The 57,671-nt window shown below is 44.3% G+C and carries 47 protein-coding genes, 1 other RNA gene and 1 pseudogene (1 of these 49 running past the window's edge); 31 read left to right on the top strand and 18 right to left on the bottom strand.

Annotation, left to right across the window (positions count from 1 at the left end; translation table 11 throughout):
• Positions 1-540: the 3' portion of a cyanophycinase gene (locus Q5691_RS14190; RefSeq protein ID WP_333345317.1), read on the top strand. Its footprint begins 306 nt before the window's first position; only the last 540 of its 846 coding nucleotides appear in the window; its start codon lies beyond the left edge, outside the window; its stop codon occupies positions 538-540.
• Positions 541-807: 267 nt separating this feature from the next.
• On the opposite strand, the gene ltrA is transcribed toward Q5691_RS14190, so the two are convergent.
• On the bottom strand, positions 808-2,553 hold the full coding sequence (gene ltrA, locus Q5691_RS14185; RefSeq protein WP_333345315.1) for a group II intron reverse transcriptase/maturase: 1,746 nt from the start codon (positions 2,551-2,553) through the stop codon (positions 808-810).
• A 581-nt stretch (positions 2,554-3,134) separates the two neighbouring features.
• Positions 3,135-3,314, bottom strand: a complete 180-nt coding sequence (locus Q5691_RS14180; RefSeq protein WP_333345313.1) for a hypothetical protein — start codon at positions 3,312-3,314, stop codon at positions 3,135-3,137.
• 719 nt (positions 3,315-4,033) lie between these two features.
• Here Q5691_RS14180 and Q5691_RS14175 point away from each other — a divergent pair.
• Positions 4,034-4,174: a hypothetical protein gene (locus tag Q5691_RS14175; RefSeq protein WP_333345311.1), complete on the top strand. Its 141-nt coding sequence runs from the start codon at positions 4,034-4,036 to the stop codon at positions 4,172-4,174.
• Between the two features lie 301 nt (positions 4,175-4,475).
• On the top strand, positions 4,476-4,694 hold the full coding sequence (locus Q5691_RS14170; RefSeq protein WP_333345309.1) for an alpha amylase C-terminal domain-containing protein: 219 nt from the start codon (positions 4,476-4,478) through the stop codon (positions 4,692-4,694).
• A 124-nt stretch (positions 4,695-4,818) separates the two neighbouring features.
• On the opposite strand, the gene Q5691_RS14165 is transcribed toward Q5691_RS14170, so the two are convergent.
• The gene (locus Q5691_RS14165) at positions 4,819-4,956 is read right to left on the bottom strand and encodes a hypothetical protein (protein ID WP_333345307.1); all 138 of its coding nucleotides are present in this window, start codon (positions 4,954-4,956) and stop codon (positions 4,819-4,821) included.
• Positions 4,957-4,980: 24 nt separating this feature from the next.
• On the opposite strand from Q5691_RS14165, the gene Q5691_RS14160 reads away from it, so the two are divergent.
• Entirely contained in the window at positions 4,981-5,358 is a 378-nt protein-coding gene (locus Q5691_RS14160; RefSeq protein ID WP_333232256.1) for a BON domain-containing protein, read from the top strand.
• A gap of 104 nt (positions 5,359-5,462) precedes the next feature.
• On the top strand, positions 5,463-5,879 hold the full coding sequence (locus Q5691_RS14155) for a DUF2294 domain-containing protein (RefSeq protein ID WP_333345305.1): 417 nt from the start codon (positions 5,463-5,465) through the stop codon (positions 5,877-5,879).
• On the opposite strand, the gene Q5691_RS14150 is transcribed toward Q5691_RS14155, so the two are convergent.
• Entirely contained in the window at positions 5,848-6,306 is a 459-nt protein-coding gene (locus Q5691_RS14150; protein ID WP_333345303.1) for a response regulator, read from the bottom strand. The two genes, Q5691_RS14155 and Q5691_RS14150, sit on opposite strands and share 32 nt — an antisense overlap.
• A 544-nt stretch (positions 6,307-6,850) precedes the next feature.
• Between Q5691_RS14150 and Q5691_RS14145 the strand changes: the two genes are divergently transcribed.
• Both Q5691_RS14145 and Q5691_RS14140 read left to right on the top strand, forming a co-directional pair.
• Positions 6,851-7,654 carry a DUF2267 domain-containing protein gene (locus tag Q5691_RS14145; RefSeq protein ID WP_333209686.1) on the top strand — a complete coding sequence of 268 codons (804 nt, stop codon included), beginning with the start codon at positions 6,851-6,853 and terminating at the stop codon, positions 7,652-7,654.
• A gap of 402 nt (positions 7,655-8,056) precedes the next feature.
• Positions 8,057-10,690, top strand: a complete 2,634-nt coding sequence (locus Q5691_RS14140) for an EAL domain-containing protein (protein WP_333345301.1) — start codon at positions 8,057-8,059, stop codon at positions 10,688-10,690.
• A 108-nt stretch (positions 10,691-10,798) separates the two neighbouring features.
• On the opposite strand, the gene Q5691_RS14135 is transcribed toward Q5691_RS14140, so the two are convergent.
• Together Q5691_RS14135 and Q5691_RS14130 are read right to left on the bottom strand one after the other, a co-directional pair.
• Complete coding sequence (locus Q5691_RS14135; protein ID WP_333209688.1) at positions 10,799-12,451, bottom strand: alpha-amylase family glycosyl hydrolase; 1,653 nt, start codon at positions 12,449-12,451, stop codon at positions 10,799-10,801.
• Between the two features lie 483 nt (positions 12,452-12,934).
• On the bottom strand, positions 12,935-13,654 hold the full coding sequence (locus tag Q5691_RS14130; protein ID WP_333082892.1) for a response regulator transcription factor: 720 nt from the start codon (positions 13,652-13,654) through the stop codon (positions 12,935-12,937).
• 397 nt (positions 13,655-14,051) lie between these two features.
• Between Q5691_RS14130 and Q5691_RS14125 the strand changes: the two genes are divergently transcribed.
• Positions 14,052-15,920, top strand: a complete 1,869-nt coding sequence (locus Q5691_RS14125) for a PAS domain-containing sensor histidine kinase (protein ID WP_333209690.1) — start codon at positions 14,052-14,054, stop codon at positions 15,918-15,920.
• 249 nt (positions 15,921-16,169) lie between these two features.
• On the opposite strand, the gene Q5691_RS14120 is transcribed toward Q5691_RS14125, so the two are convergent.
• Positions 16,170-16,697 carry an orange carotenoid protein N-terminal domain-containing protein gene (locus Q5691_RS14120; RefSeq protein WP_333209692.1) on the bottom strand — a complete coding sequence of 176 codons (528 nt, stop codon included), beginning with the start codon at positions 16,695-16,697 and terminating at the stop codon, positions 16,170-16,172.
• 327 nt (positions 16,698-17,024) lie between these two features.
• On the opposite strand from Q5691_RS14120, the gene Q5691_RS14115 reads away from it, so the two are divergent.
• Positions 17,025-17,390, top strand: coding sequence for a hypothetical protein (locus Q5691_RS14115; protein ID WP_333209694.1), 366 nt, complete (start codon positions 17,025-17,027; stop codon positions 17,388-17,390).
• Between the two features lie 190 nt (positions 17,391-17,580).
• Here Q5691_RS14115 and Q5691_RS14110 read toward each other — a convergent pair whose 3' ends face one another.
• The gene (locus tag Q5691_RS14110) at positions 17,581-18,720 is read right to left on the bottom strand and encodes a glycerate kinase (RefSeq protein WP_333345299.1); all 1,140 of its coding nucleotides are present in this window, start codon (positions 18,718-18,720) and stop codon (positions 17,581-17,583) included.
• A gap of 96 nt (positions 18,721-18,816) precedes the next feature.
• Positions 18,817-19,149 (bottom strand): DUF565 domain-containing protein, encoded by a 333-nt coding sequence (locus tag Q5691_RS14105; protein WP_333294226.1) that lies wholly within the window; start codon positions 19,147-19,149, stop codon positions 18,817-18,819.
• Between the two features lie 361 nt (positions 19,150-19,510).
• On the opposite strand from Q5691_RS14105, the gene Q5691_RS14100 reads away from it, so the two are divergent.
• The 4 genes from Q5691_RS14100 to Q5691_RS14085 all read left to right on the top strand — a co-directional run bounded on the left by Q5691_RS14100 (position 19,511) and on the right by Q5691_RS14085 (position 23,291).
• Positions 19,511-20,089, top strand: coding sequence for a hypothetical protein (locus tag Q5691_RS14100; RefSeq protein WP_333345297.1), 579 nt, complete (start codon positions 19,511-19,513; stop codon positions 20,087-20,089).
• 268 nt (positions 20,090-20,357) lie between these two features.
• Complete coding sequence (locus Q5691_RS14095; protein WP_333345295.1) at positions 20,358-22,337, top strand: glycosyltransferase family 39 protein; 1,980 nt, start codon at positions 20,358-20,360, stop codon at positions 22,335-22,337.
• Positions 22,338-22,383: 46 nt separating this feature from the next.
• The gene (locus tag Q5691_RS14090; RefSeq protein WP_333345293.1) at positions 22,384-22,911 is read left to right on the top strand and encodes a GNAT family N-acetyltransferase; all 528 of its coding nucleotides are present in this window, start codon (positions 22,384-22,386) and stop codon (positions 22,909-22,911) included.
• A 137-nt stretch (positions 22,912-23,048) separates the two neighbouring features.
• Positions 23,049-23,291: a hypothetical protein gene (locus Q5691_RS14085; protein ID WP_333209706.1), complete on the top strand. Its 243-nt coding sequence runs from the start codon at positions 23,049-23,051 to the stop codon at positions 23,289-23,291.
• A gap of 23 nt (positions 23,292-23,314) precedes the next feature.
• Here Q5691_RS14085 and Q5691_RS14080 read toward each other — a convergent pair whose 3' ends face one another.
• On the bottom strand, positions 23,315-23,824 hold the full coding sequence (locus tag Q5691_RS14080) for a hypothetical protein (RefSeq protein ID WP_333209708.1): 510 nt from the start codon (positions 23,822-23,824) through the stop codon (positions 23,315-23,317).
• A 179-nt stretch (positions 23,825-24,003) separates the two neighbouring features.
• On the opposite strand from Q5691_RS14080, the gene Q5691_RS14075 reads away from it, so the two are divergent.
• From Q5691_RS14075 to nuoK, 8 genes are all read left to right on the top strand, one after another.
• Positions 24,004-24,189, top strand: coding sequence for a hypothetical protein (locus Q5691_RS14075; protein WP_333345290.1), 186 nt, complete (start codon positions 24,004-24,006; stop codon positions 24,187-24,189).
• Positions 24,149-24,442: a type II toxin-antitoxin system Phd/YefM family antitoxin gene (locus Q5691_RS14070; protein WP_333345288.1), complete on the top strand. Its 294-nt coding sequence runs from the start codon at positions 24,149-24,151 to the stop codon at positions 24,440-24,442. The genes Q5691_RS14075 and Q5691_RS14070 overlap by 41 nt, the downstream gene beginning before the upstream one ends.
• Positions 24,443-24,503: 61 nt before the next feature.
• Positions 24,504-26,261 (top strand): protein kinase domain-containing protein, encoded by a 1,758-nt coding sequence (locus Q5691_RS14065; RefSeq protein ID WP_333345286.1) that lies wholly within the window; start codon positions 24,504-24,506, stop codon positions 26,259-26,261.
• Between the two features lie 231 nt (positions 26,262-26,492).
• Positions 26,493-26,883, top strand: a transfer-messenger RNA (tmRNA) gene (gene ssrA / locus Q5691_RS14060).
• 602 nt (positions 26,884-27,485) lie between these two features.
• The gene (gene nuoH / locus Q5691_RS14055) at positions 27,486-28,604 is read left to right on the top strand and encodes an NADH-quinone oxidoreductase subunit NuoH (RefSeq protein WP_333153446.1); all 1,119 of its coding nucleotides are present in this window, start codon (positions 27,486-27,488) and stop codon (positions 28,602-28,604) included.
• 103 nt (positions 28,605-28,707) lie between these two features.
• Entirely contained in the window at positions 28,708-29,283 is a 576-nt protein-coding gene (gene ndhI, locus Q5691_RS14050; RefSeq protein WP_333042046.1) for an NAD(P)H-quinone oxidoreductase subunit I, read from the top strand.
• 217 nt (positions 29,284-29,500) lie between these two features.
• Complete coding sequence (locus Q5691_RS14045; RefSeq protein WP_333345284.1) at positions 29,501-30,124, top strand: NADH-quinone oxidoreductase subunit J; 624 nt, start codon at positions 29,501-29,503, stop codon at positions 30,122-30,124.
• 79 nt (positions 30,125-30,203) lie between these two features.
• Positions 30,204-30,509 (top strand): NADH-quinone oxidoreductase subunit NuoK, encoded by a 306-nt coding sequence (nuoK, locus tag Q5691_RS14040; RefSeq protein WP_228042566.1) that lies wholly within the window; start codon positions 30,204-30,206, stop codon positions 30,507-30,509.
• Between the two features lie 103 nt (positions 30,510-30,612).
• On the opposite strand, the gene folB is transcribed toward nuoK, so the two are convergent.
• Positions 30,613-30,969, bottom strand: coding sequence for a dihydroneopterin aldolase (gene folB / locus Q5691_RS14035; RefSeq protein ID WP_190662829.1), 357 nt, complete (start codon positions 30,967-30,969; stop codon positions 30,613-30,615).
• 153 nt (positions 30,970-31,122) lie between these two features.
• A complete protein-coding gene (locus tag Q5691_RS14030) occupies positions 31,123-32,490 on the bottom strand; it encodes a serine/threonine-protein kinase (RefSeq protein ID WP_333308735.1) in 1,368 nt (455 codons plus the stop codon).
• Positions 32,491-33,468: 978 nt separating this feature from the next.
• Here Q5691_RS14030 and Q5691_RS14025 point away from each other — a divergent pair.
• Positions 33,469-36,363, top strand: a complete 2,895-nt coding sequence (locus Q5691_RS14025) for an ATP-binding protein (RefSeq protein ID WP_333345282.1) — start codon at positions 33,469-33,471, stop codon at positions 36,361-36,363.
• Complete coding sequence (locus tag Q5691_RS14020) at positions 36,360-38,177, top strand: EAL domain-containing protein (RefSeq protein ID WP_333308731.1); 1,818 nt, start codon at positions 36,360-36,362, stop codon at positions 38,175-38,177. The genes Q5691_RS14025 and Q5691_RS14020 overlap by 4 nt, the downstream gene beginning before the upstream one ends.
• Positions 38,178-38,199: 22 nt before the next feature.
• Here the strand turns inward: Q5691_RS14020 and Q5691_RS14015 are convergent, their stop codons facing one another.
• Positions 38,200-41,382 (bottom strand): PAS domain-containing protein, encoded by a 3,183-nt coding sequence (locus Q5691_RS14015; protein ID WP_333345280.1) that lies wholly within the window; start codon positions 41,380-41,382, stop codon positions 38,200-38,202.
• A gap of 382 nt (positions 41,383-41,764) precedes the next feature.
• On the opposite strand from Q5691_RS14015, the gene Q5691_RS14010 reads away from it, so the two are divergent.
• Complete coding sequence (locus Q5691_RS14010) at positions 41,765-43,150, top strand: response regulator (RefSeq protein ID WP_333161535.1); 1,386 nt, start codon at positions 41,765-41,767, stop codon at positions 43,148-43,150.
• A 675-nt stretch (positions 43,151-43,825) separates the two neighbouring features.
• On the opposite strand, the gene Q5691_RS14005 is transcribed toward Q5691_RS14010, so the two are convergent.
• Positions 43,826-45,109, bottom strand: coding sequence for a glutamate-5-semialdehyde dehydrogenase (locus Q5691_RS14005; protein ID WP_333345278.1), 1,284 nt, complete (start codon positions 45,107-45,109; stop codon positions 43,826-43,828).
• Positions 45,110-45,335: 226 nt separating this feature from the next.
• Here Q5691_RS14005 and Q5691_RS14000 point away from each other — a divergent pair, with 226 nt between their 5' ends.
• The 4 genes from Q5691_RS14000 (at position 45,336) to Q5691_RS13985 (ending at position 51,954) form a co-directional block, all read left to right on the top strand.
• Positions 45,336-47,060 carry a zinc metalloprotease HtpX gene (locus tag Q5691_RS14000; RefSeq protein ID WP_333345276.1) on the top strand — a complete coding sequence of 575 codons (1,725 nt, stop codon included), beginning with the start codon at positions 45,336-45,338 and terminating at the stop codon, positions 47,058-47,060.
• A gap of 271 nt (positions 47,061-47,331) precedes the next feature.
• Positions 47,332-48,312 (top strand): SMP-30/gluconolactonase/LRE family protein, encoded by a 981-nt coding sequence (locus Q5691_RS13995; RefSeq protein WP_333308725.1) that lies wholly within the window; start codon positions 47,332-47,334, stop codon positions 48,310-48,312.
• Positions 48,313-48,436: 124 nt separating this feature from the next.
• Positions 48,437-50,164, top strand: a complete 1,728-nt coding sequence (locus Q5691_RS13990; RefSeq protein ID WP_333308723.1) for a hypothetical protein — start codon at positions 48,437-48,439, stop codon at positions 50,162-50,164.
• A gap of 326 nt (positions 50,165-50,490) precedes the next feature.
• Positions 50,491-51,954, top strand: a complete 1,464-nt coding sequence (locus tag Q5691_RS13985) for a DUF1565 domain-containing protein (RefSeq protein ID WP_333308721.1) — start codon at positions 50,491-50,493, stop codon at positions 51,952-51,954.
• A gap of 119 nt (positions 51,955-52,073) precedes the next feature.
• Here Q5691_RS13985 and Q5691_RS13980 read toward each other — a convergent pair.
• The 3 genes and pseudogenes from Q5691_RS13980 to Q5691_RS13970 form a co-directional block, all read right to left on the bottom strand.
• Positions 52,074-52,332: pseudogene (locus tag Q5691_RS13980) on the bottom strand (transposase); the annotation flags it as partial.
• A 139-nt stretch (positions 52,333-52,471) separates the two neighbouring features.
• The gene (locus Q5691_RS13975) at positions 52,472-53,236 is read right to left on the bottom strand and encodes an NAD(P)-binding domain-containing protein (protein WP_333308719.1); all 765 of its coding nucleotides are present in this window, start codon (positions 53,234-53,236) and stop codon (positions 52,472-52,474) included.
• Between the two features lie 6 nt (positions 53,237-53,242).
• Positions 53,243-53,704, bottom strand: coding sequence for a MarR family transcriptional regulator (locus tag Q5691_RS13970; RefSeq protein WP_333345273.1), 462 nt, complete (start codon positions 53,702-53,704; stop codon positions 53,243-53,245).
• 574 nt (positions 53,705-54,278) lie between these two features.
• Between Q5691_RS13970 and psb28 the strand changes: the two genes are divergently transcribed.
• The 3 genes from psb28 to Q5691_RS13950 all read left to right on the top strand — a co-directional run bounded on the left by psb28 (position 54,279) and on the right by Q5691_RS13950 (position 56,452).
• Complete coding sequence (psb28, locus tag Q5691_RS13960; RefSeq protein WP_333057059.1) at positions 54,279-54,614, top strand: photosystem II reaction center protein Psb28; 336 nt, start codon at positions 54,279-54,281, stop codon at positions 54,612-54,614.
• A 186-nt stretch (positions 54,615-54,800) separates the two neighbouring features.
• Entirely contained in the window at positions 54,801-55,307 is a 507-nt protein-coding gene (locus tag Q5691_RS13955) for a MogA/MoaB family molybdenum cofactor biosynthesis protein (RefSeq protein ID WP_006632696.1), read from the top strand.
• Between the two features lie 284 nt (positions 55,308-55,591).
• Positions 55,592-56,452: a methylated-DNA--[protein]-cysteine S-methyltransferase gene (locus tag Q5691_RS13950; RefSeq protein WP_333308714.1), complete on the top strand. Its 861-nt coding sequence runs from the start codon at positions 55,592-55,594 to the stop codon at positions 56,450-56,452.
• Positions 56,453-56,537: 85 nt separating this feature from the next.
• On the opposite strand, the gene Q5691_RS13945 is transcribed toward Q5691_RS13950, so the two are convergent.
• Positions 56,538-57,440 carry an alpha/beta fold hydrolase gene (locus Q5691_RS13945; RefSeq protein ID WP_333209755.1) on the bottom strand — a complete coding sequence of 301 codons (903 nt, stop codon included), beginning with the start codon at positions 57,438-57,440 and terminating at the stop codon, positions 56,538-56,540.
• Positions 57,441-57,671 lie beyond the last annotated feature (231 nt).

Genomic DNA, 57,671 nt, shown 5'->3' with positions numbered 1-57,671 from the left:
GCGCGGATTATTAGCTGCTTGAAAGACACAACACTCGACGCAGCTATGCACAAACGCTTCTCTGAAGGGATTATCATTGGTGGCACCAGTGCTGGCGCGGCGATGATGCCAGACATGATGATTATTGAAGGAGACTCGGAGACAAATCCCCGCGTTGATGTGGTAGCAATGGGGCCGGGAATGGGTTTCCTTCCAGGAGTTGTCATCGACCAGCATTTCGCCCAGCGAGGTCGTCTGGGACGCTTAGTTACCGCACTCTTGCTGCAACCGGCCGTGTTGGGATTTGGTATTGATGAAAATACAGCTATTTTAGTCCACGGTGACGAGTTGGAAGTTATTGGCGAAAGCGCTGTAACTGTCATCGACGAGTCGGAAAAACTCCACGATAATATAGATGGACGGTTGAAGGATGAGGGTTTAGCGATTTGCGGCGCAAAGTTACACATCCTCCCCCACGGATACCGGTTTAACTTGAAAACTCGCCAGCCGGTGCTCCATAACGTAGCAACTACAGCAGACAGGGAAAGGGCGATCGCCTAATTTACTTGCAACTGGCAAACATCTCAAAAGAAAGTATGTAGGGTGTACAGCGTACACCTTGCCAGTGCAACGAACTAGGATGGTTAAAAACCCAGTTTCTGCGTCCAGAGCCAATAAAAGAAGAGGTAAAATCCTCTTCTTTTATTGGTGCGGTTTCAGATTTTTTAAGCACTTTTCTGTTCGCCAAAAATCGACTGCTGCCCTTCTGCAGTCGATATTAAATTCCACCCTTGAACTCTCAGCTTCTGGTTTGAGTCGAGTGGATAATCACTTATCCACCCTCTCCTTCAGAACCGTGCTTGTGCCTTTCAACACACACGGCTCCTCAATGTTTTGGCGTTTGTCGTACGCACCTGAGCCATCATTGGCTGTCTTCACGTCGTGACAATGGCGATGTAACAATTGCAGGTTGTCATATACATCCTTACCTCCTCTTGAGAGTGGCAATATATGATCGACTTCCATTTTGTCGCCTTGCTTAAACTTGAGTTCGCATAATTCACAATCTCCATTTTGTCTTTCTAGAAGTTTTTTAATTCTTATAGAGACTTCTGGATGTTTGCTCATTCTTTGACTCCAATAGACCAGATCCCCATCAAACGGACTTCTATTCCCTTTAACTTTTACGTGTCTTTTGACAGTCGTATCTTGGTGTTTGAATAGTTTGTATCCGTCCGATGTGGCAAATGTCCAATTGTAATTACCTACTTTGCGCCAATAATTCTTGACGGTATCGTGGGCATTGCTACTAGAACATCTGTGTCTCGCCCAAGCCAGGAGTTTCTGTGTGGTTATGTGATAGCAATCATTAAAAATTTCTTTGCTTACCACAGTTGAATAATAGTTGCACCACCCTCTTATGACTGGATTTAATTTGTTAATTAAAGCCGATTGAGGAGATGTGCGATGTTCATCTATTATTTTCCCCACTTTATCAAGATGTCTCTTGATTGCTTCCTTGCTTGGTGTGATGAGTGTTTTAAAGCCAAGATTTTTTGTGGTTTTTGATATTCTACCTATCGCAATTGTAGCTGCTCTGTAGGCTCCTACTTTATGTTGCCTGGTATTAAATCCCAGGAAGTTGAATCCTTCAGATGTGTGACAAATGCGAGTTTTACTTGGCTTTAGTTCTAACCCTATTTCTTTCAACCACTCCGATATTAATTCCTGACAAGCTATAACAACGGCTTGCTCTTCATGTATGACTAAGAAGTCATCGGCATATCGGATTAGCACTGCATCTTTACAGGTTCCATTTTGTTTGAAACTTTCTTCCATGCCGTGAAGGGCTATATTTGCTAATAGCGGGGATATTACCCCACCCTGTGGTGTCCCTTCATCGGTATTGAATAGTAAACCTGAATTCATCACTCCTGATTTAAGCCAAGCTTTAATTTGCCGTCTCATTTTCGGGAATGTGTTTATCTTGGTTAGCAGTGCTTGGTGATTGATACGATCAAAGCATTGGGCAATATCAGCATCCAGCACATATTTAGCTTTCTTGCAGACATTTCTGTGTATTGCTTCAATCGCGTCATGGGCAGAACGTCCTGGTCGAAACCCATAGCTATTATGCTCAAATCTAGCTTCCCATTCGGGTTCTAGAGCGAGTTTTGCTAAGGCTTGCATTGCACGGTCAAACATGGTAGGTATGCCTAGAGGACGTTTTTCCGTCTTTCCAGGTTTATCAATCCACACCCTTCGTGTTGCCTTGGCTTTTCCGGTTAGTCTCAATTGGTTTACCAGTTTTAGACGTGCTGCTGGGGATAGTGACTTAACTCCATCCACTCCCGCCGTTCTTTTTCCTTGGTTATCCTGTGTGACTTTCCTTACGGCTGTGCATTTTGCTGACCAAGACCTCATCAAGGTCTTTTGAAGCTTGCGAACTGCTGCTGTGTCACCACGTTGCGAGGCTTGGTATATTCTTCTTTGAAGCTTCCAGACTCTTTTCTCTAGCTTTCGCCAGTCCAAGTCTTTCCATTCCGCCGTAGTATTGCTACTCGTTTTAGACATTTCACTTCTACCAAAAACTATACCTTCCAAAACATCGTGAATCTGTCAGCGTATACGGGTCATTACAACCACGTCGTTTGCTTCTGATTCAATCCCGCCTCTCTCTGCTTGTAGATGGTTTCCTACTTGGTATATTCGACCTTACCAAGAGCATTTGAGAGGTTACTTCGTTCCGAACAGTCATTTTGAATCTTTTAGGACGGTACTCTCCACCGGGTTTCTTTGGAATGCTAATCAGTCAAACGTACAGTTGCTGATTCCTTATCCTTGCCTTTTGGCTTGGGGCAACCTCTTTTCCCCATTATGGGTGACGATGGTTCGTGCATACCTTCACGCTTTCGCATTATCCATGAGATTCTTGCTCGACAGGCATCTAGTTGAGGTTACTGATGTTATCTGCCTTTTTTCCCTTGCAGCCGTTCAGAGATTTACCAGACCTCTGTCACGAGGGAAATGCTTTCAACCCAGCATCGGGGCGGTGGGATTTAAGGTTTCTAGGATACTATCCTGTTACCCACATGACTGTTCAGTTGTCAAGGGTCAATAACCCTTGCTAGCCGTCCTTCCTTTGGGGATTTAGGCTAAACGAATCGCACATAAGTTGCCCATCCCTTAGAACCGCCCGGTTCCCGGTAGTCGGGTACAGCGAACTGCGGAAAAGCTGTATAAGGCCGCCACCCCTGACGGGCATCGGTGCGTAAGTGCAATATCTTTTCTCCCTTGCCTCCGAGTCTGGGCAACCAACACATTTGTTTTAGCATTTTTAACACTCCAGAGTTTTACAGTAACGGTAATTCGCCAACATCCCCAATTAAACTTTTAGAGCTTTAGAGCCACTGCTCGGAATATCTAACGGGTAACAGGGACGAATGAGATTTTCACCAATTACCAATTACTGAGGTAGCAGCAGTCGTTAAAGCTGATTTCGGTTCTGCCAAGTTTGCCAGTCAAAAAATATAAAACAACTGCTGCCAAGACATAAGCAAAAATAATCATTGCTATTCTCGGCTCAAACTTGGCTTAAAGTCGATGGCGCGAAAATCCAGTGGAATAAAGCATTCATTCTTGTGGTTTTCCTTGCCTTATAATTACAATCACATCCTCGCTATTTCCGCCTAAAATGACATCTTTCTACAGTATTAGCTCTGTTAGCTAAAAAATGTTCCTTTAGTTACAAATATTAAACTCTGACCACGATTTATATAGTTATCAAAAGTTAAATTACTTTTCATAAACAGCCCTTAATATTTTTTAGTTACTTTAACTACATTTTTGATTGATTTAAATCTGGCCTCCGGGTGCTTAGTGGCGCACCTTACTCAATCGCTAGGGTGTCTACTACTAAACCCTCCGGGTGCGCCTATAACTACCTAACAACATAAGAGTTACACCTGTAACTCTTAAGAACGAGGGCGACAGATTTACCAAATTGTAAAAATCAATACTAATCACACTTATAATTTCTGCAAACCAGATATTCATGGCCGCTGCAATTGAATTCAAACTCCTCGCTCCCAACAACAAAGCAGCTACACTGCTCGGCTCTTTTTCCAATGGAAAAAAAATATTAGAAAAAGATGACAGAGGTTATTTCCGCACTAAAATTCAGGGCGTGGCGTAATCAGGGTATGAAAAAAATAAGTTGAAAATCCCGAAGCTTTGTAGATACTGGTTTCTATGACTTGCATATTTAGCCTTTCATACCATAAATCAGCAAGGCCCGGTTTTGTTAGTCACAGCAGTAGGAATACCGATGCTGTGGATGGGCGAAGAGTTTGGACAATCCACTCGGCAAACTCCCAACCAGTCGAATAAACTGCAATGGTTTTTGTTGAAAACTTAGCCAAATCATGAGTTCTTGGAATACTACAAACACGTGATTCGGCTGCGGGAAAAACTTCCGGCACTTTATACCAAAAATATTGATATTTATTCACGAAAATCCCGAAGCCAAAGTGCTGGCTTATTACCGCTGGAGCGATGAGGAAATGCGAGCAGTAGTTGTCGCTAATTTTTCGGATACTTATCTATCTGGTAACAGCATTCCTAAGTTTCCGGCGGCAGGAAGTTGGCACGAGTGGATGTATAACAAAATAGTAGAAGTTGGGGAAGAAGAGTTTAAGTTTGATTTGCCGGAATGATCAGCGCAATTATTTGTTTGAGAGCCGGAGAATTATGTCTCTAGGCAGATGATCGGCCCAGTTGTACAACAGTAAATTGTATTTACGATGGGCGCACCAAGCTCAACAAACAGGGTTTTTCTACCTAGGTGGATGGCTGTAACGATGCTTTTTTGTAAAAAAACTCGGTTTCTGCATCCAAGAGTGCGATCGTAATTCCTGGTATTGAGAATAAAAATTGCACGGCGACGTGCCAACTGTCAATTAACAAGTCAATTAACACAAACTTTGTCGGAGGACAAACTCTATGGGCTGGCTAAAAAGATTGTTTGGTTTAGAAAAACTTGAAAATCAAGAAACTGTTGATGCTCCTGCTTACCAAGCACCTGTAGCTCAATCTCAAGCTCAATCTCAACCTGCTGCGAGCGCTCAGACAATCCCGCCGGAACGCATGGGCTTGAACGGAGAATACGATCAAAGCGGTTTAGCTAAACGGGTTGCTCAGGCTTTCGATGCAAATCCAGATGTTGCGGATATTGAGACTGTTTATGTGGCTCAACTTGGCACTACGGTGGTTCTCAAAGGTACAGTTCCCAGTCAGGAAATTGTCAACAAGTTGGTGACAATTGCTAAAGGCGTTAAGGGTGCAACTGGGGTGGAAACTAATGAAGTTACTGTCGGATAACGCGACGGTTATTTCTAACAGTTAACAGTTAGCAGTTAACTGTTAACCAGTTAGTAGTTAACAGTTAACTGTTTTTTTGATTTATCTTTATCTCAATAAAAAATATGACAGGCGAAACATTAGAACCTACTCGCGGGAAATTAGAACGCACTCTGTCGCAGGGAATTCAAGCCTTATACCGCTCTCAGCTCGGACACCAAACAAGTCAAGCGCTCTGCAATCTTTTGGATAACAAATTGATAATTGTTATCGAAAATGGGCTTACTGAACCAGAAAAACTGCTGGCTCAGAACGGTCAGCACGATTTGGCTTTGCAGGTGCGAGCACAATTAGAATCAGTTCTGGAATTGCCACTGAAAGAATTAATTCAAAAGGTTTTGGGCGTGGGAGTCACTGATTTGCTCCGCGATGCGACCTTAGAGACTGGCCGCACGGGAACGATCGCAATTTTGGACTCCGCGCCTCACTTTCGTGATTCTAATTATAAATCTAAAACTCAACCAAAACCATTTGAGAGTTGAGATGCTGGCGGATAACTGTTTCTAAATCTTTGATGTTAAAAGGTTTGGAAAGGTATTCCACGCAGCCAGCTTCGAGAATTCGAGCGCGGTCTTCTGGTTTTGCTAGTGCTGTGACAGCAACAATCGGAATATGTCTGAGATCGGGGTTTTGTTGGACGCGCTTTACTACTTCCATACCGTCTATATCCGGTAGGCAAATGTCGAGTACGATTAGGTCGGGTTGTTGATCGACTGCTGCTGAAAGAGCTGCGTATCCGTCAACTGCTCCCACGCACTCGCAGCCGAATAAATCGAGTATTTGTGTCAGCAGCTCTAAGTTGTCCGGATTGTCGTCTACAGCCAACACTAAAGGACGCTTGTCAACCTGGGGTTGACCGCTAATGAAAGACGAGGATTCCAATTTATTGTCCCAATGAAGGTAGTTCATAAATGCCGATCGCAACGATCAAAAAATTTGTTACCGAGGCATTCTTCAAGTGGCGCTGCGGCACTTGAAACAGATTGGCTCGTATTGGTAGCTCTCCCATGACCAGTTTTTGGTCTAATCCGATACAATATCGCTACAAGCTGCAGGCAAAACGACCGCAGTTGATTAACCCCATAGCATCTGCTTAATTCTACCTCTCCCAGCGCCAATTACCAACTTAGGGGCTCTTGGTGCGTCAGCCCTGGTAAAAACACGCAATAAATACGGAGAATCTTACCAATAAAGCATCCTCGCTTAATAGCATTGAAGAGTGGCGACACCTTTTTAGGATATTAACCACATTAAACATGGGTTTCCATACAAGGATCTACCTAAAGGCAGATTCTAACCCATACTTAATTTTAATAACTTCCACCTGCTGAGAGATACTTGATTACTCTACTTTATACTTCAATGTTTTTAAGTAGTAATTATCACAATTTAAGCCAGTAAAAAGATTCAGTTTTTACTTAAGCTTTACCGGATATTAACCTAGGAGGTTTTAATGACAATTCCAATCAGAGACGACCTGACTTACATTTTGCTCAAAAAGATTGGCAGCGGAAACGGCAGGGGAGAGTCGGAAATTAGGAACGCAGCCGAAGAATATGTCGGTCACCAGGTGGCAGAAGCGGAATTGCTCGGTCATCTGGACTACCTCAACCAAAGAGAATTTATTAAAGCTGACTTTAGTGGAGAACCTTACGGAGGAACTGAGGTATTGCCGCCTTTAGTCGCATTTCAAGAAGCTGATTTAACAGAAAAAGGCCGCAAACTGTTACACAAAATGGAGACGAATCCTCCGAAGTCGCTCCATCAAGAAGGGTCGGCAGTTCCTATCGCTTCAAAGGATATGCCGTTTTTGGAAAAAGTGATGGTAAACGGTCACTTGGAGGATATTTTTGATGCCCGCGACATTACCGAAGTAGTGTACCGGGTCATGCGCGATGTGATGACAAAAGACGCCATCGAGCACGTGGAATCTGAATTGCACAAAGAAGTTTTGCCTACGGATGACAAAACCCTGCAACAAGAAATAGCAGACCTCTGGAAAGATACCAATCCGCTGGTGGGATTGCTCAGCCGGGTGCGTCAACCTTTGACCGGCGCGCCTGCACCTTTGGGGATCGATGGCAATTTGTTTGCACGGAGGGTGGAACTAGAAGGCGCACTTCCTTCAGGAGTAAAACCGGAAACTGCGATCGCCGCTGTATTTTCGGCAACGAAGGATGAGCTGTCCGAGGAGCGAATTCAGGAAATAGCTGGCTTTTTGCCGGACAGAATTCGGGAAATTTGGGCGTCTGCTTAACGAGACGTTTTAAGGTATAAATACTTACTAGCCGGGTTGAGCAACCAGTATTTTCCCTCCAGAGGGCAGAATACTGGTTGCTCAACCCGGTTTCTTTATACTTTTTGCCTGGTAGCTTTGCAATTGCTTTGTAGTGAGGACTTGAGTCCTGATCAAACTCGATCGAACTTTCGTCCTCACTAATTGTCAGATCGCTCTTTCCTGGCCTTGTAATTGCTGTGAAAAACCCGGTTTCTCACCGAAATTTGTCGGAAAACCAGAAATATCTCCATAAACCGAGTTTCGTATCATTGGGTTGGGTCAAGCCCCTAGACAGAGCGAAAGTATTGTAATGTATAATACAAGGCAAGTTAAGACTGTGGCTCGCAAAAATGCTGTCAACAGCCCGGGAGATCAAAAGGCATGACCCGCACCAAAGTTACACAAATGTCACGATCGACTTTAGAACAAGAGATTTTACTCAATCGAATTACCAATCGCATCCGCAACTCTTTAGAACTGCAAGAGATTTTGACGACAACTGCGCTAGAAATCCGCAGCTTTTTACAGAGCGATCGAGTAAAAGTTTATCGCTTTGAGGCCGACGGTAGCGGTGAGGTCATTGCTGAGTCCATCAACGGTGACAATTTGCCATCTATGCTGGGTTTGCGCTTTCCACCAGGCGACATTCCCCATAGTGCTCGGGAAATGTTTCTCAAAGCGCGGCAGCGAGTGATTGTAGATGTGGAATTGAAGCATCAAACAATTAATCGGTTAGATTGTCCCGAAACCGGTAAAACTTTAGCAGTTGAAGATATTACCTATCGTCCTGTAGACCCTTGTCACGCTGAATATCTGAAGGCTATGGGAGCACGTTCTTCTCTGACGGTGCCGATTTTGCATCAAAATCACCTTTGGGGGCTGTTGGTGTCTCACCATAGTCAACCGAAACGGTTTAGCGATCGAGAATTGAAAATGGTGCAGTTGCTTGTGGATCAACTTTCAATTGCGATCGCCCAATCTTTCCTGCTGAGTCAAGCTAGACAGCAAGCGCGCGACGAAGCTGTTATCAACCAAATTACCAGTTTGCTGCATTCTCCTCTGGAACTCCACGAAATTCGGAAAGCAGTTCTCGAACAAACTGTCAAGCATTTGCATGGTTCAGGAGGGCGTCTCTACATTGCAGCCGAGTTTGGCGATCGGCCCGCTTTGCTTTATACCTGTGGCCAGCAGCCAGCGGACATCGACCTTGAACTCAGCCCATTTTGGCAGCAGATTATGGGGAGGGCAAACCAAGACGATCCACCACAAACAGCTAATCATACAAGCCAATTAGGTATTTTTGAAAATCTATATTCCCAGCATTACAGCTCAATTGACAGCAATATTTCCAGTTTTCTCGTACCGCACTTGTACGCAATTTCCGATATTTCTAAAGAACCTCAACTTAAATCTGTATCTGCCAATTTAGTCGCAGCTTCCATTCGATCTTTTTTGGCAGTACCGCTGCAATATCGCCAACAGTGCATCGGCTGTCTCACCGTTTTTCGCAGCCCTATACAAACCGAAATTTTGTGGGCGGGCCGTTGCAGTTCGGACGCCCGGCACGATCGTCCCCGACAGTCCTTTGCAGCTTGGAAAGAAATCAAAACCGGCGAAGCTCAAAAGTGGACTAGCGAGGAACAGAAGCTAGCACAATCTTTAGGAACTCACCTGTACATGGCTGCAATGCAGAGGCGCGTCGAGGCGATGATCCGACATCAAGCTTCTCACGATCCATTAACCGGTTTACCCAATAGATTACTGTTTAATGAAAGGCTGTCTTTAGCTTTAGCTAGCGCTCACCAAAATGGAGAAATGCTGGCGGTAATCTTTCTAGATTTAGATAGATTTAAAAATGTTAACGATACTCTCGGTCACCCAGTGGGCGATTTGTTGCTGCAAAGTGTATCTCGGCGTTTGACTAACTGTTTGCGCGTGGGGGATTCGATGGCTCGTTGGGGCGGGGATGAATTTACTGTGCTGCTGTACAATATCAACACCCCGGAGGAAGCAACTAAGATTTGCCAGCTAATTATCCAGAGTTTAAGCAGTCCTTTTGATTTTGAGGGTCTGGAACTTTATATTAAGGCTAGCTTGGGAGTTGCTTTGGCTCCTTATGATGGAGAAGATGCAGAAACTTTGCTGAAAAATGCTGATGCGGCGATGTATAAAGCTAAACAGAAAGGTCGCAATAATTATCAGTTTTACACGCAGGCGATCGGCAGTAAAGTCTCCGAGGATCTTAACTTAGAAAATGATCTTTACAAAGCTCTAAACAAATCTGAGTTTGTCCTGCACTATCAACCGCAAATAAATTTAAATACTGGCAAAATAGCGGGCATGGAAGCTCTGATTCGCTGGGAGCATCCCGAACGCGGTTTGATTCCTCCCGATCGATTTATTCCCTTAGCTGAGGAAACAGGATTAATCTGCCAAATTGACGAATGGGTGATGCGGACTGCTTGCTTGCAAAATCGAGCGTGGCAATTACTGGGATTGCCGCCGATTCGGATAGCAGTGAATTTATCAGCCCGCCAGTTTCTGCAACCTCACACTGTACAAAGCATCGCTGAAATTTTATCAGAAACCAAGTTAAATCCCGAATATTTAGAAATAGAAATTACCGAGAGCATTGCCATGACAGATGTGAGCTTTACTGTGTCGGTATTGCAGCAGTTGCAGGACATGGGAATTCACATTTCTCTGGACGATTTTGGCACTGGTTATTCTTCGCTGTGGTCTCTGAAAAACTTTCCCCTCAATAATTTAAAAATAGACAAATCTTTCGTGGCCGATTTGGTGACCGGCAGCAGCGGTGCTACTATTGTGAAACTGGCGATCGCCTTGGGACAGGGGCTGAATTTACAGGTGATTGCTGAGGGAGTGGAAACAGCAGAACAGTTAGCGTTTTTGCGATCGCATCAGTGCGATATGGGTCAGGGTTACTTCTTTAGCAAACCAATACCGGCGGCGGCGGCAACGCAATTGTGCTTAGAAAATCAATCTGGGAAATAATATTGATTCCGCTTGCACCGTCCGTGATTGCGGACTGTTGACTCACAGTGAACAGTCAACAGTCAACAGTCAACAGTCAACATCATTCCGGTGTAACCGGAAATGATATTACTGCCAAACAAACACTTTGGCTTCGTATTCCGGCAAGTCAATCATAATATTGTCATCGCCAGATTCAACATCATAATTCCCAGTCCATTCGTGCCAAGTTCCGTTGGCAGGGAAGTGGGGAACGCTGTAACCTGCCAGATAATTTTCCGACATATTCGCCACAACTACAACTCTGGAACCTTCATCGTTCCAGCGAGTGTAAGCAAAAACTTTCGAGTCGGGGTCTTCGTGGAAAAACTCGATGTTTTCTGTGTAAAGTGCTTGGTTATTTTTACGCAGGTGAATCAAGCCTTTGTAGTATTCCCACAAACCTTTATTCAGGTCATTTCCTAGCAGCGTCCAGTCAATTTTAGATTGCTCAATTGTTTTGCCTTTGTATTCGCCAAATTCTTCGCCCATCCAAATCAGCGGCACGCCAACTGCTGTCATTAACAGCACGGTTCCCAACTTTGCCCGCTTGAAGGCGGCTTCATCCAAAATTCCGCGATCGCCCAATTCGGCAAAAATGCGATCGTGATCGTGATTACTCAAATAATTGACTACATTCGTAGCACCCAAGTAACCTTGCCGCTTGCAGTCGATTACCTCTTTGAGCCGTTCTAAATCAAAATTGTCCCCGCACAGTTGTGGAATTATGGAGTGATAGAAACTGTCGTGCCAGCAGCCGTCCATCGGCCCGTCTAGATTGGTGATGCTGGGCTCGTCGGGAATGTATTCGGCAACAGTGTAAAACGGTTTGGGGCCGGCGACATTTTTGGCTTCTTGAACTACCCAGTGCATAAAATCGTAGTTAGCAATTTGTCGCGCCGCATCGAAACGAATGCCGTCGAGATGATATTCTTGAACCCAGAAGCGGACTGTATCGCCAGCAAATCTGCGTGCGGGGAAAGTTCCTAAGTTTTCGTCGTAGAATTCGTAGTTAAATTCCGGGCCCCAATTGTTGTCTGGATCGCGGGGCTCGTGGTGATACCAATAATCGTGATCAATTTGAGTGAGGGGGCTCGATGCTTCCGAGTGGTTGTAAATCCCGTCCATGATCACGCGAATCCCGCGCCCGTGACACTCGTCTATCAGGTTTTTGAGTTCTTCTGTGGTTCCGTAGCTGGACTCGGCCGCGAAGAAGTAGCGGGGGTTGTAGCCCCAACTGTAGTCGCCTGGGTATTCTTTGAGGGGCATGAGTTCGATCGCGTTGACGCCGAGTTCGACTAGGTAATCGAGTTTTTCGACGACGTGCTTGTACTTGCCGCGGGCCAGCGGGTCTGCTTCGCCACCGGAAAAGTCGGCAACGTGCATTTCATAAATCACTAATTCCCGATCGGCCGGTAGCGGTTTATCGTCGTGTTTCCAAACATAGGTATCGATAATGCGATCGCCATCTTTGATCCGAACAATGCCGTTTTGAGTAGGATCGTCGATGTCAGTCGCGTAGGGATCGACCACATCTACCCACTGATCTGCTTCCAGAAACCAGCTTTTCGACTGAACGCGAAATTTGTATTGATAAACGCCATCCTCCAACTCAACTCGCGTGCGAAAATAACCTTCTTCGTCCTTTTCCATCGGAATATCTTCCCAATTAGAAAAAGAGCCAATCAAGGCAGCTCCTTTGTTGTAGGGAGCAAATAACTTGAATTCAATTGGGGCGGCCATAATACCTCTTTCTAAAATATTTCAGTAGCAGTTGATACTTTTAATTTCGCAAATTTAAGCGAACTCAGGCATCACTCTACGGATATAATTTTTTTAAGGCTTAACTCTTCCTAAAAGTATCGTAATCAGGCCTCTGTCTCCGCCTTTTATGAATTGATATCGCGCAATATTGGCAGTGCCAGCGAAATTTATCTAACTGGGGATCGCTCAACAACAAGTATTAGTAATACGCTATTTTTTTAGCATCTATCTTAAGGTAGATTTACTGATTGAAAGATAAAAAAAATCTGTACTGGGGTAGATGCAACTTTAAAGTTTACCTCTTTTTTAACAACAAACAATTGCTCGGCGGGTGCACACTGCCTACCCTAATTTTTTGGTAACAATTAGTGAGTCGGTGTGCACTGCACACCCTTAATCCGTGGCCGTAAGGTGCGCCCAGCGCACCCTACTTTTAACTTGATTTTGCCTGATGATCGGGCTTCATCCAACCAAGCCAGAACGCAGGGCGAGAACGGCTGCCTGAGTGCGGTCATCAGCGCACAACTTGTTCAAAATATTGCGGACGTGAGTCTTGACTGTACCGACAGTAATGTACAGCTTTTCGGCGATTGCAGCATTGCTGTAACCCTGCACGATCAGTTCCAAAACTTCTAATTCCCGTTCGGTTAAAGGGTAAGTCTCAATGATGTGACTGAACTCAGGTTCAGCAGCCTTAATTGTGACTCTTTTGCCCTCAGCCTTTGGTTCTTCCGGCGCGGCTTCCTGAGTGCGAGCTTGTTTCAGGACAATGCGGGCGATCGCCGGATCGATCCAAGAGTTACCTTCGTGAGTTACTTTTACTACATCTAATAACTGATCGAAGCTAATATCTTTCATGCAGTAAGAGTCAGCTCCGGCGGCAAAAGCTGCCAGAACTTCTTCTTCATTGTCCTGAAAAGTCAGAATCAAAATTTTTGTATCGGGATCGGACTCCGCTACCGATTTCTTGAACTTTTGTGTAAGTTCAATGCCATCAAAATCCGGCAAGCCAATATCTACAATTGCAACGTCAGGTTTTGAAGACTGAAGCAGTTTCAATCCCTCTGTAGCGTTAGCTGCATCGCCGACAACTTCTATCGTGTCACGCTGTTGTAAAGCTGTGCGGATGCCCACTCTTGTCAGGTCATGGTCTTCTACCAAAGCAACGCGAATTTTACTCATCTTTCTTCCAATAGTCCGCTAAACTTTTAAAATATCATCAACTGACTCAGCTAAACTGAGTAAATTTGAGAATGTGTCCTGATTTAGGGTTTTACAGGCTGCACATCATTTTTAAGCATACTCATGCAGCCGCCAAGAATGCAAGTTAATTTTTAAGTTATTTTGCGGCGATGCCTGCACGAGCCCGATCGGGACAGGTAAGCTCTCAATGTTTCAACAGTTTAACTAAATTATCTCATTGTCCGCCCGTTGATAGAGGTAAGGATTCCACTACCCAGATAGATTTAAAGTATAAAAAATTTTGATGCACTTGGCTCGTCAAAATCAATAAAGCTAGCAGCACGAGTCTTTAGCCGGTGTTAGGGCTATAGTCCAATGCTTATTTATATAACCTGTTATGACTCAGTATCACGGCAATAAGTCTTTTCAGTCGGAGTTTTCCGACTCGGAAATCTTACACAAAGTATCTGAAATAACATCCCCCCAACCGCAAGTTGGCGACTGCGAAACTCAGGACGATCGCCTGTGGTCGGCAATTCCTCACATAGTTTGGAAAACAAATGCCGACGGCTGGGCGACTTATTTCTGTCAGCGCTGGGAGGAGTACACCGGGGTACCAGCAGCAGCAGCTTTGGGTTTCGGCTATCTGGCGCGCGTCCACCCAGAAGACCGCCCTCGTCTATTGGCGAGATCGCACACTTCTAAGTGCCCGTCGCCAAGCTACGAAATTATATTTCGTCTGCAGACGCGAGAGGGCACATACCGCTGGAACGTCGCGAGAGGAGGGCCCGCTAATCTAGACAGTCAGGAAGTTTTGGAGTGGGTGGGAACCTACACAGATATGGAACCGATCAAACAAACTAAAGCCGAACCCCAAGCAGAACAAGAGTTTTGGCCGCATCAAGCGCGATCGGAAGCTAACTTCAAAGCTGAAAAATTGTGCGAAGCCCGGACGGTAATAGAGGCTGGGCGAGATTTGCAGGTGATAGAGCGGTTTACAAATATATTGAGCCAGCGGGCGGGTAGCTTATGCCAGTTGTTGCAAGGCATTGCGGATGCGACTGTAGAGGCGATCGCAGGAGCGGAATTTTGCCTAGTTGCTCTCCTGGAGTCCGATTGCAGCGGTCTCAAACTCAGCGCTGTCGGGGGTACGGAAAACTTTGGTGGGGGCAAAACCCCGCACGTGCAAAACAAGCTGCTGTGGAAAGCATTTGCGACGGGAGAGTCTGTACTGTGGCGGTCGGAGTGCCGCAAAGGCTTGCTGCCGGCGGCGGCTTGTGCAGCGGCGATCGAGTCCGGGCCGAGCGGGCGTTTGGGTGTGCTGGCCATCGGCAACGGGAAGGACAGCGCGGCGATTGACGGGCATACTCAGCAACTGCTGGCGGTGATGGGAAAACAAGCGGCGATGGCAATTAACAACGCACTGGCGATCGAAAAATTAAAAAAGCAGGAACAGCTTTTAGACTTGCAAAACGAGCTGCTAATTCGCCAGCAGGAAGAACTCGAAAATCAGGGGCGACGCATTCAACAGCAAAAATTGCAACTGCTAGAAGCAGCCAAGTTAAAATCGCAATTTTTGGGCATCATGTCCCACGAATTGCGAACTCCCATGAATTCGATTATCGGCTTTTCCCAATTGCTGCTGCGCCAGCACAAACAACTGCTGAGCGCCCAGCAAACAGAAATGGTGGGGCGCATTTTACATAACGGCAAAAACCTGCTACTGCTAATTAACGATATCCTCGACCTCTCCAAAATCGAGAGTGGCCACACAGAATTAAAAATTGAAAAATTTAATTTAGCGCATTTAGTAATGGATGTCGCGCTGGAATTCGGAAATCAAGCCACCGATAAGAACGTGGCATTGTCCGTCAGTGTCTGCTTGCAGGATCAGTTGATAGTTAATGACAAGTTGCGCCTGCGGCAAATTTTGGTGAATCTCGTTTCTAACGCGGTTAAATTCACCCATGAGGGCAGCATCTACATTGAGGTGCGGCAATTAAAGGGCGATCGGCTAATTATCACCGTTCGGGATACAGGAATCGGCATCTGTGAAAAGAATCTTCCCCACATTTTCGACAAGTTCCGCCAAGGCGACCAAACCACAACTCGCCAATATCCAGGCACCGGTTTAGGACTAGCTATTTGTGCTTCTTTAGTCAAGATGATCGACGGTACAATTACTGCCGAAAGTCCACTCAAAAAAGGTTCGATATTTCGGATGGAATTCCCGCGAAAAATTTACCCTAAACAACTCACTTGCTGACTGAAAACCTTTTTATATTTCTCAGAAGAGCCGATTTTAACCGCTCATACAAAAACTTTCGTCCCTCTCTAAGACACGAAAGAATAAATATGAGTAAGAGCCAAAAAAGGTTTTACCTACTAATTATAGCGGTAGGGTGCACCTCGGCGCACCCTACATATAGAGGTTTTGGGTAATTCCTTTATTCTTGAGTCCCTCTCTGCTAGGAGGAGAGTTTGTGTAGGATAGGTTGCAACAGCAGACTCTTACCTACAGACTAGAAGTTTTCCCTACTTCTGCCTGAGTAGCAATTGGTTTAACATCGGTGTAGCCCATATTATTAGCTACGTCGCGCAGCACTGTAATTTGCTGTTCAAACTCAAGACCTTCAATTTGACCCAACACACCATTGACAGCCTCAGTTGCCTCATATCCTTCGGGGATATCGACAATTGTTTCCCCCATACCAATAGCCCAAGCATACCAAACCACCAACTGATTGTTAGCAGTCAAAGCTCCGTAAGCGTGGGAATAGGGCGTGTCGTCGCGGTTAACAATACCGCGCATTATATTCAGTTGTTGGTCATGGGAAAGCTTGTAAAAATCATCCAGCAGCATGGGAGCTAATTGTGGGTCGGCGGCGGCGGGAGCGGCTGGTGTAATTGAATCTCCCATTTTTTCATAAACAAAGTAGAGCAGCGCCAGTTTTTCATCTGTACCCAACCCGTTGATTGTCTGAACGATGTTTTTAGTGTCGTTGGAGAGAGAGTGAGGATTGGTGGCGGCGGGTGAGTTCATAAACAAAATTCCTTAAAAATGCTTCCAGAATATATAAATATCAACATTTGTAAGTGTCCGTCACCATCCCCGAGAGGTAATACGATTTTAGATTTTAAATTTTAGATTTTAGATTAAACAATGGGGAATGGCTTAGTATGTATGGGTTTGGATCTTGTCTAAAGCTGCATTTTTTTCGGAAAGTGGCGTAATGTTAAGGCACCACCCTAGAATATATCATCCTTAAGATAGAAGCGAACGATACATCTGCGGGTAGATAAAAAAGCAGGGAATTCAAGTAATAATTGATACAGTGAATTGTTAAATAAAACTAGCAAGGAGTCGGCTATGTCTGAAATCAATACAGAACCAAATAACATTGAGAGCTTTGACGCTCAGCAGATCACTGAAAGCGCGGAAGCTGGAGAACAAAAGTTGCCGACCGTTGATGTATCAGCAGACTACGAAGCTTCAAAAGAATTCAGCGTTAGTGACATTGATCGCACGGGTGCGGGCGCTCAAGCTGCCGCCGCTGCAACTGCACCTAAATTTCCTATTCCCGCTGCTAAAGATATCGCCAAGCCTGCAGATACAAGTGGCAATCCCGCTGATTTTCGTTCGATGGCTCAGGACATTACGCCTGCAGGTACACCGGGCGAAGTTACAGACGATTTGATGCAGAAAGCGATCGATCTTGGGACTCCTGGCAGTTAATTTAGAAATTCTCGATCCTCGATGCAAAACCTCTGTATTGTAGGGTGCTGATGCCCCGCTTCACCCCTATAATTACCGCGTCAAATCACGTTTTGCATAAGTCCTGAATGGTCAAGTGAGTGCACGATAAGATGCAATACAGTAGGGACACAACAATGTTGTGTCCTTAAATTTTTAATTTTTAGTGTCCCTAATCGCTTAATTTTAAGTCGATCGCCCGACAAATTTTGCCGACAGTGCGATCGCCCAAAATTTCAATTACTAAATCAACGCGATCGCCCTCCAGCATCGACTTAATAAATAACTCTGGATGCAGCGCTTTCCAGAAATATTCGACAAACCGATTAATTTCAGCTTCTGACATTCCCGACTTCCCCGCTGCCATCATTTCCCGTTCCGCCTGATTGCGCCACACTTGAGAAAGGCGATAATCTTGGGGATACAAAACCATCAACCCATCTAATCGGTTCCACAGCGGCAAATAGTCGTGCAGCTTCGCATTCATATCGCGCGCATACTGACAGTCGCTTTCTGTGGAAATCGGAAACGGTGCATCCGCCAAAAACTCGCTTAATTTGGCATCCACCACCGGATTCACACCGACAAACCAACCTTCAAAAAGTACAATATCCGCACCGGAAATAATTTCCGGTTGGCTTCTATCTCCAGCACCTCCATAGGCAGATTTGTCAAACCTGGGAATTTCTATATTTTTATTAATTAAATCGGGTTGGAGGGCATCTAATTTGGGATTGTCAACTGCTGCTAAATTGTGAGTCTGAGAAGCGCGCAACTTGTCTAAAACTGCGATTCCCAAGTCAATATCGTGAGTGCCGGGAGGGCCGCGCCAAATTAAACGCGGGTCGGCTTTTTGGAGTTGTTGGCGATCGGCATAAGTCTTGTAAAGATCGTCTAAAGAAAGGCTGACAGTAGAATATCCCAATTTTCCCAGAATCAGCCTCAAAACTTGGCATAAAGTAGTTTTTCCCGTTCCTTGCACTCCTAAAATTCCTTGAATTAAAGGACGGTTTAAACTTTGTTTTGCAGCCGATAATTGCATTGCCAGCGGCAGCCAAAGATTCCACAAAGTTTCGAGGAAAACAGTTGACTTTAGGGGGAAAGTATGCAGTTCGTCAAGAAGAGAAAAAAATAAATCGGTTTTGCAGCGGACAACATCGGCTACATTGTCGGGAGTAATGCCAAAAGCGCGCGCTCGCACATCATCCGCAAGTTCCCACAAAGCCAGTCGATCGAAGTCGGGAGCGATCGGGCGCTCGCCAGCTTGCCACCGATGTAAAATTTCAACAGGGGTTATAGTCGATCGAGCCATATCCTAAAAACTCTCTATGCGGGGGCGGGTTTTGTACAAATACTATCTGCAAGTGACAAATATTTCATCCTAAACCCGCGCCGATTCAAAAAGTTTTTAAGAGCCTAGTTTGAAAGCCTCCACAAATAAATTGTAAGTCACGCCAATTTTCAGAGCATTGAGCATATCCACCCAAAAAGAACGGGCTACAGGCCGAGGGCCGCCGTAAACCAGCCAGCTAACGAACTCCGTCAACAACACCAACAGCCCGGCCGCGATAATATCCCAATCCGCAGATTGTCCAGCGATCGTCGAAATAGCTGTTCCCAAAAAAGTGCCGAATAGCAGACTAATTAGCAGGAGCGAAATCCGCCGCCAAGGATTGCTCAGCCACCCTCGGAAGCGATCGCCCAGAACATCAATCAATCTGTTAATTCGGGTATTCTGCATAAAAGTTATACAATTTGAGATTTGAGATTTGAGATTTGAGGTTGGGAATGACTGATGACTATTGGGGTTTGGAGTACGGGCCTATAGTGGTACTCTTTTTTTCAACTGGTATTAAAAGCTATACCGATAAGTAAACAAATGACCCTCCCGACCAACTCCAAATCCTTACCGGGGTCAGTATGTCGCCATCTAAAATCTCAAATTTAACATCTAAGATGGTATTGAGCGATCGCGGACTTATAGCCGAGAACGGTCAAGTAATTAAGTGTAACTGTATCTTGTGGCACAGCAGCCCCTGGTTTTACATTAAAAATAGTTAAGACTCATTACCGGTGCAGTCTATCCTGTAAGCCTAAAATTTATGAATCTTAAAATTTACCAGATCGTAATTGGAGTGTCGATCGTCCTAATTACAGGAATGTTTCTAGGACGTTTTGAAATCACTATCTCCAACGGTTCAAATCCTTCCAGCGATTGGCCCTCACAAGCCACCGCATATCCCCCCACACTCCCCGTTTCCCCAGTCGCCACAGCTTCTGCCGACACGACCAGCGAGCCCAAGCCCGACTCAACACCAACCCCCCCAGATGCAGAGGAGGAATTGCTTTCTTCAGTCCCTGTAAATACTAAAGCCTCCGGCCTTTTGCGCGTCAGCAACCGCAGCGAACACCCAGTGCGAGTGGCCCTGCTGTCGAAACGGCAAGCCAAGGAATCCTATGGAAAACCCGCGCACTGGGATTTTGCGCCGGGGGAAGGCGGTGGCAAGGGACTGATGCTATCGCTGCCGGAGGGCAATTTACAAGTCAAACGGGGAGACATTCTGGTGGTTTTTGCTCAGGATGGTTCTCGCCGCTACTGGGGGCCTTTCGTCGCCGGGGAGACACCCTCGCCGGCTTGGAACAGCACAGCCGGAGAATGGCAGTTAATTTTGCAGCCGTGAAGGCTTAGCTGCTGGTGCGGAGATTTTGGTCGAGAAAGCCGATTGATCCGGTCTTGTTGAGAAGGGTGTGGCTATGTGAGTTAACCTCACATAGCCGCATCATTATAAAGAACAGGCTTTCCGGCCTGTTCATGAAAGGCTTGTTGAGAATGGTGCAACATCTGAGTTTAACCAGATTCGATCGAGTTGGGAGTTTCGAGAATGCGAATCTTTCGGTAGACTCTCTAAGCGAGCTAAAATTTTAAATCTAAAATCGCAGGAAGTTTGGGTGAAGGAAGTTATTAAAAGTTTGTCAGAGTTTAGAAATCGCCGGATCGCACCTTTGCTGCTATCGATTTTATGGCTGTGCGCGATCGCCTGGGTAGGTTTCTTGTGGAATCTCGGCAACATCGGTTTAGTTGACGAAACCGAACCGTTATTTGCCGAAGCCGCCCGTCAAATGACAGTGACAGGAGATTGGATCACTCCTTATTTCAACGGCGAAACCAGGTTTGACAAGCCGCCGTTGATTTACTGGCTGATGGCTGTGGCTTACCGCACGCTGGGCGTTAACGAATGGGCCGTGCGTCTTCCCTCAGCCTTGTGCGCGATCGGTCTGACTTGCCTCGGATTTTATACCCTATCGAAGGAAGAAGGAAGAAGGAAGGAGGAAGAAGGAAGAAGGAAGGAGGAAAAAGAAATAAGGAAGAAGGAAGAAGGAAGTTCGGCAACGAGCACTGTACGGGATTTAACGGATGTCAGGAAGAAGGAAGAAGTCCGATGGAAGCCGGAAGAAGAAACAGAGAACAACAACTCAAAACTCAAAACTCCCCGTCTTCCGCTCTTTTTTTCTACTCCTTGGATTGGTGCTGCCCTAATAGCTTTAAATCCCCAAACTATTGCCTGGGGACGGACTGGCGTTTCAGATATGCTATTAGTCGGTTGTATGTGTTCGGCACTACTGGCATTTTTTCTCGGTTACACTCTAGAAGAACAGAGAGAAAAAGCAGAATTTCTCACTGTTTCCGCTTCCCGATTTCCCAATAAATGGTATCTGACTTTTTACGTACTAATTGCTTTAGCAATTCTGGCTAAGGGGCCTGTAGGAATTGTCGTTCCAGCGCTGATTGTTGGCAGCTTCGGGCTTTATTTGGGAAATTTTCGCCAACTTTGGCGCGAAATGCGTCCGGTGTCGGGAATCTTAATTATTCTGGCGATCGCCCTGCCTTGGTACATTTTCGTTATTTTAGACAACGGTCAAACTTATATTGACAGTTTTTTCGGCTATCACAATTTCCAGCGTTTTACTGGAGTAGTCAACAAACACTCGGCGCCTTGGTATTTTTACTTTTTTGTAGTGCTAGTTGGTTTTGCACCTTGGTCGATTTATTTGCCGGTGGCGATCGCCCGCACCCGTTTTTGGCAGCGCAGTTACTGGCGCCGTCAACCGCGATCGGCTCAGTTGAGTTTATTTGCCCTATTTTGGTTTGGCTGCATTTTTGGCTTTTTTACGATCGCCGTGACCAAATTGCCCAGTTATGTATTGCCTTTAATCCCCGCCGCTGCGATTTTGGTAACGCTGCTGTGGAGCGATATTATTGCGGGCAATGAACCAGAAAACAGGCGGGGAAAGTTAGAAAAAAAACCGAATTCTTTACCGCGAGGGCTGTTAGTTACATACATTTTTAATGTGATATTTTTATTAATTGTAGCCGGAGCAACTTTCTACAGCTACAACTGGCTGGGAGATGACCCGGCCATGCCCAATTTTCCCCAAGCAATTCAGCAGTCGGGATTGCTGATTGTAGGCGGTGCGATTTGGACAACTACAGCGGTGGCGATCGCACTTTTACTTTGGCAGCGGCAACAACGCTGGATTTTGGTTGCTAACTTCATCGGGTTAGTAGCATTTATCATCTTTGGTCTTACTCCCGCCTACAAAGTGGTCGATATCAACCGCCAGTTACCTCTGAGACAGTTAGCACAGGTTGCTGTTCAACAAAAACTGCCTGGGGAAGAGTTTATTATGGTTGGTTTCTGGAAACCAAGTCTGGTTTTTTATAGCCAAGAGCCGGTGACTTACTACCGAGCTGTCAGAAGGGCGATCGACTACATTAAGGAATCTAAAACCCCAACTTCTCCCTCTATTTTGTTGCTGGGATATCCAGAGAAATTTGTGGAATTAGGATTGCAACCAAATCAATATCAAGTGTTGGACAGTCGGGGTGCTTACCAACTCGCCAGGGTTCCGAGAACAGCATTTCGCTAGTGTCTATAGTGTTATTTAATACTTGTTGGTTAAACAAGGTAGAAAAATGATTACAACTAAGAATCTTCAACTACTTGCCGTCCAAAGGATTCACGTAGAAGCTTTCTTACGAAGTAAAAGCGAGCTTGCAGCAATTTTAAATGTCATAGTGCCTAATAGCTGGCCTCTTTTCCCAGAAGCATTTTCCCTCCCGGCTGACGAAGCTTGCGAATTTAATCCGCCTCCAACTGACTGGCACAGCTACTTCTTTATCCATCCAAAAAATCAAGTGCTGGTTGGCAACGGAGGTTTCACAGGCTCACCTGATGAGTCGGGGACTATAGAGATAGGTTATGAAATTGCTTCCGAATATTGGAATCGCGGATTTGCAACTGAGGTGGCACAGGGAATGATTGATTATGCTTTCGCTCACGAGGAGGTGAAAGCCGTCATCGCTCACACTTTAGCTGAAAAAAATGCCTCCTATAGCGTGTTGCAAAAAGTGGGAATGAAGTTCATTGCAGAGGTGGACGATCCTGAAGAAGGCAAGATATGGCGATGGCAAATAAGCAGGGATGAATATCATCCGACTTGAACTGTAAAGCCGTTTGGCTGTTTAAGCCACTGGTTTTGGCGGTAATTTGAAGGCTCTCGGTTGGAGCATTAAATCTGCCAGATTGCATAAAATCTATAATCTAGTCACTACCTAAAACCCGAAGCTGGGAGCCTACAATGGTTTCAATTCTCAACAAACCCTACTCATTAATCCATGAGATTTGCATTGAAAAAGTCGAGGGGTGGAAGTTGTTCAAATTTAGTGAACCGCTGCAACAGCGGATGGAAGAATTGTTAGAGAAGAAGAAGGCAGATCAACTAATGGCCGAAGAGGTATGGGAACTCGACGCTATGGGGGAATTAGATCGTATCTTTACCCACATCAATGCAATGATGGTGGCTGAAGATGTCAATCAGTGATCCGACGATATAGAACGTTTGGGTTAGCCACGCCCTTCAATGTATCCCTTAACAAGTTGGGTAAAAGCTAATACCTCAAGCATTAAGTAAGTGAATGAATTAGCTATTAAAAATGATTTATTAACTTTGTATTTTTCAATTATTTTTAGTCCCCAAATCCCTATTAATAATTCTAGGTAAACGGAAAAGAAAAACATAGGAATGAGTGTAATCATAATTTCCAACGGCAGAAATGGAAAAGAACCAGGCTGTACAGGCACGGTTGTGTGGAAGACGATATGTCCAATAAACGCCCCAATACATAGGATAATAAAACCTCCCCCTATCGTCGATATGATATTTGTTATAAAAGCAATAAAAATTGCTTTTAGGATACTCAGATTGAGTAGTTTTTTGTGAATATAAGCTTCTATCGCGATAATGGGAATTAGCAAAACAATTTGATAGACAACACTCTGACTGAATAGTGGAATTCCGGCATTGGCGAGATATAGAGATGTATTTAAGTGCATAAAAAAGCTAGTAGAAAACATAGAAGTGGGTCTCCTGTAGTTATTAATGATGATAATTAGCCTGCCATTTGTTGAGCCTAGCCTCAAGTTGTCTGAAACAATGGAGAATGGATAGGATGCCATTTTAGTGTAAAAGTATGGTAGCCATGACTGAGTTACTCGAACGTGCGTTAGCGGAGCCCTCGAAGAGGATCGCCAAGTTGAAAACATTGTCTGCCAGCGAGCAAGATGCCCTCGCTTCAATGATTCTGGAAGAACTTGAAGACGATAGGCGCTGGGATCAAGTATTCTCCTGTTCCCCAGATGCTCTTGCTAAACTCGCAGTGACCGCAATGGCTGAGTATCATGCAGGCAAAACCGAAAAACTCGATCCAGAAACATTGTGAATTCAAGCACTACAACCGAGTTCCGTTTAATGAAGCTCAAGATCAGTTGCAGCAGTTGATCGCTCCCATGAGTCAGTCACTTCAACCGATCGTGATCGCAGGACAAACTAGCAATGCAGTGTTATTATCTGAATCTGACTCCGCATCTGTTAAGGAAACACTGTATCTTTTCTCAGTGCCGGGAATGCGGGAATCGATTCGGGAAGGACTGGCAACGGCGATCGAGGATTGCGATCGCTCTTTGGAGTGGTGAGGAGATCCCACTAGACGTGCAATAATCAGCCATATTCTCTGGTACGCGATCGCCTGAACCTATGGATGCGCTAATCGGCAAAACTTTACAGGGTGGAAAGTACACCCTCGAACAAGAATTGGGCCGCGGCGGCTTTGGAATAACTTTCAGGGCAAATCACCGCTATTTAGGACAGCCTGTAGTCATAAAAACCCTCAACGAATCTCTGCGGCAGCAACCCAATTTTGCTGAGTTCGATCGCAAGTTTCAAGACGAAGCGAGGCGGTTGGCTTCCTGCGTTCATCCGAATATTGTCCGCGTTAGCGATTTCTTTGTCGAAGACGGGCAGCCTTACATGGTGATGGACTACATAGCCGGTCAGAATTTGGGCGATGTAGTCGGTTCAAATAATCCGCTGCCAGAAAATCTTGCAATTCTCTACATCACTCAAATTGGCGCTGCTTTAAAAGTAGTTCATCAAAAGGGTTTGCTGCACCGAGATGTCAAGCCGCAAAACATTCTTTTGCGCCAAGGTACTCAGGAAGTCGTGCTGATTGATTTTGGCATTGCCCGCGAGTTTACTCCTGGTACAACCCAAAGTCACACTAATATGGTGTCCGACGGCTACGCGCCGCCAGAACAGTATTTTGCCCAAGGAAAATATACGCCCGCCACAGATGTTTACGGTATGGCGGCGACGCTTTATACTCTGCTGACAGCACAGGTGCCCGTGGCTGCAATTTTGCGTACCAGCCAGCCGATGCCTTCGCCCCGCGACTTGCAGCCTCAGCTAAGTACGACAGTCAGCCAAGCGGTGATGCGGGGGATGACGGTAGAAGCTCAAAATCGCCCTGCTAGCGTCGATGAGTGGCTGTCGCTGCTGCATGGGCAGGGGGGTGCAGCGTCGCCGAGCACCGGGCCGACAGTGGCGGTGATTCCGGGACACGGGCCTCAGTCGCCTGCGGGTTCCAGAACAGCGCCTGCTGTGGTGTCTTCTGGGCAAGGCAGCCGCAAGGTTTGGTGGATTTTGGGGTTCGTGGCGATCGCACTTATTGTTGCAGGTTTGGTCGGGATTGCTAGGGTTTTCCTCAACCGGCCGTCTTCGGAACCCGCACCTGTGGCCCAGGACGATCGCACTTCGGCACCTGCTGATCCAGACGCGCGATCGAGCACCGCACCAATTCCCGCGCTGACACCAACGCCAGCACCCACTCCCAGAGAAACTCCGCCGCCTGCTGCTGAAACTCCAGCGCCTGCTGCTGAAACTCCAGCGCCTGCTGCTGAAACTCCAACACCAGCCCCAGCGCCAACACCAGCGCCTTCTCCGGAGGCTGTCGAACCCACACCAACGGAAAAACTTGTTGACAAAGAGTTGCCGCCTGATCGATCGCCCGCACCCAGCCCCGAACAACCGGGAACCAATTATCAGAAGACTCCCACAATCCCAGGGTATGCGGTTGGTACGCCGGAAAGTCAGATTTTATCCGAATTGGGAGAACCGACTGACTCTCAAGCCCGGGGCTATTGGCCAAATACTCGCACCGCACTTTACGAAATATTGCCAAATCGGATTACTCTCGGCTACATATACGATCGCGATTCGGGCGAGCTAGTACAAACAGAGGGTTCTTTTGCCCAGTCTGTGGACGATTTGGTAGTACGAACCGCCTTAAACGGGATGGTGGGCGGCGCCAGCCGGGAGATTTTGCAAGGCTTGGGCGACGTGCAGCAGCGCCGGAGTAATCGGTTTACGTTTAAGAAGGGTTCGCTGGAAGGGATGATCGAACGCAACGAGCGCGATCGGATTTACATCGGCGTCTGGGACGAAAATTTGCATTAAACTTGGCAGGGCTGACATTTTGCACCCTTGTCAATAAACCTGGGCGGGCTCTTCGGCCCACCCCACAGGAAAAATCAACTCTTGTGGAACAAGCCCGAAAGCCTGTTCAAGAAAATGGTGCACGATGTAAATATTCCCGACTCAGCTTTGTGCCAAAATCGAAAATCCAAAATCTAAAATCGGTTGACTTGACGCAACACGAAATATTGTCTATCATAAAAGAACACACGAGGGGCTGTAATGGTTTCGACAGGGTGGCGAAAGCTGCTCCGTGATGCAGGTCGAGAGGGAGTCTACTCTCGTTAATATCGGCTCAAAAAAAATAGTAAATGCGAACAACATCGTTCCTTTCGCTCGCAAAGCCGTAGCTGTAGCCTAAAAACTTCTTGAGCTTGGTTTAGAGTGTATGCCACCTCACTCCGTTAAAGGTAGCATAACAACCCCCAACGGATGCCCTGGCTAAACGTTTCTAGTCGGCTAGCTAGGAAAGCAATCACTAGAAAATCCCCCCATTTGGGATAAAAATGGTTCCCGCCCCGAGGATTAGAGGGGATAAACCTGTGAACGATCGGAAGGTAAATACCCGCTTTGGACGGCAGTTCGATTCTGCCCAGTTCCATAAAAGAAGTAGCGTAAAATCAATGGTTTAAGCCATTTGAAAGTTACTTTAAAGCATTAAAAGGGCCCAGAGTTAACTCTGGGCCCTTTTGTTTGGCCTAAATCTGGCTTATAGCTGAGTCTAGATCCCCCTCGCATCCCAGGGCTGTTTCATTCTCAGGAAAATCATGGTTTTGTAGGGGTAGTCCCCCCGTGCCTACCCCGCTACCGACGATCGAAGGGGCGTTTCAGGCATCGGGGCAACGACGGGGGTTTACCCCGGAGCGAGAATGAAACAGCCCTGCCTCGCATCCCCATAATTAATTAAAGGGAGTCGGGGGGATCGAGGTTTGAGACACGAGAGTGCATAAATCCAGATTGATTTCTTACTCAAAATCGATCGGGCACTCAACAGTCAACCATCAACCATAAGTTACCCACCCATTAGCTACGCTGCGGGCTCATATAATTATAACTTCACCTTGTCTGTGCGTTCTTGGAGCCTGTCGGGCGATATACTATTAGGCGGTAAAGCATTAAAAATCTTTACAAAGACCCCGATTTCTAAGCCTACTCCTACAAAGGACGGGTGAAAAATTATATGCTGATCGCTCAAAAGCTGGACAAATGAACCCAGGAATTGACTTACAAGGAAGTTTCGTAGAAGCCCTCATGAATTTGGGCTTACCGGCGGACATCGCCCAAGTGCTTTGGCTACCGCTGCCAATGTTGCTGATGATTGTCGCTGCCGTTTTCGGGGTACTCACTAGCGTCTGGCTAGAACGGAAAATTTCCGCCGCCGCTCAACAGCGGGTAGGCCCGGAATTCATCGGCCCTCTGGGAGTTTTAGCACCCGTTGCTGACGGTCTGAAGTTGGTATTCAAAGAAGACATCGTACCGGCCAAAGCTGACGCGCTGCTATTTACCCTAGGCCCGGTAATTGTGGTGATTCCAGTTTTTCTCTCCTACTTAATCGTGCCGTTCGGAGAGCATATGCTGATCGCCGATATGGGGACAGCGATATTTCTGTGGATTGCCCTGTCTAGTATTCAGCCGATCGGCTTGCTGATGTCCGGCTATGCTTCCAACAACAAATACGCCCTCCTCGGAGGACTCAGAGCCGCGGCTCAATCCCTCAGCTACGAAATTCCCCTAGCTTTGGCAGTATTGGCAGTCGTGATGATGTCCAATAGCCTCAGTACGATCGACATCGTACAGCAGCAAGCCGGCTACGGCATTCTTGGTTGGAATATCTGGCGGCAACCAGCAGGTTTCCTGATTTTCTGGATCGCAGCACTAGCAGAATGCGAACGGTTGCCCTTTGACCTCCCGGAAGCAGAAGAAGAATTGGTAGCAGGATATCAGACTGAGTATACAGGCATGAAATTTGCCTTGTACTATATCGCTTCCTACGTTAACCTCGTCCTTTCTTGCCTGCTAGTAGCAGTTTTGTACCTCGGCGGCTGGGAATGCCCGATTCCTGTCGGAGTGCTGACAAATGCCCTGGGATTGAGCGAGACGACTCCTTGGTTACAGGTAATTACTGGCTTGCTGGGCATTACAATGACCATGTTGAAAGCCTACTTTTTCCTATTTCTGGCAGTTCTGCTCCGCTGGACTCTGCCGCGAGTTCGGATCGACCAATTGCTAGATTTGGGATGGAAGTTTTTACTTCCCGTTGCTCTAGTTAATTTGCTATTGACCGCAGCTTTGAAACTTGCCTTTCCCTTTGCTTTTGGCGGTTAATTAATAATAGGTAAAAGGCAATAGCTAAACAAAAATAGCTGTTAACCAATTACCTATTATTAATTATCAATTACCAAAAACTCAAGTACAGAGAGAGAACACCATGCTAAAATTCCTCAATCAAGTAGGCGAATACGCCAAAGAGACTCTTCAAGCTGCTAAGTATATCGGTCAAGGGCTATCTGTTACTTTTGACCACATGAGACGCCGGCCGATTACGGTGCAGTATCCTTACGAGAAACTAATTCCTTCGGAACGTTTCCGGGGTCGAATTCACTTTGAATTTGACAAGTGCATCTCCTGCGAAGTCTGCGTTCGGGTGTGTCCGATCAATTTGCCTGTAGTGGATTGGGAATTTAACAAAGAAACTAAGAAGAAGCAACTCAAGCACTACAGTATCGATTTCGGAGTGTGTATCTTCTGCGGCAACTGCGTAGAATATTGTCCGACTAATTGTTTGTCGATGACAGAAGAGTATGAGTTGGCCACCTACGAACGTCACGAATTGAATTTTGACAACGTGGCCCTCGGACGTTTACCCTACAAGGTTACAGACGATCCGATGGTGACACCGATGCGGGAATTCGCTTATTTGCCGAAAGGTGCGATCGACCCCCATGAAGTTTCCTACACCGATCGCCGCGCCGGTCTGCGTCCAGAGGAAATTATCGAAAAGTAAGGAAGTAGTCATTAGTTAGTATAGCCATCCTAAATCATTTGTGAATTTCTTACTCCCTCCCCTTGATAAGGGGAGGGCTGGGGTGGGGTCAAAAATTTACAACTCCTGCAAGGATTGCTATAGTCATCAGTCATTAGTGAAACAACCAATTATTAATGACTACTAACTAATGAGTAAAAACGAACAATAGAAAACTAATAATTGAGGATAAAAAATTGTGAATCTAGCTGAAGGGGTTCAAATTGTTTCATTTGGCATACTGTCGGTAATGATGATTGCAGGAGCACTAGGAGTAGTGCTGTTCTCCAATATCGTTTACTCAGCATTTTTGTTGTGCGGCGTATTTACCAGCATTGCCGGTTTGTACCTGTTGCTGAATGCCGACTTTGTAGCAGCAGCGCAGGTATTGATTTATGTTGGTGCTGTTAACGTCTTGATTTTGTTTGCCATCATGCTAGTAAACAAGCGAGAAGACTTCCGCACAATTCCCAACGCTTGGGTGCGTCAAGTAGCAACTGCGCTGGTTTGTGCTGGTTTATTTGCGCTTTTGGGTACGATGGTGGTGTCTACTCCTTGGGCTATTGTCGCGACGACAGGATCACCGGCAGAAAGTTCGATCGTCACAATCGCCAAACATTTCTTCACCGACTTTTTGCTGCCTTTCGAGTTAGCATCAGTGTTTTTGTTGATGGCAATGGTAGGGGCAATTGTGTTGGCGCGCCGTGATTTTTTCCCGGATGAACTGTCAAAGAAGCTATCCGAAACACCTGCTTTGAGTTTGCCGGAAAGACCTCGCGAATTAGTTTCTGCCGGAGATGTGTCTTCGCCAGAATCTAAGTAATATTATGGTGCGCTTAGCGCACCATAGTGTTAGTTTTGTAGTAACTTTAGATTGAGACAAAATCGCAAAATTTATGCAACTGCAACTCCAGTATTTCCTGTTATTAGCCGCCGCACTTTTCTGTATTGGTATTTACGGTTTGATTACCAGCAGAAATGCAGTGCGCGTGTTGATGTCGATCGAGTTGATGCTGAATGCTGTCAATCTCAATTTGATGGGTTTCTCCAATTATCTCGACCCTGTACAAATTAAGGGCCAAGTATTTACCGTGTTTGTAGTTACGGTAGCGGCGGCTGAAGCTGCGGTGGGTTTGGCAATTGTTTTGGCGATTTATCGCAACCGCAATACCGTAGACATGGAAGAATTTAACTTGCTGAAGTGGTAATTAGTCAGTTGGCAGTTGGCAGTTGGTAGTTGATTGTTGATGGTTGATTGTTGACAACTGACAACTGACAACTGACAACTGACAACTGCCAACTGACTAATAACTAATGACTTCTAGTAATTTCTAGAGTAATTCTGCCACCGAAATCAGGGATGGGTGCAGCAGGTTTCGAGAGTTGTAGTTTAACTTTTTCGACTAACGGTAGTTCTAAAAGCGCTTGAGCAATAGTATCTGCTAGGCGTTCGATTAATAAAAATTTCGACTCTTGGACTAGCTTTTGAATCAGAGTAATTGCGCTGCGGTAATCAAGAGTATGTTGAATATCATCACTTTTTCCAGCTTGCGATAAATCCAGCCATAGAGTAACATCCACTTCAAACCACTGCCCCAAAACTTGCTCTTCCGGCAGATAGCCCGTATATCCGTAACAGCGAATTCCTGTAAGTTGAATAGAATCCATTTTGCAATAAACTAAAAGTGCGTTGTCTATACCACTTTGTATTAAACCAGATAAAGTTCTTTTTATCTTCCGTCTCTTTTTTTGCCCTTTTCTTTCTCCCTCTGCGCTCTTTGCGCCCTCTGCGGTTCAATCACTCTTATTCTATCTTAGATTTTATAACTCTTCTCCTTTCTCCAACTTGTCCAGTAAATCCTCAGCAACTTCATACCATTTCCTCCTAATTTCAGCATCTTCTGGCTTTTCTGTCAAGCTGCGCCCTTGTAATTCTGGATATTTATTGTAATATAATTCATCCACTTTTTGATAGAATATATCTTGATTAATGTTGAGATTTTTGCGTCGTTTACCAATCTTTTCTTGACGAATTATTTCGGCTTCCTCTAAGGATGTATCGGAAGGTTGCTGGCGCGAAGAAAATTTAGGTAAATCCGGCAACTTTGGCAATGTGAAACCAGATTTGACTACACTAAAAGCTAAAATTCCGGGGACCAAAATCACACTTAAACTCCCTAGGGTTTTCCAAGGAATTAACTTGAATGTGGGGTTGTTATTAACAATTTGAGGATTTTGGTGAACAGGGGTATGATTGCTGGTAGCAGTTTGAGTGGTGTTTTTGAACGGGCGGCCGACAAAGTTCATTGTCACCATTTGGGAAATTATACTGCCAATGTGAGATAGTTTTGGATCTTTCAGTGCTTCGCGGACTGCTTTTGCAGATTGGTAGCGATCGCCCGGTTGTTCTGCTAGCATCTTATCCAAGACCGTAGCGAGATTTTGACTGACTGTGACGTGCGATCGCCAATCCCAAGTTTTATTATTGATATCGTACAATTTTTGAGGCTTTTTGCCGCTTAGCAGTACCAAAGCCGTGACGGCTAAAGCGTACAAATCGCTAGCAGCAGACACTTTCCCCAGTCGCATTTGTTCGGCTGGCGAATAACCCTGTTTGCCGATCGTCGTATCCGATTGTCCGTTAAACTGAAGTACGGCATTTGCTGCGATTTGCTTAACCGAACCGAAATCAATTAAAAATGGTAGTTTGTCAGCATCATGCTGAATGATATTATCCGGGGAAATATCGCGGTGAATTAAATTTTTCGAGTGGATGTATTCTAAAACTGGTAAAAGCTGAAATAGCAGTTGAGTAACTTCGGCTTCGCTAAAATTTTTACCTTGCTGCTGGCACGATATCAATAGTTCTTCGTAAGTTTGACCCTTGATATAATCTTGCACTAAAAATAAAGATGGATTCCCGCCCAAATCCGTTCGCAGGAGTTCTCGAAACCTTGGAATTTGCGGGTGTTGGAGGTGGTAAAGCATACTCGCTTCGCGATCGAACAATTCGGCCGCTTTCGGGCTGTGAACCACCGGAGAAAACTCTTTGAGTACGCAATGTTCGTTGTAGCGGTTGATATCTTCGGCGAGATAAGTGCGGCCGAAACCGCCTCGGCCCAATTCGCGGAGGATGCGGTAGCGTTTTTCGAGAGTCGAACCTGGGGTGAGGAGAGATGAGTTAGACATAAACCACGGCAAATTGTTGATTTGGGGAGTCGCCGAGCACAGTATAGCTTATTGTAGCTAAGTTTGTTTGAATGGGATAGAAGGAAGGGCGATCGCCCCAGCAATATCAATCCTCTACTCAATAGCTTTAGCGATCGTTTGATGATGTAGACTCTCCCTCATCATTATCAAAAAAACGACTAAACTAAGCGCTATTTCTGGACTAGCTTTTAACTAGAATTGCTTCTCATCCTGATGTTGTCGTCAAATCGAGGTGAAGTCAACTGGCTGTCCATATTCTGCACAATTGTGTCCCATTAGGTGATTCAGCTTTTGGGGAGATGTCTAATGTTTCTGGGCCCAATGACAACTTGAGTAATTTGAGTGAATTCTGTCTGCTCTGGAAATAGCGATCGCCTCTAGGGGCAGTTATACATAATATAAACATTTGTCAATGCGTAAGTCCTAGAAGTAAGATACTGGGGAGCGATCTTTTCTGAGGATTAGCAACAATTCTATACATAAAATTGTCAAAAAATGTATTATTATATGGTTTTAAATATTTGAATATTTTTCAAAGGTAGGAGTCTTCCGTAGATAAGAGGATAGAAGAGTTATAAGACTAGAGTCTTTTGGAGGAATTTTAATGTAATGTAATAACAATGACATATATTAGCATCTTCCTTCAACTATAATACATATTGTTGGGCAAAAGAGAGCGTAATATTGATATTAACCAAGTACCTGGACAAATTCTAAAAAAGCCTCAGCCAGTTAGTGGATGACTGCAACTCCGAAAGTTCCGTTAGGTCTGCTCTTGGTTCGAGCTTTTATCCTAAATATTTTTGTGGCTATAGGAATAACGGGGTATGTCTGTCTACTGAATGGACAAATAGCTACCCAATAAATTGTCAAACTCCGCCATGAGGCTAGAATACAGATTAACAATTATCCTCATAGCCCTTTAAAAATTAATCATTATCCATTACTTATTTGATTATGAAAAAATACCTAAACCAGCGCCTCACAGAACCCATAAATTTAATGGCATTGTTGTTAATTTTTATATTTCCTTTTGCTCTGGTAGTTTATCAATTAATTGCTGAAATTAATATTAAAATTGAATTCGCTCAAGAAGAAAAACTCGGCTTGGCTTATAACTATCCGTTGAAAAATTTGCTTGTCGCTGTTATTGAACACCGCACGCAAGTTAATCAATATTTAAATGGGGACAAGTCTTTAGCAACAGCGATCGCCACGGCAACAGAAAAGATCGAGACGGCAATCCAAAACCTCAATGCCGTGGAAAAACAGCTATCGCCCCAATTTAAAACTAGCCCGCAATGGCTAGCGCTCAAAACTTCCATTAATGGCAACTGGCAGCGATTAAAAAAGCAAAAATTAAACTTATCTCCTACCCAAAGCTGGCAAGCACATACAACTGTTGTTAACGATATCCTGGATTTAATTGCACACATCGGAGATGTTTCTAATCTCATTCTCGATCCATCTTTAGACAGTTATTATTTAATGGATACCGTTGTCACGCAGCTACCATTAACGATAGAGAATACGGCTCAAGCTAAAGATATCGGTGCAAAGATAGCAACTCAACAAGCTAAACAAAAAATTGCAGACAGCGATCGAGCCAAACTTTTGATTATTCGGAGTTTAATTGCACCGCCTATCCAAGCAGTGCAAAGAGGCTTGCAAATTTCTGCTAATGCTAATCCGCAAATTCAGCGGCAGCTATCCACTAGCGTGCGCGAAAATTTCAAGGACATCAAAAGATTTATTGACTTACTCGACAAAGATATCATCAATGCCAATACCATCACCTTACAGCCATTCGTATATACAGCTACAGCCACAACTGCCCTAGAGTCCCAATTAAAACTTTACAATACAGCTTTTCCACTTTTAGATCGTTTATTGGAACAGCGACTGAATCAGTTAGTTGGTAGAAAATATCAAATCATCGGGTTTGCACTGCTAGTATTAGCGGTAGTGACTTACATTTTTATAGCTTTTGTCAGCAACCGCAAAAAGCGCCTGCAATTTGAAAAAGAATTACAAGCTGCTGAAGCCAAATATCGCAGCATTTTTAACAATTCAATTAATGGGATTTTCCAAGTTACCCCAGCAGGGGAATATCTTAGCGCTAATCCAGCCTTGGCTGAAATTTATGGTTACAATTCTTCTGACCAATTAATTGGAAAATTAACCAATATTAAACAACAACTTTATGTAGATTCCAACCACCGAGAAGAATTCATAAAAATTATAAGCGATCGCGGCAGTGTTTCCGACTTTGAATCTCAAGTTTATCGCCGCGACGGTAGTATTATTTGGATTTCAGAAAATGCTCGCGCTATGTGTGATGAAAATGGCAATATTCTCTACTACGAAGGTACAGTAGAAGACATTACCGAATACAAACGTGCCGAACAAGAAATTTATGCCGCCAAAGAAGCTGCAGAAAATGCCAACCGCGCCAAAAGCGAGTTTCTGGCTAACATGAGTCACGAACTGCGAACCCCACTCAACGGTATCTTAGGCTACGCCCAAATCCTCAAGCGTTCTGTAAAACTAGGAGAACACGAACAAAATAGCATTGAAATTATCTACCAGTGCGGTTCTCACCTGCTAACTTTAATTAACGATATTCTCGATTTGTCTAAAATAGAAGCTCAGAAAATGGAACTCTACCCTACAGAATTTCATTTTCCCGCTTTTCTGCAGGCCGTTGCCGAAATTTGTCGCATTCGCGCCGAACAAAAAAGTCTCAAATTTAGCTACCAACCCGATCCCGATTTACCCATTGCCATTCACGCCGACGAAAAACGCTTGCGACAAGCATTAATTAACCTTATTGGTAACGCCATCAAATTTACCAAAATAGGAGACATAAGTTTTAGTGTCAGTTTAATTGAAAAAAATATTAATTTTTCCCATCAAACTAGCTGTAAAATTCGCTTCAGTGTCAAAGATACAGGAGTAGGAATTAAACCCGAAGAAATCGCCAAAATATTTTTACCTTTTGAACAAGTTGGATCTCGCAAAAATCAAGCAGAAGGAACGGGATTAGGACTGGCAATCACTCAAAAAATTATTCAATTAATGGGTAGTACCATTCAAGTCACCAGTCAATTACAAATGGGCAGTATTTTTGGGTTTGATTTAGATTTATTAGAAGCCACAGAGTGGGTTAATACAAGTTCTCAAACTGACAAAGGTAAAATTATTGGATTTAAAGGAAATCCCCAAAAACTTCTCGTAATTGACGATCGTTGGGAAAATCGCTCGGTCATTGTTAATTTACTGACTCCTCTAGGATTTGAAGTAATAGAAGCGACTAACGGTAAACAAGGATTGAACATAGCAACTCAGGCTAAACCAGATTTAGTAATTACAGATTTAGTTATGCCAGAAATGGATGGATTTCAATTGATGGAATACTGGAAAACAAGCTTAGAATTAAAAGATATTAAAATAATTGTTTCTTCGGCAAGTGTTTTTGAAACAGACCAAAATCAAAGCTTACAAGCTGGAGCCGTTGATTTTTTAGCCAAGCCAGTTCAAGCTGAAGAACTTTTAGAAAAGTTAGAACTTCATTTACAACTAGAGTGGATTTATGAAGCTGCATCATTGATGCCTTCAGGAAAGAAATCCCATTACGATAAAATTGTTCCTCCTCCTCCAGAAGCATTAGATAAACTGTTTAATTTGGCTTTGCGAGGTAATTTGAAAGAGATTATAAAACAGACAAAAACTCTTGAAGAAACTGATCCAAAATATATGTCATTTGCGTCAAAATTGCGGCAGTTAGCTAAAGAGTTTCAAGAGAAAAAAATCTTGGAAATGCTCACTCAATACAAGGAAATAAATTTATGAACAATTTAAATTCTTACTCAAATACAATTTTGGTAGTGGATGATGTCCCTGCTAATTTAGGAATCTTAGCGGATTTCCTCACTGAAGCTAGTTTTGAGGTTTTGGTCGCTCAAGATGGAGAAAGTGCTATTCAAAAAATAAATTATGTGATTCCCGACCTAATTTTATTAGATATAATGATGCCCGGAATAGACGGATTTGAAACTTATACACGCTTGAAAGAAAACCCATTATGGAGTCAAATTCCTGTAATTTTTATTACGGCTCTTTCTGAAACAGATAATGTTGTCAGAGGTTTATCTTTAGGAGCCGTAGATTATATTATTAAACCTTTTCAAAAAGAAGAGGTTTTAGCGAGAATTAAAACACATTTAGATTTGCGGCATTTAACTAAAACTATTGAAGTTAAAAATCAGCATTTATTGCAAGAAATTGCGGAACACGCCAAGGCTCGTGCAGACTTAAAACAGCTAAATCAAGAACTGGAAATACGAGTCAAAGAACGAACAGCAGAACTGTCTCAAACGCTGGAAGACTTATACAGAAGTCAAGCTCAATTAGAGCATAATGCCTTTTATGACTCCTTAACAGGTTTGCCAAATAGAGACTGGTTGATTAAGCGATTGCAGGAGCTAATTGCAGCAAATTCAAGTTATTCAGTTTTGTTTATTGACTTAGATCGCTTTAAAATTATTAATGATAGCCTGGGGCATTTAGCAGGAGATGAGCTACTAAAGTGTGTAGCAAATCGGATGCAAGGATGTTTAAAATCTTCCCAAACTGCAACGCGCATGGGTGGGGATGAATTTGTGATTTTAGTAGAAATAGAAACAGGGATTACAGTTGCTCAAGAACTATTAGAACAGTTCAAGTTACCATTTAAGTTTAATGACTACGAAGCCAGCGTAGAAGCGAGTATTGGTATAACTTCTAGTGCAATGAATTATCAACAACCGATGGATATCCTTAGAGATGTGGATATTGCGATGTATCGAGCCAAAAAGCAGGGAAGTGGTAACTATCAGGTTTTCGATCCGCAGATGCAAGCGGATGCGATCGCACGCCTCGAGCTGGAGCAAGACTTGCGAAAAGCGATCTCTCAACAAGAATTTTGCTTGTACTATCAACCTATTGTTTCCCTCATTACTGAAGAAATTAAAGGTTTTGAAGCTTTAATCCGCTGGAATCAGCCCAAAGGCATGATTTCACCCGATCAATTTATCCCTGTTGCTGAAGAAACAGGATTAATTAATCCTTTAGGTTGGTGGATTTTACGGGAAGCTTGCAACCAGTTAAGACGTTGGCAAGAGGAATTGCCTGACCTGCCTTTGAAACTGAACGTTAACTTTTCTCCTATTCAATTCCAGCAAGTTAATTGCTTAGAACAAATTGCAGAAATTTTACAACAAACTGGGATAAATAAAAACACTTTAAATATAGAAATTACTGAAAGTTGTCTATTAAAAACAACAAATTTTAATTTTGAATTTTTAAAAGCTATGGGTGTTGGTATATGTATCGATGATTTTTGTACTGGCTACTCTTCATTAAGTTTACTCAAAGAGTTGCCAATTGATACTTTAAAAATTGATCGTTCCTTTTTGCAAAACTTGGCTCGAAATCCCAACGATACAAGTTTAATTCAAACAATTATATTATTAGGTAGGAATTTAAATATGGAAATTGTTGCTGAAGGATTGGAAACTCAAGAACAAATACAAATTCTTCGAGAACTAGGATGTATTTTTGGACAAGGTTACTTTTTTTCTCGCCCCTTAGATAGTCATAACGCCACGCGGTTTATAGGCTTATAATTGAAATAATCTTGTGTTATTTTCAATCATCAATTTGATTTTTGTTATCTGCTTTGTAATCGTTAATTAATAACCGTAATTGTTTTTCCTGAAAGCTTGCAGCCAATTCACCTACCCGTTCGGCAAAGGGAATATATTTTGCATCCAATTTTTTTAACTGTTCAACCTGTTGAGTCACTGCTTTTAAATTACCTCTCATAACCAAATCGTATAAAATGACCAGTTCTTCATCTGGTGGAGGGACTAACAAAGAAGCTGAATCCGATCGCACGAATTGATTGACATTTTGATTGAGGTGAGATGACTCTTGATATACCCAAGATATCCCTAAATGCTTTTGTAGCAATACAAATAACTCAGCCGCCTGTACGGGTTTGGGTAAAAAAGCATTTGCGCCCATATCTAAACTCTTATGCTGGTCAGCTTCAAACACGCTAGCAGAAGAAACGATAATGACTAAATCTTTAAACTTAGGTTGAGAGCGGAGACGGCTTACTAACTCGAAACCATCCATTCCTGGCATTACTAAATCAGTAATAATAGCATTAAAATGGCCACAATCGACTTGTTTTAAAGCTTCTTTGGCATTCGTAGCTTCTAGCACTTCAAAGCCAATAGGTGCTAACAAATTAACGAGCACAGATCGATTTTCCCACTGATCGTCAACTGCGAGAATTTTCAGTTTAGTTCCTTGATAGCCAGCGATCGCAGCTTGTAGCTGAATTGCCGATTCCCATTTACTAGCAGAAGGTAAATCTAAATCAAACCAAAATTGGCTGCCAGCATTTAACTGACTGTTAACTTGAATACTGCCACCCATCATTTCGATGATTTTTAAAGTAATTGCTAATCCCAAACCCGTTCCTTCTGACATCTTATCGGTATTGCCTACCTGTTCAAAAGGTTGAAAAATTTTCTGCATTTTCTCTTCGCCAATCCCCACTCCAGTATCTTCAATTTGAAAGCGGATAGAGTTGATGGCATTTAATTCATTAGCGTTAGTTTCTAAGGGTACTGATTTTACAAGTTGAACTTTGAAGGTAACGCCCCCTCGATCGGTAAATTTTACAGCATTACCTAAGAGATTAATTAAAATCTGCCTTAAGCGTTTTTCATCCCCTTGCACGTTGGTGGGTAAGGAAGAGTCAAATTGACAAATAAAACTGATGGCTTTTTGTTCCGATCTGAGGCGAAAGATTTGGCTGACATCTTCTAAAAATGCCCAAAAATGAAATTGCGTCGGGTAAAGTTCTATTCTCCTAGCTTCGATTTTAGAAAAGTCGAGGATGTCGTTAATTAAAGTGAGCAAATGAGAGCCACATTGATAAATAATTTTTAGACTATTTACCTCTTGATTGTCTAAGTTTTTTGAACGCATGAGGATTTGAGCATAGCCTAAAATCCCGTTGAGGGGTGTGCGAAGTTCGTGGCTCATGTTTGCCAAAAATTCGCTTTTGGCTTTGTTCGCAGCGTCGGCAGCTTCCTTGGCTATTTGCAATTCTATTTCTGCTTGTTTGCGATCGGTAAGATCGGTGTGAGAGCCGACTAAACGTAGGGGTTTGCCTTCGGCATCCCGCTCGACAACTCGACCTCGCGATAGTATCCACCTGTAGCTACCGTTTTTGTGCCGCATCCGAAATTCCCAACTATAAGGTTCGTTACTTCCTCTTTTTAAATACTGTCCTAAAGAGTCTAATATCGGGTGTAAATCATCGGAGTGAATCAGTTCTTCCCAAGAACTAAACTCGTTAGAAATTTCGCTGTCTTGATAGCCTAGCATGGCTTTCCATTGGGGTGAAAAATAGATGGCGTTTGTTTGGACTTGCCAGTCCCAGATGCCTTCATTAACGCTTTCTAGGGTTAATTGATACCTTTCTTCGCTTTGCCGGAGCGTCTCTTGTATCTGTTGGCGATCGCCCATTTCTTGCTCTAATGCTTGAGTTCTTTCTGCGACTTTTTGTTCTAAGGAGTGCGAATAATCTTCTAATTGTGCGTAGGACTGCTTGAGTTGCTGGCTCATTAAATTGAAAGAAGTCGCTAAAGCGCTGATTTCTTTAACGGAGGAGGCCGTTACTTTTTGCTCGAAGTCACCGCCAGCGATCGCGCTTGTGGCTTTACCCAAACGCCGAATCGGTCGGGCTATCCATTCAGAAGTCACAATTCCCAAAACAGTTGCCCAAAATAGTGCCAAAAGACATAATAAAATCGTGGTATGTCTACTCCTGTTAATTTGTTCCATAAAATCATTTTCTGGAACCGCAATTACAATTAACCAATCAATACCTTTACCATCTTGAAAAGGAACAACTTGTACGAATTGTTTTTGTCCGTTCACTAAAAAGTCTAACTGCTGAGAAGTTTTAATTTCATTGAGATTGTTAAATCGCTCTGTTAAATATTTTGCAGTAGCTTTGGTTAAAATATCTTTGCTGTCAGTGGCTGGAAATCTTTGCCTATTTCGGTATGGTTTTTCTGATGTGGAAGTTGCCACTAGCATTCCGCTTCGCTCGATAATAAAAGTTTGTCCTGTTTTTCCAACTTTTAGAGTTTGCAAAAAATTCCCAATTAGGGATAAACGTACAGTTGTAAATAAGACGCCAAGAACTTTTCCGTTTTTGTCAAAAACTGGTTGACTTCTCGCCATTAGAGGTGTATGAATAACGTCGCCAAAATAAATTGGACTCCAGGTAGGTTTGCCAGCTTTTAAGCTCTGTTTGTAAACTTTCATTTTTCGCGGATCGAAATTATTCAAAACTTTGAGTAATTTCTGTCTTTCCCCTTGACTGCCTACCGAATAAATATATACCTGATTTGTATTTGTTGGCAATTGTGCATGAATTTCTAGCTTTCCTTCATCCTTAGTCTGAATAGCTACACCTTGACCTTTTTCATTTACTATTAATATGCCATTTACGCTATTAAATCGATTCTTTTGTTGCCAAATATGACGCTCCCACACTCTCATATCTTCCATGCTCAATAGGCCCAACCTAACAGCATCAGCATTAATTTGATTAACTAAATCGGGAGCAGCAAGATAGGTATGTAAATTCTGCTCAATTCTCGTGGCAATTTCACGGCGCAACTGTGCCGCTACATCATTCACAGCTTTCTGTCCGTTTTGTAACGAAAAATATCCGGTTAACCCTACGGCTGTAAAGATTTGTAAAATAAAAGGAACAATTAAGACATGGCGTAGCGGCATTTTTCGGAATTTAGAAACATTTGTACACATAACTTTTTAGTAGGAATAATGTATTTGTCTATACTATAGAGCCATAGAATATTCACTAGACGTAGGACTCTTCTGTAGATAAAGGGATAGGAAAGCAATAAGACTATAGTGCGTTACAAAAACTTTACGTTAAAATAAAAAAGATTACATTGGTTAGCATCCTCGTTGAACTATAATATGATGATACACCAATGGGAGAAGGTTAATTTTTTCCCGACCCCTAGATAGTCAGAACGTCATGCAGCTTATAATTGAAAAATCATGCTGCCGATTGGCTCTGCAAACTGGCAGATTAGATAGTCAGGACGCCACGCGGCCTATAATTAAACACCAAGGAGAAGGCTAAACCTTTATGAATAATTTATCTTTCTCAAAAAACACCCTCTTAATTGTAGATGATAATCCTACAAACTTAGGTGTTATATTTAACGTTTTAGATGAAGCAGGATTAGAAGTTTTAGTAGCTCAAGATGGAGAAAGTGCGCTGCAAAAAATAGAATATGTCACTCCAGATTTAATTTTATTAGATATAATGATGCCGGGAATTGACGGATTTGAAACGTGTTCTCGACTGAAAAGTAACCCGTCAACTTCAGGAATCCCGATCATTTTTATGACGGCTCTTGGCAACACCGATCAAAAAGTCAAAGGTTTGAGTCTTGGGGCTGTAGATTATATCACTAAACCCTTTCAAAAAGAAGAAGTATTAGCTCGAATTCAAGTTCATTTAGAGTTGCGAAATTTGACCAAAGATCTGGCAAGCAAAAATCAATTGCTCCAAGAAAAAATTGAAGAAAAAACTACTTTAGAAAAAACTTTACAACAATTGAATCAAGAATTAGAAAAACGAGTTGAAGACCGAACCTCTGAACTAAAACAAGCTCTACAGACTATACAACAAGCTCAACTCCAATTAATCCAAAGCGAAAAAATGTCTACCCTCGGTCAATTAGTGGCTGGAGTGGCTCATGAAATTAATAATCCAGTAGGCTTTATCAAGGGAAACCTGACTCATGCTGAAACTTATATTCAAGATTTATTAGAAATTGTTCATCTTTATCAGCAACAGTTTCCCTCTCCAGGTGCAGCGATTGCAACTCGTGCCGAAGAAGTGGATTTAGAGTATCTCATACAAGACTTACCCGAGCTTATTTCATCCATGAAAGTGGGCGTAGAACGGATTCGTCAAATTAGTGTATCTTTAAGAACTTTTTCCCGCGCTGATAGTACATCAAAAGTAGAAGCTAACCTGCATGAAGGGATTGACAGTGCATTACTAATTCTACAACATCGATTAAAAGCAAATGATACACGTCCGAAAATAGAAGTCGTTAAACGATATGGAAATTTACCTCTAGTACCGTGCTACCCCGGACAGATAAATCAGGTATTTATTAACATTATTGCTAATGCCATTGATGCTTTAGAAGATTCTCTTCAGAAGCAAAGCTTGGCAGAAATTAAAGTAAATCCAAGACAAATTACGATTTGCACTGAAGTTGACCCCCACCGAAATCTCGCCATTATTCACATTAAAGATAACGGTTTGGGAATGCCGGAAGAGGTATGCACTAAAATATTTGATTATCTATTTACAACCAAGCCAGCAGAAAAAGGTACGGGACTGGGTTTATCGATTAGCCATCAGATTGTTGTAGAAAAACATTGTGGTCAACTGAGTTGCTTTTCAGAACAGGGTGTTGGGACAGAGTTCATTATTGAAATTCCTTTAGCCTAAAGGGAAAGCCTAGGAATTAACGAATTTATTGGAGACTAAACTGACAGAGCAGGGAACGTCTCTACTCGGTCATTCGATTTTAGATTTTAGATTTTAGATTGTGGATTGACCCCACGGATAAATTCGGGGGCTTGAGGATTTTAGATTTTAGATTTTGGATTGACTCCACGGATAAATCACGTGGCGGGTACCATCAAGAAATTCTTGGTCAATGAGACCATTCATTTAGACGCGCTATCTAGCGGTTCAAAGCAGGATTTATCAACGCCCTTGGAGAAATGATGATTTTCATCCCCGCAGTTCCCCCAGCCAATCAATAAAAATTAAGAGAAGCCGCTAGGACTTACACATTGACAAAATGTTTATATTTTGTATAACTGCCCCTAGAGGCGATCGCTATTTCCAGAGGAGACATAATTGAGTAAAAATGACTCAAGTTGTGATTGGGCTCAGAAACGTTAGACATCTCCCCAAAAGCTGAATCACCTACTGGGACACAATTGTGCAGAATATGCACAGCCAGTTGACTTCACCTCGATTTGACGACAGCATCAAGATGAGAAGCAACTCTACTTCTCTACACTAATGCAACATTTATCAGGGTTGATAAAATGTAGTATTGTCCCTTTTTTTAAGGCTATTGTAGCAAGATTTTTCGCAAATGGTATTACTCTTTTACAAATCCCGATGAGTAAACTCCTTCGCATCCTTCCCTACATAACTAGCGGCAACATGGCCATCTCCAACAACTCGATACTTATAGGTAATTAACCCTTCTAAACCCACAGGCCCGCGAGGTGGCATTTGCTGCGTACTAATCCCCACTTCTGCACCGAAGCCGTAGCGGAAACCGTCGGCAAATCGAGTCGAACAATTGTGATAAACTCCGGCCGCATCTACTCCATTTAAAAATGTTTCGGCGGTTTCGCTGTCTTCGGTAACAATGACATCGGTGTGTCTGGAACCGTATGTATTTATATGGTTAATTGCCTCTTCCACAGAATCTACTATTTTGATTGACAAAATCAAATCGCTGTATTCTGTAGACCAATCTGTTTCTGCTGCTTCGGCAATATTTTTAAGGATAACGCGAGTTTTTTCGTCTCCCCGCAGTTCGACTTTTTTCTGCTGCAAAGCTTCGGCAACAGTGGGCAGGAATTTGGGGGCGATCGCCCTGTGAACTAACAAAGTTTCAATGGCATTGCAGGCGGCTGGATACTGGGTTTTTGCATCGACAGAAATGTCTACTGCTTTCTGAATATCCGCCGCTGTGTCTGCGTACAAATGACAAATTCCGTCGGCGTGTCCTAACACGGGAATCCGCGTGTTTTCCTGCACGAACCGCACGAAGGAATTAGAACCTCTGGGAATAATTAAATCTACATATTCATCCATTTTCAGCAGTTCGATTGTTTCTTCCCGCGTGGTGAGCAACTGCACGACTTCTGGATTAACCGCAGTTTCTGCTAATGCTTGATGTATCACTTTTGTCAATATTTCGCAGGAACGGACTGCTTCTTTGCCGCCTTTGAGAATGACGCCGTTTCCTGATTTGATTGCCAAGGATACTATCTGAATTAACGCCTCTGGGCGCGCTTCAAAAATAATGCCTAAAACGCCCAAAGGACAGGTGATGCGCTTCAGAATTAATCCTGTATCCAATTCACGGTGAATTTGCACGACACCGATCGGATCTGGGAGTTTCGCAACATCTCGCACGCCCGCGATCGCACTTTTCAACTTGCTCTCATCCAACTTGAGGCGATCGTACAGCGGTTTCGCAATTCCATCCGCCTGGGCAGCCTTGCAGTCAGCAGCATTCGCCGCCACAATATCCGGCGCAGCAGCTTCTAACGCTTTGGCAATAGCCTCAATAGCTTGATTTTTGGCATCAGCGGACAAAACTGCCAATTTTCTAGCAGAGACGCGCGTTTTTTGGGCAATTTCAATAATAGACATGGCAGTAACTTTTAAATAGTTTTGATTGTTGGGTTTTGAATTTTGAGTTTGGAATTGAATCCGCACAAATAAATTTCGGGGCGGTTTTCAGTCTTAACAATTTTAGAGGAAATTCTATATTTTTGTTGAGACCCCTCACAGCAATCCGCATTAACAGGTTAAAACAGAGAAGTATAGATAAAATCCCACGGTCATTTCCATTTGTCAATAACCTTTGGAGATTATTATGTCATCTCATGCCCCTTTACGCAAGGCAGGGCGAGCCGCCAAAGCAGGCGTTAAACTGATACAGAAAACAGGCGGAAATCTCGTTTTAGCTTCCGGCGTCACCCTCAGCCTGCTGTTTGGTATGGTGTTAGCGCTATCTTTAGCCTCAGTTTTGATTCTCAGCAGTCCCGATCCAGTTACCGGATTGGCGATCGCACTTCCGATTACCCTGATTTTTAACATCGCTGCTTTTTTCCTATCGCCTTACTTGATGGACTTAAGCCAAAATTGGCTATACCATACTCGCTGGGTTTCCCTAGCAGAAATTGAAAGCCTAAGTCCCGAAACAGCGAAAGTTATTCAGAAGGTTTGCAAGCAGAAAAAACTCTCTTCTCCGCGTTTAGGAATTATCGACGACCAAAACCCTACTGCTTTTACTTATGGTTCCTTTCCAAACAGCGCTCGCTTAGTCGTCAGTCAAGGTCTTTTTACCTATTTAGACGACGAAGAAATTGCCACTGTTTACGCCCACGAACTCGGTCACATCGTCCACTGGGACTTTGCAGTAATGACTTTAGCTTCGACTTTGGTGCAGATTACTTATTTAATTTACACTACAACTCAAAGAATGGGTCGAAGTGGTGGTGAAAAAGCTAAAGATGCGGCCGGTACTGTAGCTGCTGTTGCTTATTTATTTTACATCGCCGGCACTTATTTATTGCTGTATTTGTCGCGGACGCGAGAATATTTTGCCGACCATTTTGCCGCCGAAACAACCGGAAATCCCAATGCTTTGTCTCGCGCTTTGGTAAAAATTGCTTACGGTATTTTGGAAGAAGGACAAAGGGCAAAAGAACCCAGCATTTTGTTAGAAGGAACTCGCGCTTTAGGCATTTACGATGCCAAAGCTGCCACATCTACTGGCACTGCTTACAGGATTTCTTCGGAACCAGCAAAGATTGGGCGAGTGTTTTTGTGGGATATGTTTAATCCGTGGGGTTGGTGGATGGAGTTAAACTCTACTCACCCGCTTACTGGTAAACGAGTTCGCGCTTTGAGCACTTATGCCGAACAATTAGGCTTGGATGTTGAGTTTGACATGGGCCGAATTGTCGGCGAAGGCAACGATTTGAGCAAGCGGAGATTGTACGGCAATTTTGTGTTCGATTTGCTGCTGTACAGTGCAGAAACTATGGGCTTAGCGGTGGGTTTTGCGATCGGCATTTCCCTGTATGCTGTAAACCCGATGATGATGGTTGCTTGTCCTTTAATCGGTTTGGGTACGGGAATTTTGCTCAAGACTCTGGTGATGTTCCCGAATTACCAACAAGCAGAACATTTGGATGTTTTAACCTTAATGTCTGACCCTTACGCAAGCCCTTTACGGGGTAAGCCGGCGCAACTACAAGGCGAATTAATTGGTCGCGGCGATGCGGGTTATGCCTTCGGTTCAGATTTGAAATTGCAAGACAGAACGGGAATGATTTATCTGCGCTATGCTTCTCGTTTTGGGCCAATTGGTAATTTTATGTTTGGCATGAAACGAGTTGAAAGTTTGATTGGGAGGGATGTTAGGACTTTGGGTTGGTTCCGCCGGGGTGTTGCACCTTGGATGGATTTGATTCAGCTTGAAAGCGATAGCGGTACGACGGTTAAGAGTTATCACCGCTTTTGGTCTTTTGTGATGGGTATCGGTGCGATCGTTCTTGGTATTGCGGCGCTATTTGTTTCATTTCCAGCTTAACAGTTGACAGGTAAAACCTTTTAAGTTAAATATAATTAAGCTCGCATTTTAGAGCTTATTTTTTTTGTTCCATACGGTACTATTAAATTTAATATCGCTCTCAATCATCTTTTTTGCTGGCCAAAAGAGTGAGTTTACGAACCGCTTTACATTTGTTAGCTAAGGATCGCGATAGCGCTCTGGGAGAAAAGAAAGAAAGAAGAAAGGAAGAAGTAAAGAAGGAGATAGGTGATCTTATGGCTGGAAGGAAATAATTCATTTATGAGCAAACATGACAATCAAAATTGCTACAATTAGTTTGTTGTTGATGGTGTTAACTTTAACAGTCAGCAGTCCTAGCGAAAAAGTTAGCGGAAACTTAACAAAAATGACCGCCCCGACGAAAAACCAGGAAAAAAAAAATACCATGCAACGTATTCTCTATGACAGTGCAAAATTAGAAAAACTAGCTGGCGATTTCCAATTTATAGAAGGCCCGATTTGGCATCCAGACGGCTTTTTGCTGTTCAGCGATATTCCCGCCAATATTATCTATAAATTCGCCTCAAATCAGCAAGTTGAGGTATTTCGCCGCCCTTCGGGAAAAGCCAACGGGAATACTTTAGACAAAGAAAACCGCCTACTTACTGGCGAACACGAAAATCGCCGCGTATCCCGCACAGAAAAAGACGGCCAAGTTATCACCTTGGCGGATAGATACGAGGGCAAGCGGCTCAACAGCCCGAACGATTTGGTGGTTAAATCTGATGGCAGCATTTATTTTACCGATCCATCCTACGGTGTTAGTAAAGATCAGGAAGAATTGGGCTTTTACGGTGTTTACAGGCTGGCACCAGACGGAAAATTAACTCTGCTGGTTAAGGATTTGGTGCTACCCAATGGCATCGCCTTTTCACCAGATGAGCAAAAACTTTATGTCAACAATTCGGAAGCGGGATACATTGCTGTTTTCGATGTCAAACCGGACGGAACTGTTACCAACCAGCAGCTTTTTGCGGAGTTAAAAGATGCTAGTCAAGGCGGAGTTCCCGACGGTTTGAAAGTTGATGTAGAGGGGAATGTTTACAGCACCGGGCCGGGGGGAGTGTGGATTTTTTCGCCGGATGGCAAGCTTTTGGGGAAGATTTCTGTGCCTGAGACGGCGACTAATTTGGCTTGGGGAGAAAGCGATCGCAAAACGCTTTATATTACGGGAAGTACAAGTCTGTATCGGATTCGGCTTAAAATTGCGGGCGTGCAGCCTGGAAAATAATCTAAAATCGGACGGAGTTGAAAGTAAAGCGGTTTTTATTAGGGGTAATTGACCGGGCATGATATAATCTTAGGTTTGAGAATCAGTCCTTCCCGATTCTTTAATCTCAAATCTCCAATCTCACATGGTATTAATAGCTCAGTTGCACAAACTTCTAACTGCTACAGTCGATCGCAAATCCCGATCGCACACAATATTTTGGTTAACTCTGAGCCTGACATTTGCCGCCCTCTATGCTATTTTAGGCTTGAAGCAAGCCTTTAGCGGTGAGTATATCGTGCAAGACGATGCGAGGCAGCACGTTTTCTGGATGATGCGATTTGTCGATCCTGAATTATTCCCCAACGATTTCATTGTTAATTACTTTCAATCTGTCGCCCCCGCAGGATACAGCACCCTCTACAAATTAGCCGCAACAGTTGGTATTCACCCGCTATTTCTTCACAAAATATTGCCGCTATTTCTCGGCTTAATCTCGACTTATTACTGTTTTGGGCTTTGCCTAGAAATGCTGCCAGTGCCGATGACTGGGTTTATTGCATCTTTGCTGTTAAATCAGCATATGTGGATGACTGATGATTTGGCTTCCACAACGCCAAGAGCTTTTATATATCCGATATTTCTGGCTTTTTTATATTATTTGTCGCGCAGTTCGTTGCTGCCTTGTTTGGGGGCGATCGCGCTAATCGGACTATTCTATCCTCCTTACGCCTTGGTTGCTGCCGGAATTTTAGTTTTGCGCCTGCTATGCTGGAAAAACGGCGGTTTGTGCTTGTCGGGCGATCGAACTAATTACCTATTTTGCACTACAGGTTTGGGATTAATATTTTTAGTAATGCTGCCCTATGCTTTAGATAACTCTGAATTTGGCCCAACTTATACCGCAGCAGAAGCGAAGCAAATGGCAGAATTTGCACCAGGTGGCAGAAATGCTTTTTTTCGCCCAAATCCCAAAGATTATTGGTTGACAGGGCGGGGTAGCGGGATGTTTCCCAAGTCGCTGTTTACGCCTGTAACTCACTGTGTCTCGCTGTTATTTCCGCTGCTGCTATTTTTGCGATCGGCTTTTCCCTTAGCAAATCAGATTCAAAGCAAGATCTGGCTTTTGCTTCAGCTATTTCTAGCATCCTCGGCGATGTTTTTGGCGGCTCACGCTACCATTTTCAAGCTATATCAACCCGGTCGCTATACAGCCTATAGCTTGCGATTTATTGTTTTTTTAATAACTGCGATCGCCCTAACTTTAATTATTGATGGAGTCGGTCATTGGGCATCAAAAACCGCAACAACCTTTGATGTGAAAAACTTAGTTGCACTAATTACGACAGCGATTATCGCTGTCGCCGTTGTCCTTTATCCCTGCTTGGTCGAAAAATTTCCCACAGTCGGGTATGTAGAAGGTAAAATGCCGGCTTTGTACAAATTTTTTGAGCAACAACCTAAAGATATCCTGATTGCTTCGATCGCAACCGACACGGATCATTTGCCAACATTCAGTCAGCGTTCGGTTCTGGTGGCAAAAGAATATGCAGTGCCGTATCAGAAAGGCTACTACAGCAAATATCGGCAGCGACTTAACGATTTAATTCGCGCTCAATACACTCCCGATAAAGTAGTATTGCAAAGTTTTATTAATCAATATGGAGTTGATTTTTGGATGCTCGATCGCAATGCTTTCACTCTTGAGTATATAAAGGATAATGGCTGGCTAAATCAATTTGATTCTACACCGGAGGCGACGTTTTCTCTTGAACAAGGGAAAATTCCCGCCTTAGCTTCAGCAATCACAACCTGTGCTGTTTTTCAGAATGGAATTGTCGTGGTTTTGGATGCGTCTTGTATTGTGAAATAAACTGGAGTTAGGACGGCTCACACCCCGAAACAAATGCCATACCATCCCCGGACTGAGAACGAGAAAAAAATCGACTTTATTGACTAAAACTCTTGGTTTTTAGGTTGAACCGGAGGCAAGAAACCCGGTTTCTGACCCAAGAATTAATAGTTTAGCGATTTGTAGGGGCAATTCCCTTGCGGTTGCCACTCCTGATGGGTAATGTTGCAGATATCGTGCAATTAAATAATCTCCGCAATCACAGGTGAATATAGATCCGGGGTCAAGTTCACAGACAATGAAAATTGCACAAAAGCTCGATCGCCAATTATCTCTTTAACAAAAACATGGCAACACTTTACGTCAACCCGCAAATAGGCAGTGATTCCGCAGCCGGCACCCAATCGGCTCCATTCAAAACTATAGCCCGTGCAATCATCGCCCGCGCTGCATCGGGAAGTGTAATTCAGCTAGCGCCGGGAATTTACAGCGCTGCTAGTGGCGAAAAATTTCCCTTGGAAATTCCATCGGGAGTAAAACTTATTGGCAATGAAGCTAACAAAGGTAGAGGCATTCTGATTCAAGGCAGTGGCAAATTTGTCAGTCCCACCGCTGCAAACCAAAATATCACGATACTGCTAGCCACTAATTCGGAATTGCGCGGAGTAACTGTCACCAATCTCGATAGTCGTGGCACGGGAGTCTGGATTGAGTCAACTTCTCCGACCGTAGCTAACTGCACTTTCACTCAATGCAAGCGCGAAGGCATTTTTGCCACGGGAATCGCTAATCCTGCGATTCTCGACAACGTATTTGTGGCAAACTCTGCGGCTGGGGTGATGATGGCGGGAACTGCTAAGGGAGTAATACGGCGCAATATTTTTCAAAAGATGGATTTTGGCATTTCTCTGGAAGCTAAGTCGGCTCCTTTGATTGCTGATAACCAAATTTTGGAAAATCGCTCCGGTATAGTTTTAGCGGGGGAATCTCAGCCGATTTTACGCAATAATCGCATCGAAAAAAATACGGAAGACGGTTTGACTGCGGTGGGGAAGTCGCTGCCAGATATGGGTAATGCTCAAGATTTAGGCGGCAATATCTTTCAGAATAACGGCGAATTTGACTTGCAAAATGCAACTGGGGTTAAGATTTCTGCGGTGGGAAATCAGCTCAATTCTTCGCGGGTGAAAGGTTTATTTGATTTGGGCAATGTGACGCCAACTCCGACTCCTGGCAAGCTACAGTTTAGCGACATCAGCACGCATTGGGCTAAGGATTTTATCGATCGCTTGGCAAAGATGAATATTGTTAGCGGGTTTCCCAATGGCACTTTTCAACCTTACGAGATTGTAACTAGAGCTCAGTATGCGGCTATGTTGGCGAAGGCGTTTGAATTGGTGCCGCGCCGTGATGCGACGGTTTTTAAGGATGTGGCGGCGGATTTTTGGGCCAAGGGAGCGATCGACCAAGCTAATCGAGCTGGCTTTTTGGCTGGATATCCAGACAGCACGTTTCGCCCGGAGCAAAATTTGACTAGAGTTCAGGCGATCGTATCTTTGGTAAACGGCTTGCAGTTGGGCGGCGGCAACCCCAATTCTTTGAGCGTTTATGTCGATCGAGCTCAGATTCCCAGTTTTGCCACCGACGAGATAGCAACCGCCACAGAGCGTAAAATCGTGGTCAACTATCCCGCGCGCGAAAAGCTTTCCCCCGCCCACGACATCACCCGTGGCGAGATATCCGCCCTCATCTACCAAACTCTGGTAGCCACAAAGCGGGCCGAGCCAATTAACTCTCCCTACATCGTCTAAGGGAATTGGGAGACAAGGGAGAGGATAACTTCGGGTACAAAGAACTCACATCTTGCACCATTCTCGCTGAACAGGCTTTCCGGCCTGTTCCACAAAGAGTAGATTAACCTGAGTTCGGGTTAAGCAGAAGAGAGAAAAAAGGCATCGATATTGAGAGAAGGCTTTTTAGGATGAAGGCAATAGGCAATCAATCCACAGACCAAGTTGACTAAGAAATTGACCGGACTGCGACGGGTGAGAATGCTCAATCTGAGAGAAGTTTTTTAGTTGGTCGATAATCCTCTCAATGATGGAGCGTTTGCGCGTTAGTAGCTTATCCATCAGTGGCATCAGCTTATTTTTCATATTGCACTTTGGCTGTGTAATCAGTTGAATCCCAATCTGGGTTCAAAAACTTGGCAGAAATCATCGACAGCGCAAAATAGTTCTTCTAAGCTAATCATGGGACGAGCCTGTAAAGCTTTGGTGTGATGACTTTTAGCTTACTTGCTTGTCTCTTTCTTATCCCGAACTCACGTTACATATAAATCGCACGGCTCAGACGAACCCCGAAATCGGCATCCGGATTTGTCGTGGCGTCACCAAGCCGCTCTTGCATCACTGCAACTGCCAAGTCCCGCCGCTTTGGCGATCGTGATGCGTCGGCAGATGCCAGGGCTGCCGCCATCTGTTCGCGCGTGAGATCGGTGCAATAGCAGGGCGTGCCTGGTTGCTGACGCCACGAATCGGCGAGCGTGCCAGCGTCAAAAGCATCAAGCCCAGTGTCTTCGACGAGCGCCATCGCCACGGAGCGATCCTTCTCGCGGTCAGCAGCCACAGGGAGGGCGATACGGTCAGGACTTCCAGCAGGCTTGCCCTTAGTGGCGAAGGAGCCAGACCCGATCGCGTTCCACGCCTTGGCGATCGGCCGGCCTAGCTGTTGGGCAACCCAAAGGCTCTCAACCTGCCCGGCCTCGATAGCATCGATCTTGTCGTCGCGGTGGGGATAGTAATTGGACGTGTCGATGACGACTGTCTCGGCTGGTAGGTTGGCGATTAGCGGCGCGATTGTGGGAATGCGGTTAAGAGGGATCGAGAGGATCACCACGTCAACGTCCTCAACCGCTTGGGCCGTCGATACCGCGCGTGCGCCGAAAGCCAGCACATCTGCCTCGATGGTCTCTGGGCCACGAGAGTTGGCCACCTTCACGTCGTGTCCGGCCTCAGCCAGTTTGCGTGCCAAAGTCTTCCCGATATGGCCAGTGCCCAATATCCCGATGTTCATTTTCTTCGTGTTATCCATGATAAATCATCCTTTTACTGTGTTGTTTGACGGGGGTATTGCCAGCCCGTTCAAGGTGTCGCGAAGTTCGGCAAGGTCTTCATCGGAGAGACGGCAGGCTGTCTCGATCTTTTCAGGGATCGAGCACGCTGCCTCGCGAAGTGCCTCGCCCGCTTCTGTCAGATCGATAAGAACGCGGCGTTCGTCCAGCAGGTCACGGGTGCGCGTCACCAGCCCCGCGCTCTCAAGGCGCTTTAAGAGGGGCGTCAAGGTTCCGTTATCCATACCGAGTTCTTGCCCTACTTCCCCAACAGTGCGCGGGGTGCTCTCGTAGAGAGCCAGCATGACCAGAAACTGAGGATAGGTCAGGCCCAAAGGCTCAAGAAAGGGCCGATGAAGCCGAATGACGCGGTTCGACGCACTATAGAGGGCAAACGAAAGCTGCCTCCCCACCTGCCGCCGTTCGTTGATGTTCGAGTTGTTATCCATTTAAAAATCCAGTCAACAACTATTATATAGCGCACTACATAATAGTTCAATACCTATAATTCACTTTTTTTCTGGGTTTTCTACGGTGACCCCCTATAAGCGCGTGTTTCATAGGGCGTGAAATTGGCGTTTCGCCGGCTTTAGCTTGGTGAGCCGAGCCGCTTGAGCATGAGGCGGATCGTGGACACGTATACGAAGGCTTCTCCGCTAGGTGGCAGCGCCTCATAATCTTTGCTCAGACGCCGGTTGCGACCCAGCCAGGCGAAAGTGCGCTCTAGTGCCTTCATCCTAAGAAGCCTTCTCTCAATATCGATGCCTTTTTTCTCCCTTCTGCTTAACCCGAACTCTGGTTAGAATATCTTGTGGGGTGGGCCGGAGAGCCCGCCCTGAAAGGATTATTGAGAATGGTGCAATATCTCAGAAGAACCAACCCATATCCCCTCACTCTCACTCACTCTCACTCACTCTCACCCACTCCCACTCTGCCAAGTCTTGATTTGCGAGTACCCGAATCGTTTTATGATTAAACATTAAGAAATTAAGTAAGCAATCCTTAAGGTTCGACTGTCAAATTATGGCTAAAATTCAATTTTCTCGGGGTATAGACGAAGATGCTGTGCCCGAAGTGCGCCTAACCCGTTCTAAAACGGGAGCTCAAGGCACGGCCACGTTTATCTTTGAAAATCCCAAAGCTCTCAGCAGCACCAGTACCGAAGACATTACTGGAATGTACATGATCGACGAAGAAGGCGAACTCCTCACTCGCGAGGTTAAGGCTAAGTTTATCAACGGTCAGCCTGCTGGTTTGGAAGCTCTTTATCTAATGAGAAGTCCCGAAGAATGGGATCGATTTATGCGTTTTATGGAACGCTACTCGGAATCAAACGGCTTAGGATTTAGCAAGGCATAATTGATGGGGAATAGGGCATGGGGTATGGGGCATGGGGTATGGGGCATTAGTTATTGGTTGTTAGTTATTTGATAATGAATAACTAACAACGAAGAAATAACAACTAACTAATGACTTCTTCGCTTTTCCCTCTTCCCTCTTCCCTCTTCCTGCTTGCTTCTTCCTTCTTCCTTCAACATCTGTTATATGACGCAAATTCCTCACCCCGACTTATCTAAAATAACCGTAAACTGCGCTATCATTACTGTTAGCGACACCCGCTCGGCGGAAACAGACAATAGCGGCTTGTTAACTAAGAAGCTGCTAAAAGATGCGGGTCACTCTGTGGTAGCTTACACTGTTGTTAAAGATGATGCAGCCAAAATTGTATTGCAAATGCAGGCTTTTTCCCAGCGTGAAGATGTAGATGCAATCATTTTTAACGGCGGCACGGGCATCGCTCCCCGAGATACGACCTATGATGTGATGGAGAGTTTGCTCGACAGGATTTTACCCGGATTTGGGGAGATATTTCGGTTTTTGAGCTATCAAGAAATTGGTTCGAGGGCGATCGCCTCTCGCGCTGTTGCAGGCGTGTATCAAGGCAAGTTAGTCTTTTCTCTTCCTGGCTCTAGCAATGGCGTGAAACTAGCTGTGGAAAAGCTAATTTTACCAGAATTAGTTCACTTGGTGACGCAGTTGCGCGGAGGGTGATATCAATTCCGGTAACACTCCTTATGATGGGGAGTGGGGAGTGATCCGTGGGGGAATGTGGAATTGCGCGACCTTGACTTGATCATTCCCATCCAACCGGAAACGATATGAGGTCGCTTTCTTCAATCTCTTCAATCTCTTCAATCTCTTCAATCTAAAATCTAAAATCTAAAATCTAAAATCGACTGACTGCATTCACCGCAAGAAACGGGTGGCTTTGAGCCTAGTATATGGCTAAAGTGAGGAAACATCAAAATTCCCCTGACTTAGACTAGATGATTTCGATGCAGAATGCCAGTGTCTATGCTAGCGAAGATTATCACCGGATTGCTCGGGCGATCGCCTTTATGCGACAACACCACCTAAACCAGCCGAATCTGGCAACTGTGGCCCAACACATAGGACTGAGTGAATATCATTTTCAGCGGCTATTTACTCAATGGGCCGGCATTAGCCCCAAGCGGTTTTTGCAATATCTGACAGTTGAATATGCCAAGTCAAAAATCACTCAGACTAAAAGCCTTCTCGACTTAACATTGGACGTGAGGCTATCAAGTCCCGGACGATTACACGATTTATTTGTGAACTTAGAAGCAATGTCACCAGGGGAGTTCAAAGCAGGCGGAGCAGGTTTACAAATTCGCTATGGTATTCATGATACCCCCTTTGGCACATCTCTAATCGCGACAACTGCCCGTGGTATTTGTAATCTTTATTTCTTGGAGACAACAGACGAACAAACCGCCGAACAAAGACTGCAATTGACCTGGAAAAAAGCTGAAATCATTCGTGATGAGCCAGCCACTCAATCATTGCGTGACCTGATTTTCACTTCAGAAACTCTCAGCGAGCAAAAATCACTAACGCTTTTGGTAAAAGGCACTAACTTTCAGATTCAAGTTTGGCGAGCACTTTTGCAATTGCCATTTGGGGCGATCGCAACGTATCAGACTATAGCTCAAATGGTAGCACGCCCAACTGCTGCTAGAGCTGTAGGAAATGCGATCGGTAAAAATGCGATCGGCTATCTAATTCCGTGTCACCGAGTCATTCGAGAATCTGGAGAACTCGGTGGCTATGGCTGGGGAGTAGAACGTAAAACAGTCATGTTAGGTTGGGAAGCTAGTCATACAATTTGCGATTGATTATCCTTTTGGTTTGTTTGTGTGGCAATTATGAACCGCCCGGTAGGGAAAGCCTAAATAGCCTTCTTGACCCGATTATGCAGCCCTACTTGAGACTCCGATTGTAGAAACCAGCAACTTTGTCAACGTACATCTTTGGGTTCGTATTGTAGCTTTCTGGATGTTTCTTGGCATTGGTTTCCCAATATTCGGCCCCAGGATATGCTTCTCTGAGTTGACGGGAGTTTTCTATAGGAGTATAAGGATCGATCGCACTGTGAATAATCAAAACTGGTCTAGGGGAAATACGACCTATCTCCTGCACTGGCTTAGAAGAAGTTAGATCATATCCAGTCAACAAATGTCCAAACATCATGGTAGAAAGAAGAAATATCCCAGGTAATCCTGAAGCTGACTGCCAATGCTTCTGAATAATTGGATAAACCTCTGCGTAACCACTGTCAGTGACCACTGCTCCGAGGTCAGAGTCATCTGCTGCTGCTCCAAGTACAGCAGCAGAACCCATTGAAAAACCTAAAACCCCAATCTTTTTTGGCTTAAAGCCCCTGATTTTAAGCCAATCCACTGCTGCAATAACATCTCGCCTTTCTGTAATTCCAAAGGTGAAACGAGAATCAGCACTTTGCCCATGTCCTCGCAGATCGATCATAAGTATCGAAAAGCCTTTTTGATTCATAGCTGAACCAAACTCGGCAAACTTTCCAGCAAGCTCACAAGTCCGACTGGAATTCAATCCATGCACTAAAATTAATACCTTATCTGTCGCTTTTTCTGGAATAAACCAACCAGCAATCTCCACGCCATCAGGTGCACGAAATCTTACATTTTCAGGAGGAACAGCAAAAACAGATGCTTTAAGAGGGTCAAAGCATCTGTTTGGCTTTGAAAGAGTATGTCCTGCATAAGCGGAGATGCCGAAATAGCCAACCACTAGAAATGCTGAGATACCAGAAGCTAACTTGATACAAAGATGCTTTTTGGCTTTCATCTATTTTGTTACCTAGTTCTTGAAGATTATTTTCAGCGAATGTTCGATATAATTTCCTGGCTGCATCGGTACCGCGTTAGGAGGTTGAGTGAAATATTCCCCCGACATTCTTACCTTGTTGCATTAAATTGTTGAAAAGGTCTACAGCCAATTTCAGGGCTATTTCATTCTAAACAACTCCTTAATTAGTTTAAGGCCAAATCCCGCCAGACGTTGGGCTTGAGCCATATT

This window comes from Microcoleus sp. w1-18aA5, from assembly GCF_036701705.1.
Lineage (GTDB): Bacteria > Cyanobacteriota > Cyanobacteriia > Cyanobacteriales > Microcoleaceae > Microcoleus.
This window is presented reverse-complemented; position numbering and strand designations above follow the sequence as displayed.

Coding starts and splice junctions, on each gene's coding strand:
- Q5691_RS14025 (WP_333345282.1), top strand. CDS start 33,469: ATGAAAAAATACCTAAACCAGCGCCTCACAGAACCCATAAATTTAATG.
- Q5691_RS14015 (WP_333345280.1), bottom strand. CDS start 41,382: ATGCCGCTACGCCATGTCTTAATTGTTCCTTTTATTTTACAAATCTTT.
- Q5691_RS14150 (WP_333345303.1), bottom strand. CDS start 6,306: ATGAACTACCTTCATTGGGACAATAAATTGGAATCCTCGTCTTTCATT.
- Q5691_RS14020 (WP_333308731.1), top strand. CDS start 36,360: ATGAACAATTTAAATTCTTACTCAAATACAATTTTGGTAGTGGATGAT.
- Q5691_RS14160 (WP_333232256.1), top strand. CDS start 4,981: ATGGGCTGGCTAAAAAGATTGTTTGGTTTAGAAAAACTTGAAAATCAA.
- Q5691_RS13995 (WP_333308725.1), top strand. CDS start 47,332: ATGACAATCAAAATTGCTACAATTAGTTTGTTGTTGATGGTGTTAACT.
- Q5691_RS14130 (WP_333082892.1), bottom strand. CDS start 13,654: ATGAGTAAAATTCGCGTTGCTTTGGTAGAAGACCATGACCTGACAAGA.
- Q5691_RS14175 (WP_333345311.1), top strand. CDS start 4,034: ATGGCCGCTGCAATTGAATTCAAACTCCTCGCTCCCAACAACAAAGCA.
- Q5691_RS14065 (WP_333345286.1), top strand. CDS start 24,504: ATGGATGCGCTAATCGGCAAAACTTTACAGGGTGGAAAGTACACCCTC.
- Q5691_RS14120 (WP_333209692.1), bottom strand. CDS start 16,697: ATGAACTCACCCGCCGCCACCAATCCTCACTCTCTCTCCAACGACACT.
- Q5691_RS14145 (WP_333209686.1), top strand. CDS start 6,851: ATGACAATTCCAATCAGAGACGACCTGACTTACATTTTGCTCAAAAAG.
- Q5691_RS14105 (WP_333294226.1), bottom strand. CDS start 19,149: ATGCAGAATACCCGAATTAACAGATTGATTGATGTTCTGGGCGATCGC.
- Q5691_RS14140 (WP_333345301.1), top strand. CDS start 8,057: ATGACCCGCACCAAAGTTACACAAATGTCACGATCGACTTTAGAACAA.
- Q5691_RS14070 (WP_333345288.1), top strand. CDS start 24,149: ATGCAGGCAAAACCGAAAAACTCGATCCAGAAACATTGTGAATTCAAG.
- Q5691_RS14115 (WP_333209694.1), top strand. CDS start 17,025: ATGTCTGAAATCAATACAGAACCAAATAACATTGAGAGCTTTGACGCT.
- Q5691_RS14010 (WP_333161535.1), top strand. CDS start 41,765: ATGAATAATTTATCTTTCTCAAAAAACACCCTCTTAATTGTAGATGAT.
- Q5691_RS13945 (WP_333209755.1), bottom strand. CDS start 57,440: ATGAAAGCCAAAAAGCATCTTTGTATCAAGTTAGCTTCTGGTATCTCA.
- Q5691_RS14180 (WP_333345313.1), bottom strand. CDS start 3,314: ATGCTAAAACAAATGTGTTGGTTGCCCAGACTCGGAGGCAAGGGAGAA.
- Q5691_RS14100 (WP_333345297.1), top strand. CDS start 19,511: ATGAATCTTAAAATTTACCAGATCGTAATTGGAGTGTCGATCGTCCTA.
- Q5691_RS13950 (WP_333308714.1), top strand. CDS start 55,592: ATGCAGAATGCCAGTGTCTATGCTAGCGAAGATTATCACCGGATTGCT.
- Q5691_RS13990 (WP_333308723.1), top strand. CDS start 48,437: ATGGTATTAATAGCTCAGTTGCACAAACTTCTAACTGCTACAGTCGAT.
- Q5691_RS14005 (WP_333345278.1), bottom strand. CDS start 45,109: ATGTCTATTATTGAAATTGCCCAAAAAACGCGCGTCTCTGCTAGAAAA.
- Q5691_RS14135 (WP_333209688.1), bottom strand. CDS start 12,451: ATGGCCGCCCCAATTGAATTCAAGTTATTTGCTCCCTACAACAAAGGA.
- Q5691_RS13985 (WP_333308721.1), top strand. CDS start 50,491: ATGGCAACACTTTACGTCAACCCGCAAATAGGCAGTGATTCCGCAGCC.
- Q5691_RS13955 (WP_006632696.1), top strand. CDS start 54,801: ATGACGCAAATTCCTCACCCCGACTTATCTAAAATAACCGTAAACTGC.
- Q5691_RS14000 (WP_333345276.1), top strand. CDS start 45,336: ATGTCATCTCATGCCCCTTTACGCAAGGCAGGGCGAGCCGCCAAAGCA.
- Q5691_RS14030 (WP_333308735.1), bottom strand. CDS start 32,490: ATGTCTAACTCATCTCTCCTCACCCCAGGTTCGACTCTCGAAAAACGC.
- Q5691_RS14155 (WP_333345305.1), top strand. CDS start 5,463: ATGACAGGCGAAACATTAGAACCTACTCGCGGGAAATTAGAACGCACT.
- psb28 (WP_333057059.1), top strand. CDS start 54,279: ATGGCTAAAATTCAATTTTCTCGGGGTATAGACGAAGATGCTGTGCCC.
- Q5691_RS14125 (WP_333209690.1), top strand. CDS start 14,052: ATGACTCAGTATCACGGCAATAAGTCTTTTCAGTCGGAGTTTTCCGAC.
- Q5691_RS14085 (WP_333209706.1), top strand. CDS start 23,049: ATGGTTTCAATTCTCAACAAACCCTACTCATTAATCCATGAGATTTGC.
- Q5691_RS14080 (WP_333209708.1), bottom strand. CDS start 23,824: ATGTTTTCTACTAGCTTTTTTATGCACTTAAATACATCTCTATATCTC.
- Q5691_RS13975 (WP_333308719.1), bottom strand. CDS start 53,236: ATGGATAACACGAAGAAAATGAACATCGGGATATTGGGCACTGGCCAT.
- ndhI (WP_333042046.1), top strand. CDS start 28,708: ATGCTAAAATTCCTCAATCAAGTAGGCGAATACGCCAAAGAGACTCTT.
- Q5691_RS14110 (WP_333345299.1), bottom strand. CDS start 18,720: ATGGCTCGATCGACTATAACCCCTGTTGAAATTTTACATCGGTGGCAA.
- nuoH (WP_333153446.1), top strand. CDS start 27,486: ATGAACCCAGGAATTGACTTACAAGGAAGTTTCGTAGAAGCCCTCATG.
- Q5691_RS13970 (WP_333345273.1), bottom strand. CDS start 53,704: ATGGATAACAACTCGAACATCAACGAACGGCGGCAGGTGGGGAGGCAG.
- folB (WP_190662829.1), bottom strand. CDS start 30,969: ATGGATTCTATTCAACTTACAGGAATTCGCTGTTACGGATATACGGGC.
- Q5691_RS14090 (WP_333345293.1), top strand. CDS start 22,384: ATGATTACAACTAAGAATCTTCAACTACTTGCCGTCCAAAGGATTCAC.
- ltrA (WP_333345315.1), bottom strand. CDS start 2,553: ATGTCTAAAACGAGTAGCAATACTACGGCGGAATGGAAAGACTTGGAC.